At 63.8% G+C, this 56004-nt stretch carries 54 protein-coding genes and 4 pseudogenes (2 of these 58 running past the window's edge); 38 read left to right on the top strand and 20 right to left on the bottom strand.

From position 1 onward, the window contains the following. The 3 genes from EV667_RS20420 to EV667_RS20410 form a co-directional block, all read left to right on the top strand. Positions 1-222: the 3' portion of a type II toxin-antitoxin system VapC family toxin gene (locus tag EV667_RS20420; RefSeq protein WP_131837188.1), read on the top strand. 189 nt of this gene lie to the left of the window's left edge; the window shows 222 of its 411 coding nt (coding positions 190-411); its start codon lies off the left edge, out of view; it ends in the stop codon at positions 220-222. A gap of 118 nt (positions 223-340) precedes the next feature. After that, on the top strand, positions 341-586 hold the full coding sequence (locus EV667_RS20415; RefSeq protein ID WP_131837187.1) for a type II toxin-antitoxin system Phd/YefM family antitoxin: 246 nt from the start codon (positions 341-343) through the stop codon (positions 584-586). Beyond that, positions 586-1023 (top strand): type II toxin-antitoxin system VapC family toxin, encoded by a 438-nt coding sequence (locus EV667_RS20410; protein WP_131837186.1) that lies wholly within the window; start codon positions 586-588, stop codon positions 1021-1023. Before EV667_RS20415 ends, EV667_RS20410 begins: the two co-directional genes overlap by 1 nt. Positions 1024-1048: 25 nt before the next feature. Here EV667_RS20410 and EV667_RS20405 read toward each other — a convergent pair. The 5 genes and pseudogenes from EV667_RS20405 to EV667_RS20380 form a co-directional block, all read right to left on the bottom strand. Then, positions 1049-1624, bottom strand: a pseudogene (locus EV667_RS20405) (tyrosine-type recombinase/integrase); the annotation flags it as partial. Positions 1625-1863: 239 nt separating this feature from the next. Then, entirely contained in the window at positions 1864-2955 is a 1092-nt protein-coding gene (gene fic, locus EV667_RS20395; protein WP_131837185.1) for a protein adenylyltransferase Fic, read from the bottom strand. Between the two features lie 255 nt (positions 2956-3210). Further along, positions 3211-4290 carry a site-specific integrase gene (locus tag EV667_RS20390; protein WP_131837184.1) on the bottom strand — a complete coding sequence of 360 codons (1080 nt, stop codon included), beginning with the start codon at positions 4288-4290 and terminating at the stop codon, positions 3211-3213. Continuing rightward, positions 4290-4694, bottom strand: a complete 405-nt coding sequence (locus EV667_RS20385; RefSeq protein WP_131837183.1) for a type II toxin-antitoxin system VapC family toxin — start codon at positions 4692-4694, stop codon at positions 4290-4292. Before EV667_RS20385 ends, EV667_RS20390 begins: the two co-directional genes overlap by 1 nt. Next, positions 4694-4948, bottom strand: a complete 255-nt coding sequence (locus tag EV667_RS20380) for a type II toxin-antitoxin system Phd/YefM family antitoxin (protein ID WP_131837182.1) — start codon at positions 4946-4948, stop codon at positions 4694-4696. Before EV667_RS20380 ends, EV667_RS20385 begins: the two co-directional genes overlap by 1 nt. A gap of 231 nt (positions 4949-5179) precedes the next feature. Here EV667_RS20380 and EV667_RS20375 point away from each other — a divergent pair, with 231 nt between their 5' ends. Both EV667_RS20375 and scpB read left to right on the top strand, forming a co-directional pair. Beyond that, positions 5180-6133 (top strand): DUF1403 family protein, encoded by a 954-nt coding sequence (locus tag EV667_RS20375; RefSeq protein WP_131837181.1) that lies wholly within the window; start codon positions 5180-5182, stop codon positions 6131-6133. 1 nt (position 6134) lies between these two features. After that, positions 6135-6827, top strand: coding sequence for an SMC-Scp complex subunit ScpB (gene scpB, locus EV667_RS20370; RefSeq protein WP_425359050.1), 693 nt, complete (start codon positions 6135-6137; stop codon positions 6825-6827). Between the two features lie 275 nt (positions 6828-7102). On the opposite strand, the gene EV667_RS20365 is transcribed toward scpB, so the two are convergent. After that, entirely contained in the window at positions 7103-8542 is a 1440-nt protein-coding gene (locus EV667_RS20365; protein ID WP_131837179.1) for an IS1182 family transposase, read from the bottom strand. A 177-nt stretch (positions 8543-8719) separates the two neighbouring features. Then, positions 8720-9163 (bottom strand): RrF2 family transcriptional regulator, encoded by a 444-nt coding sequence (locus tag EV667_RS20360; protein ID WP_126281262.1) that lies wholly within the window; start codon positions 9161-9163, stop codon positions 8720-8722. Between the two features lie 147 nt (positions 9164-9310). Between EV667_RS20360 and hmpA the strand changes: the two genes are divergently transcribed. Further along, positions 9311-10522, top strand: a complete 1212-nt coding sequence (hmpA, locus tag EV667_RS20355) for an NO-inducible flavohemoprotein (protein WP_126281263.1) — start codon at positions 9311-9313, stop codon at positions 10520-10522. Between the two features lie 33 nt (positions 10523-10555). Then, positions 10556-11854, top strand: a complete 1299-nt coding sequence (locus EV667_RS23195; protein ID WP_131837178.1) for a PAS domain S-box protein — start codon at positions 10556-10558, stop codon at positions 11852-11854. 239 nt (positions 11855-12093) lie between these two features. Here EV667_RS23195 and EV667_RS20345 read toward each other — a convergent pair whose 3' ends face one another. From EV667_RS20345 to EV667_RS20325, 5 genes are all read right to left on the bottom strand, one after another. Next, the gene (locus EV667_RS20345) at positions 12094-12324 is read right to left on the bottom strand and encodes a hypothetical protein (protein ID WP_131837177.1); all 231 of its coding nucleotides are present in this window, start codon (positions 12322-12324) and stop codon (positions 12094-12096) included. Further along, positions 12321-13514, bottom strand: coding sequence for an IS91 family transposase (locus tag EV667_RS20340; RefSeq protein WP_131837176.1), 1194 nt, complete (start codon positions 13512-13514; stop codon positions 12321-12323). The genes EV667_RS20345 and EV667_RS20340 overlap by 4 nt, the downstream gene beginning before the upstream one ends. Before the next feature lie 3 nt (positions 13515-13517). Beyond that, positions 13518-14426, bottom strand: a complete 909-nt coding sequence (locus EV667_RS20335) for a tyrosine-type recombinase/integrase (protein ID WP_131837175.1) — start codon at positions 14424-14426, stop codon at positions 13518-13520. Between the two features lie 317 nt (positions 14427-14743). Further along, positions 14744-15931 carry an MFS transporter gene (locus tag EV667_RS20330; RefSeq protein WP_126281265.1) on the bottom strand — a complete coding sequence of 396 codons (1188 nt, stop codon included), beginning with the start codon at positions 15929-15931 and terminating at the stop codon, positions 14744-14746. Further along, complete coding sequence (locus EV667_RS20325; RefSeq protein ID WP_126281266.1) at positions 15931-16284, bottom strand: DsrE/DsrF/TusD sulfur relay family protein; 354 nt, start codon at positions 16282-16284, stop codon at positions 15931-15933. Before EV667_RS20325 ends, EV667_RS20330 begins: the two co-directional genes overlap by 1 nt. Before the next feature lie 80 nt (positions 16285-16364). Between EV667_RS20325 and EV667_RS20320 the strand changes: the two genes are divergently transcribed. Continuing rightward, positions 16365-17060, top strand: coding sequence for an ArsR/SmtB family transcription factor (locus EV667_RS20320; RefSeq protein WP_131837314.1), 696 nt, complete (start codon positions 16365-16367; stop codon positions 17058-17060). Positions 17061-17321: 261 nt separating this feature from the next. On the opposite strand, the gene EV667_RS20315 is transcribed toward EV667_RS20320, so the two are convergent. Then, positions 17322-17759, bottom strand: a complete 438-nt coding sequence (locus tag EV667_RS20315) for an Rrf2 family transcriptional regulator (protein WP_131837174.1) — start codon at positions 17757-17759, stop codon at positions 17322-17324. Between the two features lie 149 nt (positions 17760-17908). On the opposite strand from EV667_RS20315, the gene EV667_RS20310 reads away from it, so the two are divergent. Next, complete coding sequence (locus EV667_RS20310) at positions 17909-18589, top strand: class I SAM-dependent methyltransferase (RefSeq protein ID WP_126281268.1); 681 nt, start codon at positions 17909-17911, stop codon at positions 18587-18589. Between the two features lie 63 nt (positions 18590-18652). On the opposite strand, the gene EV667_RS20305 is transcribed toward EV667_RS20310, so the two are convergent. Continuing rightward, positions 18653-18916 (bottom strand): hypothetical protein, encoded by a 264-nt coding sequence (locus EV667_RS20305; protein WP_126281269.1) that lies wholly within the window; start codon positions 18914-18916, stop codon positions 18653-18655. A 281-nt stretch (positions 18917-19197) separates the two neighbouring features. Between EV667_RS20305 and napE the strand changes: the two genes are divergently transcribed. From napE to EV667_RS20255, 10 genes are all read left to right on the top strand, one after another. Continuing rightward, a complete protein-coding gene (gene napE / locus EV667_RS20300; protein ID WP_126281318.1) occupies positions 19198-19368 on the top strand; it encodes a periplasmic nitrate reductase, NapE protein in 171 nt (56 codons plus the stop codon). An 8-nt stretch (positions 19369-19376) separates the two neighbouring features. Beyond that, entirely contained in the window at positions 19377-19886 is a 510-nt protein-coding gene (gene napF / locus EV667_RS20295) for a ferredoxin-type protein NapF (RefSeq protein WP_126281270.1), read from the top strand. Beyond that, positions 19879-20142, top strand: coding sequence for a chaperone NapD (locus EV667_RS20290; protein WP_126281271.1), 264 nt, complete (start codon positions 19879-19881; stop codon positions 20140-20142). Before napF ends, EV667_RS20290 begins: the two co-directional genes overlap by 8 nt. After that, positions 20139-22634, top strand: coding sequence for a periplasmic nitrate reductase subunit alpha (gene napA / locus EV667_RS20285; protein WP_131837173.1), 2496 nt, complete (start codon positions 20139-20141; stop codon positions 22632-22634). Before EV667_RS20290 ends, napA begins: the two co-directional genes overlap by 4 nt. Beyond that, entirely contained in the window at positions 22607-23107 is a 501-nt protein-coding gene (locus EV667_RS20280) for a nitrate reductase cytochrome c-type subunit (RefSeq protein WP_131837172.1), read from the top strand. The genes napA and EV667_RS20280 overlap by 28 nt, the downstream gene beginning before the upstream one ends. 9 nt (positions 23108-23116) lie before the next feature. Next, complete coding sequence (locus tag EV667_RS20275) at positions 23117-23821, top strand: cytochrome c3 family protein (protein WP_131837171.1); 705 nt, start codon at positions 23117-23119, stop codon at positions 23819-23821. Positions 23822-24047: 226 nt separating this feature from the next. Beyond that, on the top strand, positions 24048-24500 hold the full coding sequence (locus tag EV667_RS20270) for a c-type cytochrome (protein WP_126281275.1): 453 nt from the start codon (positions 24048-24050) through the stop codon (positions 24498-24500). Between the two features lie 13 nt (positions 24501-24513). After that, positions 24514-25863 carry a cbb3-type cytochrome c oxidase subunit I gene (locus EV667_RS20265; RefSeq protein WP_131837170.1) on the top strand — a complete coding sequence of 450 codons (1350 nt, stop codon included), beginning with the start codon at positions 24514-24516 and terminating at the stop codon, positions 25861-25863. A gap of 70 nt (positions 25864-25933) precedes the next feature. Further along, positions 25934-26755: a CbbQ/NirQ/NorQ/GpvN family protein gene (locus EV667_RS20260; protein ID WP_131837169.1), complete on the top strand. Its 822-nt coding sequence runs from the start codon at positions 25934-25936 to the stop codon at positions 26753-26755. A 10-nt stretch (positions 26756-26765) separates the two neighbouring features. Further along, positions 26766-28577, top strand: a complete 1812-nt coding sequence (locus tag EV667_RS20255; RefSeq protein WP_245516291.1) for a nitric oxide reductase activation protein NorD — start codon at positions 26766-26768, stop codon at positions 28575-28577. A gap of 408 nt (positions 28578-28985) precedes the next feature. Here the strand turns inward: EV667_RS20255 and EV667_RS20245 are convergent, their stop codons facing one another. The 3 genes and pseudogenes from EV667_RS20245 to EV667_RS20235 all read right to left on the bottom strand — a co-directional run bounded on the left by EV667_RS20245 (position 28986) and on the right by EV667_RS20235 (position 30773). Beyond that, positions 28986-29633: an ArdC family protein gene (locus EV667_RS20245; RefSeq protein ID WP_131837168.1), complete on the bottom strand. Its 648-nt coding sequence runs from the start codon at positions 29631-29633 to the stop codon at positions 28986-28988. Positions 29634-29711: 78 nt separating this feature from the next. After that, positions 29712-30359, bottom strand: a pseudogene (locus EV667_RS20240) (substrate binding domain-containing protein); the annotation flags it as partial. A gap of 90 nt (positions 30360-30449) precedes the next feature. After that, positions 30450-30773 carry a tetratricopeptide repeat protein gene (locus EV667_RS20235; RefSeq protein ID WP_131837166.1) on the bottom strand — a complete coding sequence of 108 codons (324 nt, stop codon included), beginning with the start codon at positions 30771-30773 and terminating at the stop codon, positions 30450-30452. A 401-nt stretch (positions 30774-31174) separates the two neighbouring features. Between EV667_RS20235 and EV667_RS22740 the strand changes: the two are divergent. After that, a pseudogene (locus EV667_RS22740) lies at positions 31175-31411 on the top strand (transposase); the annotation flags it as partial. Here EV667_RS22740 and EV667_RS20225 read toward each other — a convergent pair. From EV667_RS20225 to EV667_RS20210, 3 genes are all read right to left on the bottom strand, one after another. Continuing rightward, positions 31371-32567: a ThiF family adenylyltransferase gene (locus EV667_RS20225; protein WP_245516303.1), complete on the bottom strand. Its 1197-nt coding sequence runs from the start codon at positions 32565-32567 to the stop codon at positions 31371-31373. The pseudogene EV667_RS22740 and the gene EV667_RS20225 overlap by 41 nt on opposite strands. 110 nt (positions 32568-32677) lie before the next feature. Then, positions 32678-33838 carry an anti-phage 6A-MBL system MBL-fold protein gene (locus EV667_RS20220; RefSeq protein WP_131837164.1) on the bottom strand — a complete coding sequence of 387 codons (1161 nt, stop codon included), beginning with the start codon at positions 33836-33838 and terminating at the stop codon, positions 32678-32680. A gap of 760 nt (positions 33839-34598) precedes the next feature. Continuing rightward, a complete protein-coding gene (locus EV667_RS20210) occupies positions 34599-35588 on the bottom strand; it encodes a LacI family DNA-binding transcriptional regulator (protein WP_165901668.1) in 990 nt (329 codons plus the stop codon). Between the two features lie 149 nt (positions 35589-35737). Between EV667_RS20210 and EV667_RS20205 the strand changes: the two genes are divergently transcribed. The 18 genes and pseudogenes from EV667_RS20205 to EV667_RS20115 all read left to right on the top strand — a co-directional run. Continuing rightward, on the top strand, positions 35738-36748 hold the full coding sequence (locus tag EV667_RS20205; RefSeq protein WP_131837162.1) for a TAXI family TRAP transporter solute-binding subunit: 1011 nt from the start codon (positions 35738-35740) through the stop codon (positions 36746-36748). 67 nt (positions 36749-36815) lie between these two features. After that, a complete protein-coding gene (locus tag EV667_RS20200) occupies positions 36816-37970 on the top strand; it encodes a mandelate racemase/muconate lactonizing enzyme family protein (protein WP_131837161.1) in 1155 nt (384 codons plus the stop codon). Beyond that, positions 37967-39865, top strand: a complete 1899-nt coding sequence (locus tag EV667_RS20195) for a TRAP transporter permease (protein WP_131837160.1) — start codon at positions 37967-37969, stop codon at positions 39863-39865. Before EV667_RS20200 ends, EV667_RS20195 begins: the two co-directional genes overlap by 4 nt. A gap of 3 nt (positions 39866-39868) precedes the next feature. Beyond that, entirely contained in the window at positions 39869-41164 is a 1296-nt protein-coding gene (locus EV667_RS20190; protein WP_131837159.1) for an aconitase/3-isopropylmalate dehydratase large subunit family protein, read from the top strand. A 2-nt stretch (positions 41165-41166) separates the two neighbouring features. After that, positions 41167-41709, top strand: coding sequence for a LeuD/DmdB family oxidoreductase small subunit (locus EV667_RS20185; RefSeq protein WP_131837158.1), 543 nt, complete (start codon positions 41167-41169; stop codon positions 41707-41709). A 7-nt stretch (positions 41710-41716) separates the two neighbouring features. Next, entirely contained in the window at positions 41717-42364 is a 648-nt protein-coding gene (locus EV667_RS20180) for an amino acid ABC transporter permease (RefSeq protein ID WP_131837157.1), read from the top strand. Then, positions 42351-43073, top strand: a complete 723-nt coding sequence (locus tag EV667_RS20175) for an amino acid ABC transporter ATP-binding protein (protein ID WP_131837156.1) — start codon at positions 42351-42353, stop codon at positions 43071-43073. Before EV667_RS20180 ends, EV667_RS20175 begins: the two co-directional genes overlap by 14 nt. Positions 43074-43094: 21 nt before the next feature. Beyond that, positions 43095-43877 (top strand): transporter substrate-binding domain-containing protein, encoded by a 783-nt coding sequence (locus tag EV667_RS20170; RefSeq protein WP_131837155.1) that lies wholly within the window; start codon positions 43095-43097, stop codon positions 43875-43877. 45 nt (positions 43878-43922) lie between these two features. Next, positions 43923-44654 (top strand): amino acid ABC transporter permease, encoded by a 732-nt coding sequence (locus EV667_RS20165; protein ID WP_131837154.1) that lies wholly within the window; start codon positions 43923-43925, stop codon positions 44652-44654. Positions 44655-44673: 19 nt separating this feature from the next. Then, positions 44674-45327, top strand: coding sequence for an RraA family protein (locus EV667_RS20160; RefSeq protein ID WP_165901666.1), 654 nt, complete (start codon positions 44674-44676; stop codon positions 45325-45327). Positions 45328-46233: 906 nt separating this feature from the next. Further along, entirely contained in the window at positions 46234-46449 is a 216-nt protein-coding gene (locus EV667_RS20150; RefSeq protein WP_131837152.1) for a type II toxin-antitoxin system PrlF family antitoxin, read from the top strand. After that, positions 46436-46777, top strand: coding sequence for a type II toxin-antitoxin system PemK/MazF family toxin (locus EV667_RS20145; RefSeq protein WP_131837151.1), 342 nt, complete (start codon positions 46436-46438; stop codon positions 46775-46777). Before EV667_RS20150 ends, EV667_RS20145 begins: the two co-directional genes overlap by 14 nt. Before the next feature lie 476 nt (positions 46778-47253). Next, positions 47254-48187 (top strand): annotated as a pseudogene (locus tag EV667_RS20140) (IS110 family RNA-guided transposase). A 218-nt stretch (positions 48188-48405) separates the two neighbouring features. Further along, positions 48406-49446 (top strand): hypothetical protein, encoded by a 1041-nt coding sequence (locus EV667_RS20135; protein WP_131837150.1) that lies wholly within the window; start codon positions 48406-48408, stop codon positions 49444-49446. Beyond that, entirely contained in the window at positions 49443-49787 is a 345-nt protein-coding gene (locus EV667_RS20130; RefSeq protein WP_131837149.1) for a hypothetical protein, read from the top strand. The genes EV667_RS20135 and EV667_RS20130 overlap by 4 nt, the downstream gene beginning before the upstream one ends. A gap of 529 nt (positions 49788-50316) precedes the next feature. Then, positions 50317-50676 carry a single-stranded DNA-binding protein gene (locus tag EV667_RS20125; protein ID WP_131837148.1) on the top strand — a complete coding sequence of 120 codons (360 nt, stop codon included), beginning with the start codon at positions 50317-50319 and terminating at the stop codon, positions 50674-50676. Positions 50677-50884: 208 nt separating this feature from the next. Then, complete coding sequence (locus EV667_RS20120; protein ID WP_131837147.1) at positions 50885-51115, top strand: hypothetical protein; 231 nt, start codon at positions 50885-50887, stop codon at positions 51113-51115. Between the two features lie 330 nt (positions 51116-51445). After that, a protein-coding gene (locus EV667_RS20115; protein ID WP_131837146.1) for an RHS repeat-associated core domain-containing protein crosses the window boundary here: on the top strand, positions 51446-56004 show its 5' portion. It continues 1699 nt past the right edge of the window; 4559 of the gene's 6258 nt are visible here — the first part of the coding sequence; it begins with the start codon at positions 51446-51448; the stop codon falls past the right edge of the window.

The following is a 56004-nucleotide window of genomic DNA, read 5'->3' as shown; positions in this document are numbered from 1 at the left end:
GGGATAGCTGTTGCGCCTGTGCCGCGCGCGGCGCTTTTTCTGGCGGGCAAGGTCTTTGCCTCCTACCGCAAGGCGGGTGGCACCCGCACCGGTGTGCTGCCGGATTTCATCATCGGCGCTCATGCGGCGGTGAGCGAGCTGCCTTTGCTCACGCGCGATAGCGGCCGCTACTCGCGCTATTTTCCCTCACTGTCGCTGATCTCGCCGGAAACCGGCGTCTAGGAATGCGTTGCGGAGGATCAGGAATCCAGCCCGTCGACGGGCTTCATTAAGGGCCAGTACCTTGTCGCCCGCAGCGTGTCTTGTTATATGACCACTGTAGTCATATCGGGAGGTGGTTGTGAGAGAGATCCAGCTCAAGGACGCGAAGGCGAGCCTATCCTCGGTGATTGACCAAGCCATTGAGGGCCATCCTGCCATCATTACGCGGCACGGCCGTAAGCAGGCCGTCGTCCTGTCGTTCGAGGACTATGAGAAGCTGGCTAATGTTCCGAGTTTTGGCAGGCTGCTGGCCTCTTTTCCCGGCGATGAGGGGGATATCCCGCCGCGAAGCGCAAAGCCTGCTCGATCCGTCGTCGATTTCTGATGTTTCTGGTCGACACCAATGTCATCTCGGCACTGGCGCCCTCGAAGTGCGGTGCGGTGGCGGAGTTCATCGCCTGGCTGGATGAGGCCAGTCCGTATTTGTTCATGTCCGTCATCTCCGCTGCCGAGGTGGGCAGTGGGATCGTAAAGGCGGAACGGGAGGGCGCGACCACAAAGGCCCGAAGACTCGCGGAGTGGTGGCAGAGCCTTGAATACCTCTATGCCGACAAGCTGCTGCCGTTCGACCTGAGATGCGCACGCGCGGCCGGGCTCATCCTCGATCGGGCGCGGGCGCACCAGCCGGGCTTCGAGGATATCGCCATCGCCGCCACGGCTCAGGTTCATGGTTTTACGGTGCTGACGCAGAATGTGCGGCACTTCGAGCCCTTGGGCGTTCGCGTCGCTGATCCCTTCGAGCAGGTGCCAGCCTTGCCGTGATCGTGCAGGGGAGGGCGCTCTTCCGTTACAGCCCCGCCGCCTTGGTGAGATTCACCCGGAAACGGTCGCGTCGGCGCTGGTAGCGGCGGGTCATCTCGGCGGAGGCGTGGCCGAGCTGCTTTTGCACATAGCGCTCATCTACCTCGGCCGAAGAGGCAAGGCCGGCGCGCAGTGAATGGCCGGAGAACTTCATCCCCCGCTCGCCCTCGGAGAGGTTGCCGCGCACCCCGGCGGCCATCGCCGCCCGCTTGACCAGGCGGGCGACCTCGCGGTCGTTGAGGCGCTCGACGCCGACCTTCGTCCCGCTGCCAGTCACCCGCCGGAATAGCGGGCCATGGCCGATGCGGGCCAGCTGCAACCAAGTCTTGAGCGCCACCACGGGGCAGGTGGCATCCGACGAGCCGCGACCGATCTCCACCTCGCGCCAGCCGGTTTTTCCGCGCAGCGTCACTACCATCCCCTTGTCGAGGACTTCCACCCAGCCGCGCCCGTTCGGCGTCTGCTCGCGCCCGAGATCCAGCCCGACGATTTCGGAGCGGCGCAGGCCGCCGGCGAAACCGATGAGCAGCATGGCCCGGTCGCGCAGGCCGCGGAGTGTTCCGCTCGACCTGAGATGCGCGCGCGTGGCCGGGCTTATCCTCGATCGGGCGCGGGCGCACCAGCCGGGCTTTGAGGATATCGCCATCGCCGCCACGGCTCAGGTTCATGGTTTTACGGTGCTGACGCGGAATGTACGGCACATTGAGCCCTTGGGCATTCGTGTCGCCGATCCCTTCAGGAACTGCCTTCCTTGCCTTGAGGTCGCGGCGGGTTATCTCGGCGGAGGCGTCCTCCACGGCGCTAGGCTGGCGATCGGTCGCTGAGAAGCGATAGCAGCGTCGGATTAATGTAGAGATTCTCCCGGCCAGCCTTCATTTCCTGTAGCAGGCCTCGCTCGGTGAGGGTCTTGAGATAGACTGACGCCGCCTGTCGCTTGGCGATGCCGGCAGATACCAGATCGCCGATCCGGCAATAGGGATTCACGAAGATCACCTCGGCCAACTCGCGTGAATAGATCTTCGGTAGATCGCGTCGAATTTGGCCTGCCGTCTGATCCAGCAAGTCGCGAATTGCACGAATGCGCGCTGTCGACCAGTCGGCGGTCTCCCGGATCGCCTCGAGCATGTAGAGGATCCAGTCTTGCCAGGCGCCATCGGTCGTGACGGCGAGGAGCCGGTCGTAATAGGCGCGCTTGTTGCCGATGATGTAGCGGCTGAGATAGAGAACCGGAATGTCGAGCAAGCCCTTGTCGACCAGGTAGAGAAGGTTCAGCACCCGGCCGGTCCGGCCGTTGCCGTCGATAAAGGGGTGGATCGCCTCGAACTGGTAGTGCATCACGGCCAGTCGGATCAGCGGGTCGATATCCTCAGCCTCGTGGATATAGCGTTCCCAGTTTGCGAGTTTCTCTCGCAGCAAGGCCTGTCCGTCCGGCGGTGTATAGACGACCGTGCCCGTCGCTTCGTTCATCAAGGCCGTACCGGGTGTGGCCCGGATGTCCAGTTCGACGCCCTTGATGGTCCGACACACGGCAACAGCCGTGGACGTCGACACGGGTCGCTGCTTGAGCGACTCGAAGCCATCGTTGAGAGCTGTGCGATAACGCAGCGCCTCCTTTGTCGCCGGATCGGCCTGGTCGCCGGCCTCGTTGGCGAAGCGGAACAGCCTGTCGGTCGTGGTGACAATGTTCTCAATCTCGGAGCTCGCTTGCGCCTCGAGCAGCGGAATCGAATTGATAAGGACAGCTTGATTGGGAATGAGCTGACCGGAGACGCGAAGTTCCGATAGCGCTGCCCGTGCTGCGATACAGGCCTTCAGCACTGCCTTCGTCTCTACGTCCTCACACGGGGGCAGGAGAGGAAGGTCATTGTAGGGGCTGTCGGCGCGAAACGACATGTCGAGCAATCCTCGTGCTATCGACATATCGGATAGATATGTCGTCGGCATCGACAGATCATCAAATCATGTCGATAAAGTCGCAATTTATCGACATGATTTCAATGCCGCAAGCGTACGAGCCCTGGGGCTCTCAACGCACAGCCACGCCGCACATTCCAAAATCCTGAGCCCGATCACGCCAATCGGCAACCCTTGAGCGTCGTGCCTTCCCATTTTCGGTCGACGGGGAAGTACTCTTCTTCTTTCGTCGGCTTACAGCCCCGCCGCCTTGGTGAGGTTCACCCGGAACCGGTCGCGCCGGCGCTGGTAGCGGCGGGTCATTTCGGCGGAGGCGTGGCCGAGCTGCTTTTGCACATAGCGCTCGTCGACTTCGGCCGAGGAAGCAAGGCCGGCACGCAGCGAATGACCAGCGAATTTCTCCTCGCGCTCGCCCTCGGAGAGATCGCCGCGCACGCCGGCGGCCAGTGCAGCGCGCTTGACCAGGCGGGCGACCTCGCGGTCGTTCAGGCGCTCGCTCCCGACGCTCTTGCCGTTGCCGGTCACGCGCCGAAACAGTGGGCCATGGCCGATCCGCGCCAGCGTCAGCCAGGTCTGCAGCGCCGTGACGGGGCAGGTGGCATCCGAGGAGCCGCGCCCGATCTCCACCTCGCGCCAGCCGGTCTTTCCGCGCAGCGTGACGACCATACCCTTGTCGAGGATCTCCACCCAGCCGCGGCCGTCCTGCGTCTGTTCGCGCCCGCAATCCAATCCGACGATCTCGGAGCGACGCAACCCGCCGGCAAAGCCGACCAGCAGCATGGCGCGGTCGCGCAGGCCGCGAAGCGACCCGCGCTCCAGCGTTTCCAACATCGCGCGGAGGTCTTCGGGAAGCACCGCTTCCTTCTGGCGGGGTGGGGCGGCATGGGTGTTGCGGATGCCGGCAAGCACGGTGGCGATGTGGCGATCCTTGCGGTCGAGCGGCGTGCCGCGCTGGGCGTAGTTCCAGCCAATGGCGGAGAGCCGGCGCTCGATCGTCGCCACGGCATTCGCTTTGCCGTCGGAAAGCGCCGTGCCCGAAGCGCAGGCGGTGATGTAGAGCCCGACGAGCTGGGGGGAGGGGGGCAGCGGGTCGAGACCGTGCCGGCGGCACCAGGAGGAGAAATGCGCCCAGTCGCTGGCATAGGCGCGCCGCGTGTTGGCCGAGCTCGACGCCTCGACATAGTCGCGGGCGCGCGCCGTGAGACGTTCGAGATGCGCGGGCAATGCGGATGGCGGCTGCACAACAGGCGAGGGGAGGGGTGGCTCAGGCAGCTGATCCTTTGCCTCCACGATCTGTCCCTCTGCCTCACCCATCAATCGGCGTCCCAGGGATCGACGAAGGAGGCGCCTGTGTCATCAAAATCCTTCACATTGCGGGTGACGAGAATGAGATCGTGGACAATGGCGGTCGCCGCGATCAGCCCGTCAATGTCGCCGCGCGGCCGGATAGCGGCGATCCGCCCCCACTCGACCGAAATCGGATCGGTGATCGGGAGAATGCGGTCGGCATGATCGTGGCGGATCTTGCGCAGCCACTCGGCCAAGTGTCCGGCCGTCCTGGGATCGGCCTTCTGCTTCAGCGCGATGCCCCGCATGATCTCGCCGAGGGTCAGGGTGCTGAGATGGACGGTGAGCGGATCCACGCTCCGCAGCCACGATATCGCAGGCAGTGAACCGCGCCGGGCTTCCGAGATGACGTTGGTATCGACGAGATACATCAGAACGCCACGTCACGGCTGGGAGCGCTGGCGCGTTGTTGAACGGCCTCGGCGAGGTCTGCGTCCCAAGCTGGGCCGGAGAGTAGATCATCTACCAGGCTCGGCCGGCCGGCACGCAGGGCGTCGTAATCGGCGGCGGAGAGCACCACAGCAGCGCGCTCACCGCGCAGGGTGACGATCTGCGGGCCCTCGGAGCGCGCTTTCTGCACCACGCGGGAGAACTGGTTCTTGGCATCCTGCAGCGGCCATTCCATCTGCTCAGGCTCCTAGCTAGACTGTCTAGCTATATAGGTGCAATTCTGACGGGTCAACGACGCAAACTCCGGCGATCACGGGGCGATTTCGACCCGATACGCTGGCCACTTTATATAAAGAGTAAAACGACCGATAATGCAACATTATCGGATGTTATTATTCTCCGACAGGTCGTGCGGTTATATGCGCTTTTGATAGACTAAAGCGCACGCACCCGATAGGCTTCCGTCATGGATGCCGCGCTGATTCCGCCCTTTCCGGTCCCTTTGGTCGTCCCCACTGTTCCCGGCTGGGCGCTGCCGCGCGGCTCGGTGGCGCAGCCCGCCGAAGCCGCTTTTCTCGCCGGTGCGGCGTTGAATTCCCTTGATAGTCTGGTTCGGGCGAATCCGCCCTGGGCCGGCGCCTGGCGCCAGCGCCTCGCCCTGATCTGTGCCGTCACCGCCATGTCCGTCGTCGGAAGGGCCGAGGACGAGGCGGCGCTGCGCGATGCGTGGCACCTGCGCCAGCCGGGCGACGATCCGGGCCCGGCCGGCAATATTCTCGCCGCCTGCAAGCGTCTCGCCGGCCGCTCCCCGGGTGTCGATCTGGAAACCCTGCGATCGGTCGCCGGGCTGCTCGGCCTTCGCTGGAGCGACGAGCTGGCGACGCTGCCGGATCAGGTCGAGGCTCTGGCCCGCGCTGGGCCTCCTGCGCCTTTTGCGGCTGCCGCGATTGCCAGAGAGGTGCAGGCACTGCGACCCGACGCCGAGCTGCTCGGCTGGTGGCTAGCCGACCAGCTCCTGGCGCTGCGCTTGCGCTGGGCTATGCCCGCGCCGTTGCTGATGGGCCAGGCGCGTAGCGCCGTTTTTCGCCGCACCGGCAGGGGAGGGCGGTTGCGTTCCGGGGACGATGGCTTCGACGCGGCCGTCTGTCTCGCCGTGGCCCAAGGCGCCACTCGGGCCCTGCGCTGCGCGGACGAGATTGCCCCTCGCGCGGCCCGGCTGCAGGCGATACTGCCCAGGCTGCGCGCCAAGGGTGCCGGGGAGGCGATCGCCCTTCTGCTCGACGATGACGCGGTGCCGGGCACGCTGACGACACCGAACCTCTCGCGCTGGGGCGCGCGGCGCTTGTTCGAGCGGCTGGAAGCGTTCGGCGCGGTGCGCGAGCTGACCGGCCGCGCCAGTTTCAAGCTCTACGGGCTCTGACATGGCGCGGCGTGCGAAAACTCCGATGAGCTTCGATGCCGAGCTGGCGCAGCTTCCGCCCGAGCTGCGTTGGCGCGAATGGATGGGCCGGGTCGAGGCGGTTATCTTCGCATCGCCCGTGCCGGTGACCCGCGAGGCGCTGGGGCGCGTGGTTGGCCGCGACTGTAATCTTGACCTCATCATCGACGACATCCGCGCCGAGTTGCGGGGCCGGCCCTATGACCTGGTGGCGGTTGCGGGCGGCTGGCAGCACCGGACCCGCCAGAGCTTCACGGATGCCATCCAGGTGGCGATCGGGCTCGGCACGACCGAGCCCAAACCGCTGTCGCAAACCGAGGCACTGGTGCTGCTGTGTATCGGCTACTTCCAGCCGATCACCCGTGGCGAACTCTGCCGGTTTTTCGGCAAGGAGATCAGCCGCGATGTCATCGGTCATCTGCGGTCCCTGGGCTTCATCGCCGCCGGGCCGCGTTCGCCGCAGCCCGGCGCGCCTTACACCTATGTGACCACCCGAGAGTTCCTCAGCCACTTCGGCTTCAACACCCTGGGCGATCTGCCGAATATGGAGGCGCTCGAGGATTCGGGGCTACTGAGCAAGGAGAGGCTGCTGGCGGGGGAGTTTCCGTTGGCGTTCATGGAAGGCGATGGGGAAGTCGGGGATCTGGAGGACTTCGACCCGGAAGGCGAGGCGTGACGGTTGACGCCATCTCTATATGGACGCCGCGGGCGGGCGATCTTGGCCCAAAAGCTCTGAAGCATCTTCGCGGGCCAAGTCGGCCCGACTGGTTCTGACCTAAACCAGTCTCTCGATCGCCCTTTCGTCGACGTCCGCTTTGCGCCTCGGGTGCAGAAGGGCAGCTACACGGCATTCGCTCCCGATAGCGGATCGTCTGGATACGGCCCGAGGCTGTGTGAGAACTCACTGTGGATCGTCGCGCAGGTTGTTGCCACGGCGCGCGTCGGCTCCGATCACCCGGCTATCGCCTTGAGGGTAGAGGCCACGCCGGCGACGGCAATGGCGCGCTTCATGTTGTAAGCCAGGATCGCCAGGCTGGCTTCGGTGGCGACGTGCTTGAGGCCGCGCGTTCGGAAGTGGGTCGCACCCATCCAGCCCTTGATGGTGCCGAAGACGTGCTCGACGGTACAGCGGCGGACCGCCATGGCTTCGGGCATCGCTTGAAGCCTGCGCTCCATGGCATCGAGCACCGCTTCGTGCTCCCATCGTCGGATGCGCTTCTCCTTGCCGGCCGTGCACAGCGGACGCGACGGGCAGGCGCTGCAGGCCTTCTGGTTGAAGTAGACGCTGATGAGCTTGCCGCCCTCCACCCGGGCAAAGCGTTTCTGCAGCTGTTGCTCGGCGGGGCAGCGATAGGTGTCGGTCTGCGGCTCATGCACGAACATAGCCTTGCCCCAGAAGCCGCGCGCCTGAGCCGGCGATGTGTTGGGCTTGGGCACCATCGGGATGATGCCAGCTTCGGCGCAGGCGCGGATCTGCTCGCCCTCATAGTATCCACGATCTGCCAGGGCGATCATTGCGGCAGCGCCGGTCGCGGCCTGGGCGGCTGTGGCCGTCTCGAGCAGATGCGAGCGGTCATGACCGCGGTCGGTCACCGCATTGGCGACGACGATGTGGTGCCGGGTATCGACGGCCGCCTGAACATTGTAACCGACCACGCCGCGATGATCGCTGCCGGTTGCCATGGCGCGGGCATCCGGATCGGTCAGCGATATCTGCTCATCGGGGGAGGCTTCCAGCTGCCGGCCGATCGCCTCGAGTTCGCCAAGGCGCCCGCGCAGCGACGCCAGTCGCTCGGTCAGGTGCGCGATGCGGGGCGTCGCCGGGCCGGTCTCCGCCCTGTCGGTCTCCTCAAGCTCGGCGAGATAGCGCGCGATGCTCTCCTCGACATGGGCCTTGCGCCGCGCAAGCTTCCCCTTGGTATAGTTCTTCTCGTGCGTGTTCACCGCGCGCAGGCGTGATCCGTCGATTGCGACCATGCCACCACCGACCTGGCCAAGGGCACGGCAGATTGCAACGAAGCGCTGGCACGCGATCTGGATGGCACCAGCATTGTCGTGACGGAAGTCGGCGATGGTCTTGAAGTCGGGTGCCAGCTTGCCGGTCAGCCACATCAGTTCGATGTTGCGGCCTGCCTCGCGCTCCAGCTTCCGGCTCGAGGTCAGCTGGTGCAGATAGCCATAGACATAGAGCTTGAGCATCGTGCCCGGCGCGTAGCCGGGCCTGCCGGTCGATGCCGGCTGCACGCGGGCAAAACCGAGCTCGGCAAGATCGAGTTCATCGACAAAGGCATCGATGATGCGGACCGGATTGTCGGGATCGACATAGTCCTCCAAACACGCGGGCAGAAAGCTCGCCTGATGACGGTCGGCAGCCTCGACAAAACGTCCCATCTGGCACCTCCGAAGCAGTGCCTAAACCTAGCATAATCAGGGGTTTTCACACAGCCTCGGCCCCATACCGGACACTCTACTTCCGCGGCAGCGCTTACGGCCATTGTCGGTCACGAGTTGAAACGGCGGGAAGTGCGCACTCCTAGTCAAATCTGCGCCACCCGTGTCGAACGTCAATTACCCGACCAGATATTCAGATTTCTCTTGCCCGAAAAGCAAATGCGAAAAATCCCCTTTGCGTGCCAGAATATCCGCGAGCGAGTAGCTGTCGAGCACGGACAGGAAGGCCGTCAGCGCCTCGTCGAACACGCTGGTCAGCCCGCAAGCGGGCGCGATGATGCAGGAGCCGCAGCCGACCAGATCAAAATCATCCTCGGTATGGCGAATGAGCGCGCCGACATTGATCTCCGCCGGCGATCGCGCCAACCGGATGCCGCCCTTGCGTCCTCTCACGCTCGTCAGGAAGCCGCTTCCGACGAGATCGCTTACCACTTTCATGAGGTGGTTCTGCGAGATGCCATAGGCTTTGGAGATCTCCGCGATGGAACACGCCTGCTCGGGCCGGCAACCGAGATAGAGCAGAACCCTCATCGCGTAATCGCTATAGCGGGTCAGGCGCATCCAAACTCTCCAATCATGCAATTCTGTCGCATGTTTTAGACCTTGTATAAAGATGCATATTAAATGCATCTTATAGCGAAGGTGAGGCGCGCTAATCGATCCTCGCGGACCGAGAGCCGCGCCCCTTCCAGCACGAGGGAGACTTGAATGACCCAGCCCCTGAGTCCGACCACGATCGCCGTGGTGAAAGCTACTGCGCCGGTGCTTGCCGACCACGGACCGGCGATCACGGCCGCGATGTATCGGCGCCTGTTCCAGGACGAGCACATCCGCCGCCTGTTCAATCACGCCAATCAGGAGAGCGGCGCGCAAGTGAACGCGCTTGCGGGTGCGATCCTCGCCTATGCGCGCAACATCGAGAACCTGGCCGCACTCGCGCCGGCGGTGGAGCGGATCGCGCAGAAGCACATCGGCTACAACATTCTTCCCGAACATTACCCTTACGTCGCGACCGCCCTGCTCGACGCGATCAAGGAAGTGCTGGGCGATGCCGCGACGAACCATGTGCTCGCCGCGTGGGGCGAGGCCTACTGGTATCTGGCCGAGATCCTCAAGTCACGCGAGGCCATAATCCGCGAGGAGAGCCGCGTCGCGGCGGGCGGCTGGAGCGGCTGGCGCGCCTTCAAGGTGGCAGAGAAGCGGAAGGAGAGTTCGCTCATTACCTCCTTCATCCTGCGCCCGGTCGATGGCGGCCCGGTGCTGCGCCACAAACCTGGGCAATACCTGACCTTCCGTCTCGCCGCCCCGGGGCAACCGGCGATGAAGCGCAACTTCTCCATCTCCTGCGCGCCCAATGACGATCGCTACCGCATCTCCGTAAAGCGCGAGGAGACCGGACACGGCGGCTCACGATTCCTGCATGATCAGGTCGCCATCGGCGACATCGTCGAGGCGACGGTTCCCGCCGGCGAGTTCTTCCTTGATGAAAGCCCGCAGCGGCCAGTCATCCTGCTGTCCGGCGGCGTCGGGTTGACGCCCATGATCAGCATGGTCGAGACGATCGCCGCGTCGCATCCCGGCCTTGAGGTTCACTACGTTCACGGTACGACCAGCAGCGACACCCATGCGCTGGATCGCCATGTGCGCGCGCTCGCCCGGGAGCACGGCCGGATTTCCGTCGCCACCTTCTATGACAAGCCTTCGGACGTCGATACGATCGGGCAGACCCACGACGTGACGGGCCTCATTACCGTCGACTGGCTGAAGGCGAACACACCCCTCACCCAGGCCGACATTTTCCTGTGTGGACCCAAGCCGTTTCTGCGCGCTCTTGTCAGCGGGCTCTCGTCCGCAGGGGTCGCGGCCGACCGAATCCACTATGAGTTCTTCGGCCCGGCGGACGAATTGCTCGCGGCCTGAAGCAGTGACCGATGGTGCCCTGAGGAGGACAGTGTGACCGATCAGACCGAGAAAAGCGGCGACGGGCAGGACGACACGTCGGCGCGCGGGATTCGACAGTTCGAAATCGCGAGCTGGGCGCCCGAGAGCGACAACGTCACCTCCTTCATCCTGCGTCCGCTCGACGGGCCCCCCCCTGCCGCGCACGTCGCTGGCCAGCACCTCACGTTATTCGCGGAAGTGCCCAACTCCGGGCGGCAGAAGCGCAATTATACCATTTCCTGCGCGCCCAATGGCGAGCATTACCGGATCTCGGTGAAGCGCGAGGAGAAGGGTACCGTCTCAAAATGGCTCCACGATCTCGCCCAGCCCGGCACCGAGCTGGGAATAGCCCTGCCCTCGGGACGCTTCATGCTGCCGGACACGGATGAGCGTCCCCTTGTCATGATCAGCGCCGGGGTAGGGCTGACGCCGATGGTGGCGATGCTGGAGGAACTCGTCGCGAAGGGGCGAAAGGTCCCGGTCCAGTTCATCCACTGCAACCGCAACCACGCGTTTCATGCCTTCCGCGCACCTGTGCGCGAACTGGCCACCGCGCAGGGCCATACGCAGGTGACCATCATCTATTCGCGTCCGGGCGAGGAAGAATTGGGGACCGAGTTCGATATCAAGGGCCATCTCACCCTCGACTGGCTCACCGCCAACACGCCCATTAGCGAGGCCGACTACTTCGTCTGCGGGCCGCTCGGCTTCCTGCGCGCCTTTGTGCCCGCGCTCGCCAAGGCGGGCGTGCCCAATGAGCGGCTGCATTACGAATTCTTTGGCCCGCTCGACGACCTGTTCGGTGACGACAGCGCCGTTTCCGAGGCAAAACCTGCACCCGCCGCCGCCATCGGGGCGTGGGAAGCGCGCGCGGCTGCCGGCTTCACGCGCGGGGCCATCGGCGCGGCGCTGATCGACAGCGCGGCCGACGCCATCGTCGCCAGTGATGCCAAGGGCGACATCGTGCTGTGGAACGCGGGTGCGCAGCGCGTTTTCGGCTTCACGCAGGACGAGGCGCTGGGGCAGTCACTCGACATCATCATCCCCTCGCCGTTCCGCGCGCGGCACTGGGAGGGCTATCACGAGACGGTCGCCTCCGGGGAAAGCCGCTACGGCGCGGGCGACATGCTCGCCGTTCCCGGCCTTCATAAGGATGGGCGGCGGCTCTCGATCGAATTCACCATCGTGCTGATGAAGGACGATGGGGGGCACGTCACCGGCATGGTGGCGAGCGTGCGCGATGTCACGGCGCGCTTCGAGGAGACGAAGGCGCTGAAGAAGAAGCTGGCGGCGCTGGAAGAGAAGGGCTGAAATGACGGAAGATCTAATGGGAGCTCTGGCCGCCGGTTTGTCCATTGGATTGCACTGGCCGAAAGTGGACATTCCGAAAGCCCGATAGGGGGCAGTTTAGGTCTCGGACATTCTCGGCAATATGTCCGCTTCTCGTTTGAAGTCCACGATAGCCGACAGTCTGCCGCCGTGAAGAGTTTCGGGCGCCGGCAGGCGTACGAAAGTCCCCGAGGAAGGAACCCGCGGGGCACAGTCGATGGCTATGGGGATTTCGATCTGCGGTCGATGTCGGCGATGGTGCCACCGCCGCTGGGAAGCGTGGGGGTGGATGCGGAGAGGCCGCTTCGTTGTACCTGCGCGCGGTCCAGCCGATCCCGGACGAGGCTCTTTGCGACCCTGTCGGCGGCAATATTGACGATGGACGCGCGCGGGTCCGTTGCCTGCGACTGGGCGCCTGCGGCTGAAGGTTCGACCATGCCATTCCGGGTCATGGGTCGGTCTCCCGGTCCATCGCCGACGCGTGCGGCGGCCCGCGTGGCTGTCTCCAGCGTTCGAACGTCTCGATGATGATCATGCGTCCGCCGCAGCAGCGGCATGGCGGGCGGAAGTCCTCCGGTTCGTCGGAGACGCGGGGGTCGGGCGGCGCGGCGACATCCAGGAGTTCGCGGGCAAGCGCGAGACTGGCTTTGCGGGCGGAGCCGGCGAGTAGGCCATAGTGCCGGATGCGATGGAAGCCGCGTGGCAGGACATGGAGCAGGAAGCGGCGGATGAACTCATCGACCGCGAGCGTCATGATCTGCCGGCGGTCCGCGCCGTCGCGGCGGTAGTCCTTGTAGCGGAAGGTGACGCCGGTCGCGTCGAAGGCGATCAGGCGACCGTTCGAGATCGCCACCCGGTGGGTGTAGCGCGACAGATAGGCGAGCACCGCCTCCGGCCCGGCGAACGGCGCCTTGGCGTATACCACCCATCGCTTCCCCCGAACGGGAGCAAGGTGGCGCAGGAAGGCACGTCGCTCGGTGAGGTGCGCCATGGTCCCGAAGAAGCCGAGCCGTCCGGCGTCGCGCAGCGCGAGCAGCCGCGTGAGGAACAGCCGCCGGAACAGCTTGCCGAGCACGCGCACCGGAAGCAGGAAGGCAGGACGCGACGAGATCCAGCGGCTCGCGTCAGGCGCGATGCCGCCGCCCGGCACGATCATGTGCACGTGCGGATGGTGGGTCATCGCCGATCCCCAGGTGTGAAGCACGGCGGTGATGCCGAAGCGTGCGCCGAGATGCCTGGGATCGGCGGCAACCGTCAGCATCGTCTCCGACGCCGCCTTGAACAGCAGGTCGTAGACCACCGCCTTGTTCTGGAACGCGATGTCGGCGACCTCGGCGGGCAGCGTGAACACGACATGGAAATAGCCGACCGGCAGCAGGTCGGCGTCGCGTTCGGCAAGCCACGTCCGCGCAGCCGCGCCCTGGCACTTCGGGCAGTGCCGGTTGCGGCAGGAGTTGTAGGCAATCCGCCACTGGCCGCAGTCCTCACAGGCCTCGACGTGACCGCCGAGGGCAGCGGTGCGGCAATGCTCGATCGCCGACATGACCTTGAGCTGGAGAATGCTCAGGTGCCCTGAACGGGCGGCCCTGTAGGCGGGCCCTGCTGCGCGGAAGATGTCGGCGACCTCGACCGAGGCGCGCATGGCTTAGCCGCTGGGCAGACTCTCACCTGGCCTGAACAGCCCAAGCTTGTCGAGCGGGCTCGTGACCGTGCGAACCGTCTTGGTCGCGACCTTCGCATAGAGCGCGGTGTTGTTGAGCTTGGCATGCCCAAGCAGGACTTGGATGATCCGGATGTCGGTGCCGTCCTCCAGCAGGTGGGTCGCGAAGCTGTGGCGCAGCGTGTGGGGCCCGACCCGCTTGGTGATGTCAGCGGCCCGGGCCGCCTCGACGACGATGCGATATAGCTGCCGCGTGCTGATCGGCTTCATCGCGTGCTGTCCTGGGAACAACCAGCCATTGCGGTGCATCACGCCCTGCTGGCGCCCGACCTTCCACCACTCACGCAGCAGCGTGAGCAGGTCCTCGGAGAGCATGGCATTGCGATAGCGCCCGCCCTTGCCGCGCTCGACGCGCAGCAGCATGCGTTCGCTGTCGACGTCGGCGACCTTCAGCATCGACACCTCGGCGACCCGCAGGCCAGCGCCATAGGCGACCGACAATGCGGCCTGGTGCTTGAGGCACGTGGTGGCGTTGAGCAGCCGGGCCACCTCGTCGCGGCTCAGCACCACGGGCAGGTTGCGCCGATGCGCCAGCCGGACGAGCCTGCGCGCCAGATCCGGGCGGTCGAGCGTGTGGATGAAGAGAAAGCGCAGCGCCGACACGATGCTGTTCATCGTCGGCACGGGGACGCCGTCCTCCTGCTGCTCGATCTGGAACCGGCGCAGGTCGTCGGCGGTAGCGGTATCAGGTGAACGCCCGAGGAATGCCGCCAGGCGTCCGATGTCGCGGAGATAATTGCGCTGCGTCTCGCGTGAGAAACGCCGCAGGTTCATGTCGTCAATCAGCCGCTGGCGCAGCGGGCTGACGGGTGCATCAAGAACGGGATGGGGCATTGGTCAGGCTCCTTGTTGAAGAAGCCCGTCATGCTCTGCCGCTGCCGCGCGACGCTCAATGCAGGCCCGACCTCCGGCCTGTGCCCTCTACATCAACCCCAGGCACCTCCCGCGCAGCGGGTTCGTTCCCCGGCCCCGATTGCGCCGTTGCGCTGGTAATGGGGATCTCCCGCGGCGATGACCGGCTGGGGGTGGAGAGCGGAATGGCAGCTTCTGAACGGCTACGCTCGGAGAGCGGGCATGCCTATGCCGACCAAGGCTTAGACTTGACGGGTATGTCGGGGGCAGCGGCTATGCGCCTATAGCGCTAGTCATGCCTACGCCACTTCCGCGTTCCTGCGCCTGTAACCGAGCCAGACGAGCGATGCGGCGGCAAGCGCCAGCCAAGGCAGGAGCAGGATGTTGAGCGTCTGCCAGCCGAACGTCTGAAGCAGAGCGGCGGCGCTGAAGGACGAGGCGAGACCGACCGCGAAGATCGTCATGTCATTGGTCGCCTGCGCTTTGCCACGCTCTGTCGCCGTATAGGTGGTGGTGAGCAGCGTCGTGCCGCCGATATAGAGGAAGTTCCAGCCCACTCCGAGGAGGGTCAGCGCGCTCGCGAAGGAGCCGAAGCCGGTTCCGGTGAGGGTGAGCAGCACGTGTCCGGCGAGGATCAGCACGCCCGCCAGCATGATCTGGAGCACGCCGAAGCGGGCTATCAGCGAGCCAGTGACGAAGGAGGGCAGAAACATGCCGAGCACATGGAGTTGGATGACGGTGGCGGCAGTCGAGAGATCGTGACGGTGATGCACCATGGCCAGCGGCGTCGCGGTCATGGCGAGGATCATCACCCCGTAGCCGGTCGCCGCGCCGAACAGAGCAACCAGATAGGCGGGCTGCGAGACGATGGCCCACCACGGACGGCCCGCCTCGGATACGCCCGCTTCCTCCCGCGGCGCGGGCACGCGCAAGGCGGAGAGAACGCCCGCCCCGGCAAGGGACACCAGCGCCAGCAGCAAGAACGAGCCCGCATATTCGGCCGGGAACAAATCCGCGCCGAAGCGACCGACCATCGGCCCCACCAGCGCGGCCACCACGCCGCCGGCCAGGACCAGCGAGATGGCGCGCGATCGGAAGGCATCGTCCGCGACCTCGCCCGCCGCGAAGCGGTAGAATTGCGCAAAGGCTTGATAGGCGCCGACGAGGAAGGTGCCGAAGGAGAGCAGCAGCAGCGAGCCGATCCAGATGCCCGCCGCACCCGCAATGCCGCCCACCACGCCGAGCAGCGCGCCGAGCACGAAGCCGGCCCGCCTGCCCACGCGGGTCATCCACATCGAGGCCGGGAAGGTGGTGGCAGCGGTGCCGAGGAACATTGCCGCGATGGGCATGGTGGCCAGTTCGGGCCGCGAGGCGATGTGGCCGCCGGCCAGCCCACCCACCGTCATCACCATTACCGAAGCTGTCTGGAACAGCGCCTGCGCGCCGGCGAGCAGGAAGACCTGCCTGTGCATGGACGAGGGCGCCATCAGAACACCAGCACCTTGTCGGCAGGGATGGCATTGGCCGCCAGTTCGTCCATAGTGCTGTGGCGCGCGACCTCGATCATCTCGGCTTTGCTCAAGCCGCGCGCGTCCATACAGGTGCCGCAAAGCAGCACCTCGCCCTTGCCGGAGGTGATACGCTTTAGCATCCGTTCCATATTGTAGTAGCCGTCCGGCGTCTTCTGCCCTGCCTTGGCGGCAACAACCGCATCGGCCACCCGGAACACAGTGACGGTGTTCGCCGCGTCGGCCTTGGCGAGCGCGTGGGCCAGCCGCAGCCCGTTGTAGCAGCGTTCGGTGCCATAGGGCGGATCGTTGAGGATGATGAGCGTCTTCATGCGCGTTGTCCCTCCCAGCGGCGTGTGCTACTTTCACATTCAATAATTATATCGAATGAACTATTGTGACCATGGTCGGCATGTCAATCCGCAATCCGAAGCAGTCGCTCTACGTGCAGTTCGCCGCCGTGGCGAAGGCGCTCGGCAACCCGCAACGGCTGGAGCTGGTTGAGCATCTGGCGCAGGGGCCGCGCAGCGTCGATGCGCTGGCGACCAAGCTCGGCCTGCCGATCGCCAACGTCTCCCAGCATCTCCAGGCCATGCGCCGGGCCGGTCTTGTCACTTCCGACCGTAACGGCAAGTTCATCAATTATCGTCTGGCCGATGACAGCGTACTCGCCGCCTTTGCCGCCATTCGTGTGGTCGCGGAGCACCATTCGGCAGAGGTGGAGCGCGTGGTGAGGGGCTGGTTCGACCGCCATGACGATATGGAGCCGGTCACGCGCGACGAACTGGCGTCGCGCATGAAGGAGGGTCTGGTCACCGTCATCGACGTGCGCCCTGCGGACGAGTTCGCGCTCGGCCATCTGCCCGGCGCGATCAATGTGCCGTTATCCGAACTCGGCAGCCTCCTGCCCGACCTCCGCACCGACCGTGAGATCGTCGCCTACTGCCGTGGCCCCTGGTGTGTAATGTCCTTCGAAGCCGTTGCGGAATTGCGCAAGCGCGGGTTCAGCGCCCGCCGGCTGGAAGACGGTTTGCCGGAATGGAGGGCGGCGGGGATGGCCGTGGAGCAGGTTCTGCGGGGGGATACAGCGGCAGTTGGCGGACCATAATCCCCAACGGTATGACTGCTTCCAGGCACAGCCTTGCTGGCCTGGAGCGAGTTGGATCAGGTCGGATGCCGATATTCGGCGTTCCCTATTTTTGTGCTGGAATCTGTCCGATTGCAAACGGCCCCATACCGGTCAGGCGTAGCCGCCCCAGTGACCTTCGGCTCATAAGCTATGCTGCTGAGTTTATAGGAATCAGTCTGATTGGCCGCAGCGACCGACTCTCTACCGAGAGTTGCTAGCCGCTTGGCGCGACCGCTGACGTCATCGGTGAGCATGCACGCTGGCGAACGCCGGATCGCGCGGCGCAATCTGGTCGAGCGTGATCTCTCTAAAACGCGTGGCGAAAAAGGTCGCAGCTTCTGCCATGGTATCCACCATCACAGCGTTGACGTTTTTTTCCACCAAGCACTTGGCATGCGCGCTGCGGTTACCGATGGCGAAAAGACTGGGGCGGCCGAGCGCTTCATAGACGTCGAGAAGCGTGATCTCGCTTAAATGACGCGCGAGTTGCCACCCCCCGCCATGCCCCCTCTCAGAACGGACCAGGCCCGCCTCGCGCAACCCCGCCATTGTCCGCCTGAAGACGGCGGGATTGGTTCCCATGCTCCGGGCCAGCACATCTGACGTAAGCAGTCCTTTCGCCTGGCCCATGTGCAGCAGGACGTGGAGCACGTCGGAAAGGCGGGTGTCTCGGTTCATCGTACAGCTCCCTCTGTGCATCGTCGTTGGATAGCGCCACGGCGCCCATCGATCCGTACGGCTAATTCGTATCTTCTATTGATACGTGATATCGATGCGATTATGTATCTCCAACTGTTACATACCTTGAGGCTCGGAGGCTGCCCGCCATGGATCACAGACATGCGCCCTTCATCAACCCGGCCGTCGTCGCCTCCTACGCGGCCGATGCCCCTCGCAAGGTGCCCGGGTTGGCCGATCTCCATCGCATGGTGATGTTGCTTCTTGCCGAAGGGGCGCCGGGAGACGCGCATATACTCGTTGTCGGCGCGGGAGGCGGCATGGAAATAAAGGCCATGGCCGAGGCACAACCGGCATGGCGTTTCACCGGCGTCGATCCCTCACCCGCAATGCTGGACCTCGCGCGCCAAACGGTTGCGCCTGTTGCGGATCGTGTCGATCTGATCCAGGGCATCATCGATCAGGCGCCCGAAGGCTACTTCTATGGCGCGACATGCCTGCTCACACTGCATCACCTCGACCGAAACGAGCGACTGCGAACGTTGAAGGAGATTCGCCGCCGTCTCGGGCCGGGCGCCAGGCTTGTGACCGCGGCGCACTCGGCACCTGGTCCTGACCCCGAACGGTGGATGGCGCGTTCGGTCGCCTTTGGCGATCGCGACGGCCCCGACAGGGCCAAGGCGGCAGCCATTGGCAGGATGATGATGGAGCGTCTGCCGCTGCTGACGCCGGCCCAGGAAGAAGACATGCTGCGCGAGGCAGGGTTCACTGACGTAGAGCTGTTTTACGCCGCCTTCTCGTTCCGCGGCTGGGTCGGCACTGCTGGCTGACGCCAATGACGCGCCCCCGTGAGCTACGGCGCGGTATGGGCGCTTAACTATACACCTTATACCTTAGCGGCGCTTAGCGATCGGCGGGCCCCGCCCGACGAAGATGAGCATAAAGTCAACGCTATAGCCCTCTGCCGAGTTCCGGTTCTCGCGCTCCAGCGTCTTGGGCTTCGCCGCCATGTCCGTGGTAACACCAACTTGCGGCCGCAATCGACCATTGGCATTCATCACCCACTCGCTCAGCGTCTGCGCCGTGCAGCCGATCTTGGCCCCGATCGACATGATCACCGCACAGCGGGAAGGATGTTCGCCCTCGTGGTCCAGCAACAGCCGAACCGCGCAGACTCGCATCTTAGGCGGAAATTAGTTCGTCGTCTTTCTCTTCATGGCTCCATCTTCTCAGGATTTGGAGCCTCCGGGAAACCCGTCGCGGTTCAATGCGACAATGCCGCTTGTCGCCCCAAAAAGCTGGTCAGCACCATGATTAAAGCACGACCTGGATCGACATCGTCGCTGGTTCAGGATACTTTATTTGAAGAGATCTAAATTAGTTCTCTTTTCGCGTGTCGAGGCCGACAATGGCTCCGAGCATCTCCGAAGAACCTGATATGGCGCGGAGCGGCGGTCCGCCGCCCTCCCGGCGTGAAGAAATCGTTGCTTTCATCGTGCTTGCTGTCCTCATCTGGCCGATTATCGCCGTGGGAATCGTAGGCGGCTACGGCTTCCTCGTCTGGATGTTTCAGTTACTCTATGGGCCGCCCGGCCCGCCGGCACATTAGGTGACGTCATGGTCGGCCCTTGGCTCGACAGGCGAAAATTCCTGAGCGGACGCTTCGCCGCCAAGCCTGCGGTCCGTCCGCCTTGGAGCCGTGAGCCGATCATAGCCTCGGCCTGTTCTGGCTGTGGCGGCTGCGTCGACGCCTGCCCACAATCGATCATCGCGCTGGATGAATGCCAGAGGCCATTCGTGGATTTCAATGCCGGCGAATGCACCTTCTGCGGAAAATGTGCCGATGCCTGCCCGGAACCGGTCTTCGACCGCGCCATGGCGCCATACCCGCATGTCGCCGTCATCGGGAAGGCCTGCTTTGCCGGCCGCGGGATCGTCTGCGAGAGCTGCGGCGATGCGTGTCCTGAGGCGGCTATCCGTTTCCGGCCGTGCTTGGGTGGTCCTGCCCAGCCGAGCCTAGCCGCAGATCGATGTACCGGCTGCGGCGCTTGCATCGCTGCCTGCCCGGCAGGCGCCATCGCCGCGAGCCCCGCCGATTCGGCCGTCATGGAGGCAGGACATGGATGACGTCCGGCACATATCTAGCGCGGTGGTAATGGCCTTCCCACATCGCTGCGCCGAGGTCGCGGTCCGGCTGAAGGCCTTGCCGGATACCGAGGTGCATTACGTCCAGGACGGCAAGATCGTGATCGTGCTCGAAGGTAGCAGCACAGGGGAGGTCGGTTCCCGGCTTGCCGCGATCGGGCTGATGGACGGTGTGTTGGCCGCGAACCTCGTCTTTGAACAGATCGACATCCAGGACGATCCCGGAGCTGTCCCATGAGCCCGTCACGCCGCGAAATCCTCAAGGCGCAGGCCGCCGGTATCGCCGCGCTTGCCGCCAATATCAGCCTGCCTGCTGTCGCCCAGCCGGTGGCCGGCGGCGTCGAGGCGCTGAAGATCCAATGGTCGAAGGCTCCCTGCCGCTTCTGCGGCACCGGCTGCGGCGTCATGGTCGGCGTCAAAGAGGGGCGCGTCGTCGCCACCCATGGCGACGCGCTTGCCGAGGTCAATCGCGGTCTCAACTGCGTGAAGGGCTATTTCCTCTCCAAGATCATGTATGGCGGGGACCGCCTCACCCAGCCGCTGCTGCGCAAAAAGAACGGCGCCTATGCCAAGGCCGGTGAATTCACGCCAGTGAGTTGGGACGAGGCGTTCGACGTCATGGCCGAACAGGCCAAGCGCGTGCTGAAGGAGAAGGGGCCGACCGCCGTCGGCATGTTCGGCTCGGGGCAATGGACCATCTGGGAAGGCTACGCGGCCACCAAGCTAATGCGCGCCGGCCTGCGCTCCAACAACCTCGATCCCAATGCGCGCCACTGCATGGCGTCCGCCGCCTACGCCTTCATGCGCACCTTCGGCATGGACGAGCCGATGGGCTGCTATGACGACTTCGAGGCCACGGACGCCTTCGTTCTCTGGGGCTCGAACATGGCGGAGATGCATCCTATCCTCTGGACCCGGGTCGCCGACCGGCGCCTCGGCAATCCGGATGTGAAGGTAGCTGTGCTCTCGACCTTCACCAATCGCAGCTCGGACCTCGCGGACATCCCGATTGTCTTCAAGCCGGGAACCGACCTCGCCATCCTCAACTACATCGCCAACCACATCATCACAACGGGGCGGGTCAACAAGAACTTCGTCCGCGACCACGCGACCTTCGTGCGCGGGGCGACCGAGATCGGCTACGGGCTACGGGACGACGACCCGCGCGAGGTCGCGTCGCGCAAGGCCAAGGACGTGGCGGCGACGGAGCCGATCGACTTCGATGCCTACGCCGCCTTTGTGAAAGACTACACGCTTGACAGGGTCTCGAAGCTCAGCGGCGTCGAGCCCGGCTTCCTGGAACAGCTTGCCGAGCTCTATGCCGATCCGAAGCGCAAGGTGGTCTCGCTGTGGACTATGGGCTTCAACCAGCATGTACGCGGCGTGTGGGCGAACCAGCTCGTCTACAACCTGCATCTGCTGACGGGGAAGATCTCCGAGCCGGGCAACAGCCCGTTCTCGCTCACCGGCCAGCCCTCGGCCTGCGGCACGGCGCGCGAGGTCGGAACCTTTGCGCATCGCCTGCCAGCGGACATGGTCGTGACCAATCCAAAGCACCGCGAGCATGCCGAGGAGATCTGGCGCATCCCACATGGCATTATCCCGGAGAAGCCAGGCTACCACGCGGTCCAGCAAGACCGCATGCTGCGCGACGGCAAGCTCAATTTCTATTGGATACAGGTCAACAACAACCTCCAGGCCTCGCCGAACAACACGCATGAGGCCTATCCCGGCTATCGCAATCCGGAGAACTTCATCGTCGTCTCCGACGCCTATCCGACGGTGACCACCATGGCCGCCGACCTGATCCTCCCGGCAGCGATGTGGGTGGAGAAAGAGGGCGCCTACGGCAATGCCGAGCGGCGCACCCATTTCTGGCACCAGTTGGTGCAGGCGCCCGGCGAGGCGCGCTCCGACCTCTGGCAGATGATGGAGTTCTCCAAGCGCTTCACCACCGATGAAGTGTGGCCGACGGAAATCCTCGACGCCAATCCGACCTATCGCGGCAAGAGCCTGTTCGAGGTGCTGTTCAAGAACGGCAATGTCGACCGCTTCCCGGTGAGCGAGCTCGATCCGGACTATGCCAATAACGAAGCTGCGGATTTCGGTTTCTACGTGCAGAAGGGGCTGTTCGAAGAATATGCCGCCTTCGGACGCGGCCATGGCCACGACCTCGCGCCATTCGACACCTATCACAAGGTGCGCGGCCTGCGCTGGCCTGTGGTGGACGGCAAGGAGACGCGCTGGCGCTATCGCGAGGGACTCGACCCCTATGTGAAGGCCGGCAAGGGCGTCGAGTTCTACGGCAATGCCGACGGACGGGCCAAGATCATTGCAGTGCCCTACGAGCCGCCGGCCGAGGTGCCGGACGCCGAGTATGATTTCTGGCTGGTCACCGGCCGCGTGCTCGAGCACTGGCATTCCGGTTCCATGACCATGCGGGTGCCGGAGCTGTTCAAGGCTTTCCCGGGTGCGCGCTGCTTCATGCATGCCGAGGACGCGCGCAAGCGCGGGCTCAACCAGGGCGCGGAGGTCCGCGTCATCTCCCGGCGCGGCGAGATGCGGACCCGGATCGAGACGCGCGGGCGCAACCGCATGCCCGAGGGCGTCGTGTTCGTCCCGTGGTTCGACGCTAGTCAGCTCATCAACAAGACGACCCTCGACGCGACTGATCCCATCTCCAAGCAGACGGATTTCAAGAAATGCGCGGTCAAGATCGTCCCCGTCTGAGCGCGTTGTCGCTGCTGATGATCGTCGTTGCGGCCTGCGCCGGCTCCTCGCTCGCTGTGATCGGCGCTGGCTCGCAGGAGGCGGCGCCAGTGACGCTGGTACCCCGGCTTACCGGAACCGCCGACCCGATGGCGCAGAATTCGATCCCGCCGCTCGACCGCCCAATCGTCGACGACATGCGGCGGATGCGGAACTATCCCGAGCAACCGCCGATCATACCGCATTCGATCGACGGCTATCAGCTCACGCTCAATGCCAATCGCTGCCTCGAATGCCACAAGCGCGAATTCACCGAAGGCTCGGGCGCCCCGATGATCAGCGTGACTCATTTCCAAGACCGCGACGGGCAGGTGCTCGCCGACGTCACGCCACGCCGCTATTTTTGCACCGAATGCCATGTCCAGCAGACTGACGCGCGGCCGCTGGTGCCGAATAACTTCGTCGACGCTGACGATGTCGGCCGCAAGAAATAGGTCGCCGCGATGGTGAATCTGAAGGCTCTCATCCTTGCCGCCTGGCGCCTCGTGGTTCGGTTCTGGCGGACCATCAGCCGGCCGAGCGCCTATCTTCCGCTCGGCTTCCTCACCCTCGGGGGCTTCATCTGCGGCGTGATCTTCTGGGGTGGTTTCAACACCGCGCTGGAGATCACCAACACCGAGAAATTCTGCACCTCTTGTCACGAGATGCGCGACAACGTCTATCAGGAGCTGCAACAGACCGTGCATTTCACCAATCGCTCTGGCGTCCGCGCGACATGCCCGGATTGCCACGTGCCGCATCAATGGACCGACAAGATCGCCCGCAAAATGCAGGCCTCCAAGGAAGTGTGGGGCAAGATCTTCGGTACGATCTCGACACGCGAGAAGTTCCTCGACATGCGACTGACGCTCGCGAAACACGAATGGGCACGGCTCGAGGCCAATGACTCGCTAGAGTGCCGCAACTGCCACTCTTCGGTCGCCATGGACTTCACCAAGCAGACCCGACGGGCGGCCGATATACACAGCCGCTATCTGCTCACAGGGCAGCGCACCTGCATCGACTGTCACAAAGGCATTGCTCACCAATTGCCCGATATGACGGGCGTGGAACCGGGCTGGAAGGAGGCGCCGGAACTCCAGGGCAAGGATCAGACCTCGCTTCATCTGGCGGACCAACTGAGGGCCTACACCGCCTCGCTGCCCTAGCAGGTCCCTTCAAGGATTAAAGAGCCTGGAGAGCCGCGGCGCCTCACCGGCCCTCGTCGTGAGCGCGCGTGCGCACTTCCGCCCGGTAGTCGGCCTCGACCTCGGTGCGGAAGTTTGTTCCCCGACAACGTTCGCCATCCCATCGCACCCTAGGAAGGGAGCAGGGCCGGCATCCGCACGGCTGAGGGAGACTCTAAATGTCCGCAAGCCACGGGGGCGCGGCCGCATGAGCGAACGCTTCACAACATCCGCCGCCCGCAACGTCTTCTATGGCGGCTCCATTTTCTTCTTCGTGGTGTTCGTGGGCCTCACTGCTCAGAGCCACTGGCACATCGTCACCACGTCCACCGACGAGGCGACACTTTCCGAAAGTGTCATCCGCGGCAAGCACGTGTGGGAGAAGCACTCCTGCATTAACTGCCACTCGATCCTCGGTGAGGGCGCCTATTTCGCGCCGGAGGTTGGCAATGTCTGGATCCGCTATGGCGGCAAGGACGACCCGCAGGCCGCGCGCGAGGGGCTGATTGCTTGGATGCGCTCCCAGCCCTCGGGGGTGGAGGGCCGGCGGCAGATGCCGCAATTCCACCTGTCCGACCAGGAGCTCAACGACCTCGTCGACTTCTTGGAGTGGACGAGCCGTATCGACACCCAGAAGTGGCCTCCCAACGACGCCGGCTGAGCGAGAAAAACCCATGAAATATGCAAGCCAACGCGTGGCGTACTGGTACTTCACCTGCGCCATGGTACTGTTCGGGGTCCAGATCCTCGCCGGAGTGCTGGCCGGAACCGTCTACGTGCTGCCGAACGTGTTGTCGGAGCTTCTTCCGTTCAACATCATCCGGATGATACACACCAATGCGCTGATCGTCTGGCTCTTGATGGGCTTCTTCGGCTGCGCCTATTACCTAGTACCCGAGGAAGCCGAGCGCGACATCGAGAGCCCGATGCTCGCCTATGTCCAGCTCGGCCTGCTGATGTTCGGCGCGCTGTCGGCGGTCGCCGGCTACACGCTCGGTGTCCACGAGGGCCGCGAATTCCTCGAGCAGCCGCTTTGGATCAAGGTCGCCATCGTCGTGGTCGCCCTGATCTTCCTCTACAACATCTCGATGACCGTGCTGAAGGGGCGGCGGACCGCAGTAACCAACGTACTCCTTTTGGGTCTGTGGGGCATCGCCCTGTTCTGGCTGTTCGCTTTTTATACGCCGGCCAATCTTAGCGTGGACAAGCTTTACTGGTGGTACATCGTGCACCTGTGGGTCGAGGGCGTCTGGGAGCTGGTCATGGCCTCCGTGCTCGCTTTCCTGATGATCAAGACCACCGGCGCCGACCGCGAGGTCGTGGAAAAGTGGCTTTACTCGATCGTCGGCCTCGCGCTCTTTTCCGGACTTCTGGGGACCGGCCATCACTATTACTGGATCGGCGCGCCTGGATACTGGCAGTGGGTCGGCTCGGTGTTCTCAGCGCTGGAGATCGCTCCTTTCTTCGCCATGGTGATCTTCGCCTTCAAGATGGTGTTCAAGGGCCGCAAGGATCATCCGAACCGCGCCGCCGTGCTGTGGTCGCTCGGCTGCACCGTAGGCGCCTTCTTCGGCGCCGGGGTGTGGGGATTCCTGCACACCCTATCGTTCGTCAACTACTACACGCACGGCACCCAACTCACCGCTGCACACGGCCATCTCGCCTTCTTCGGCGCCTATGTGATGTTGAACCTCGCGCTGATCACCTATGCGATGCCGTATCTCAGGGGGAAGGCGCCCTATCACCAGGGGCTCAACATCGTGTCCTTCTGGCTGATGACCGGGGCGATGACGGTGATGACCTTCGCGCTCACCTTCGCGGGCGTCATCCAGGTCCATCTGCAGCGCGTGCTCGGCATGCCCTATATGGAGGTGCAGGATCAGATCGCGCCCTTCTACTGGCTGAGGCTCGGATCGGGCGTGGTCGTCGGCATCTCGGCGATCCTGTTTCTCTGGTCGGTGTTTGGGCCGGTCCGCGAGCGCAGGGCCAAGGCCGCAAGGGTCGCAGTCCAGCCGGCGGAATGAAACGGAACCGGGTGGCGCCGCGCCGCCCGGTTTGCTCCGCCGATCCCACTGAACATTCCGGAGGCCTCCGATGCCCGCCCTTTCCGACTTCGCTGCGAAGATAGCCCCCCCACTTGACCCGCTGCCCTTTTACGCGCCCTCCGGTGTGGAATGTGCACTGTTTGAGCATGCCTATCGCAATCAGCTCCCGGTCCTGCTCAAGGGGCCGACCGGTTGCGGCAAGACCCGATTCGTCGCCCATATGGCGGCTCGGCTCGGCCGCCCGCTCTATACCGTCTCCTGCCATGACGACCTGACCGCCGCCGACCTAACCGGTCGCCATCTACTAAAGGGTGGCGAGACAGTGTGGGTCGACGGGCCACTGACCCGAGCCGTGCGTGAGGGGGCGATCGTCTATCTCGACGAGGTGGTCGAAGCCCGCAAGGACGTTACCGTGGTGCTGCACCCGGTCACTGACGACCGCCGCGTGCTGCCGCTGGAGCGCACCGGCGAACTGCTGGCGGCGCCCGCCGAGTTCATGCTCGTCGCCTCCTACAATCCCGGCTACCAGAACGTGCTGAAGACGTTAAAGCCCTCCACCCGGCAGCGATTCGTCTCGATCCAGTTTGATTTTCCTGACCCCGATGCCGAGGTGGCGATCGTCGCGCATGAGAGTGGCCTAGCGACAGACCGCTGCGTGCCGCTGGTCCGCATCGCCAATGCGCTGCGCGACCTCAAGGGCCAGGACCTGGAGGAAGGCGCCTCGACCCGCCTACTGGTCTATGCCGCGACGCTGATCCGCGACGGCGTAAAGCCGGAGATCGCCATCGAGGCGGCGCTGCTGCATCCGCTCAGCGACGATCCCGAGGTGCTGAAGGCGCTGGCCCGCGTCGCCGACCTCGCCTTCGGCTGAGGAGGGCGTGATGTCGATCCTCGAGCCGGAAGAGTTCATCGGCGAGCACTGGCACCGCCTCGTCGGCGGCGTCAGCACCTACAGGCGCTATCCTCGGGCAGCGGTGAGCCTGACCACGATGCGGACGCGGCTCGGTGTCCTCTACCGGGCGCTGGGCGGCGATGGTGCGATCCGCATCGTCGAGAGTGCACCCGTCGCCTCGCGCCACCGCCTCAATCTCATCGAGCGGATGGGCCTCGGTACTGAGAAGATGAGCCTGCCGATCCTTGACGCGGCGACGCTGCGCCTGCCGGGAACCATCGAGGTGTTTCCCGACCGGGCGGATAACGAGGCACTCTACGAATGGCTTGCCGCTTGGTTCGCCCATGCCGTTCCAGTCGCGGAGGGCGACGGAGACCCGCTCCGCACCGACCTATGCCGCCTGCGGGCCGCGGTCGCTACGACGCGCGCGACGCTCACGGCTTGGCCGGGGCTCGGCCGGCACCACCGGCGCCTGCGGCAGGCGACGCTGGCCGTCCGGCCTGAGCGCCGGCTGCCGCCGCATGAGGCCAGCCTTGAGGATGCGATCCGCGCCACTCTCGGCGGGCGGCGCGACGCGGCGAATCCCTATCTGCGCGCCATCGAAGATCGCGCCTTCGACATTTCAGATGTGAGGTCGCCGCGCGGCTATCGTACTTTCCTGCCGGTGCCGCTCTTCGGCGACATCCATGGCGGAGCCGCCTCCTTCTCACTCTACGATGATGGCGAGGTTGATGGCCAGTCCATCTCCGTCGACGCGAAGCGCCGCCGCGCCGAGCGGCGGGAGACCGACCAGAGCGATCGCGGCGATCCGCTCTGCTTCCATCGTTTCGAGACCATCTTTGCCGTCGCGGAGATGGTGAACGTCAACCGCAAGGTCGACGATGATGACGAGGAAGGCGCCCGCCAATCGGCCGACGACCTTGCCGAGCTGACTATCGGCGCTAACCGCCGACGCTCCGCAGTGCGGCTGAAGATGGACCTCGACCTCGCCCCGGCCGAGTCGGACGGCGCGGCCCTCGCGCAAGGGCTCACCTATCCGGAGTGGGACTGGAAGAAGGCGGCCTATCGTCCCGACCATTGCCGCGTATATGCCGACCCCGCCGCCGAGCAGGGCGAGGACTGGGAGCCGGACGCGGCGATGCAACGCCGCATCGCCGCTGTTCGCCGCCAGTTCGAGGCGCTGCGGCCGAAGCGGCTGATGCTGCACGGCCAGCCCGACGGTGACAATCTCGATCTCTCCGCCCTGGTGCGCGCGGTCGCTGACCGCCGGGCCGGCGGCCTCGGCTCAGAGCGCGTCTTTACAGCGGCACGCGCGCTGGATCGAGACCTGTCATTGGCCGTGCTCATGGACGTCTCGCTCTCGACTGACGCATGGATCGGTACGCACCGGGTGCTCGACGTCGAGAAGGGTGCGCTGTTGGCGTTGACGCACGGGCTCACTGCCTGTGGTGACGAGCACGCCATCTTCACCTTCACCTCACGCCGGCGCACCTCGGTGACGGTCTCGACCGTGAAAGGCTTCGAGGAGCCTCTGACCCCCACCGTCCTGCGCCGCATCACCGCGCTGAGCCCCGGGCAATATACCCGCATGGGCACTGCGGTCCGCCATGTCGCCAAGGTACTCGCCGAACGGCCGCAGCGGCATCGGCTGCTGCTTCTCCTTACCGACGGCAAGCCGAACGACATCGACTATTATGAGGGGCGCTACGGCATTGAAGACACGCGTGCGGCGATCCGCGAGGCCCGCAAGCAGGGCCTTATGGGCGGCGAAATCGAAGGGGGCGACGCTCAAGTTCTGTGAAGCGCTCGCGCCGGCGTAGCCGGCGGCGATGCCGATATAGGAGCCGGTCCAATTGGACGGCGCGGCCGAATAGTCGGCGCCCCACATGTCATTGAACGCCGATCCGGTGCTCTGGGCGAAGGCGGGCGCGGCCACGGTAGACAATGCCAGCCCGGCCAGCGTGGCGACTATGAGTTTCATCGCAGATGTCCCTACTATCGGTGTTTCTGCCGTTTGGCAGTCCATAGGGAACGTGCGGAAGTCGTCGCATAGAGGCAAGAAATCGGGGAGGCTATACAGTAAGTTGCCGCCAACATCGCCGTTTTCTGCGGGACTTATGTTGAGAGTCGATCTAGACATGGGCGCAACAGGAAACGGCCCCGCGTGAGCGGGGCCGTTTTTTCTCTTCGCTTGCCTGGGAGGCCGCTGCTAAGCGGCCTCCTCCGTTGCGGCGGACTGGTAGCCGTGGAGATAGCCGGCGGCCCGTTCGGCGTGCGCGGCCGCTGTGAAAATGGCGCGCTTGTCTTCCTTCAGCACCTTCAGCCAATGCGCCACATAGGAGGCGTGATCCTCGCGCGGCTCCAGAGCGATATCGAGGTCGGCCGCGAGGAAGGCCGCGCCGATCTCGGCGACCAGTTCCTCGGCCGCGTATCCGGCATCGCCCCAGCGCTTGGCCTCAAAGTTGCGATTGAGACGCGGCTTTGCGCCGCTCCAGTGCACCAGTTCGTGCAGAAGGGTGGTGGCGTAGCTCTCGGCGTCGATGAACGCCTCAAAGGCCGGCATCTGGATAAGATCAATCGCGGGGCTGTAGAACGCCTTGGAACCGCCATGGCGCAACAGGGCGCCGGTGTTCGCGACAAAGCTATCAGCGGCCACATAGCGGCCAGCTGGCGGGACGTTCAGGACGGGCGCGGCGGTGTAGTGCTCGGGAAGTCCGTCGATCTGGTCGGCGTTGAACACGTTATAAGTCTTGAGGAAGGGAATGCGGGTTTCCACCTCCTCGCCGTCATTGTTGACTTCGTTGCGCTCGATGGCGCCGGCATAGACGACGACGCATGAGCGTTCGCCCTTGCGCACCTGCCCTACGCAGGGTTCAACCGCACACGTCCTCTGACAGTGCTCTGCTGATTAATAGATCGAGAAAGTCTGGCGCTCCTAGGCGAGGCTCCCAGCGAACCTTTCGGCGAGCCTCTTCGCTTTGAAGGCGTCGCCAACCCAGTCGATGAACGCCCGGGACTTCGCGGGAAGCAGCGTGCGCGAAGGGTAGTAGATTGAGATCGCCCCTGCGTCGCAGTACCAGCGCGGCACGAGGCGGATAAGGCTGCCGTCGTCGAGCGCGGAGAGCGCATCGGGCATTGCCAGAAGGGCAAAGCCTAGACCGAGCAAGGCTGCTTCACGCATGGCGGCCGGCTCGTTCACGACGATGCTTTCGCGTACAGGCGCAAGGACCTCCCGGCCAGCGACATCGCGCATGGTCCGGTGGCGTATCCGTCCACTGCGCAGATTGCGCATGACGATGCCGTCGAGATCGCCGAGACCCGTCGGATCGGCAGGCCGCACGCGATCCCGCATATAGACCGGCGAAGCCACGGCGATGAGATGGGCGGGCGCTAGGGTGCGGATGACAATGCCGGGGGACAGCTCGAACCCGCCTCCAATGGCCGCATCATATCCCTCAGTGATCAGATCGACCGGTCGGCTCTCGAAATGCCATTCCGGCTTGATGCGTGGATATCGCGCCATGAAGCCCGGCAGAAGCGGCATCAGGTAGTTGAGACCGAAGGTAGGCGGCATGCTGACCTTCTCCCCGATCGGCGGCTTATATCGTGTTTGAGAAAAGGCGACGGGGCAAGGGATGCGGCCCCGGCGCGAGTGGGGAGGAACGTGGCAGGGCTATACGCCCTGCCGCCGCATCTTCTGGACGAGGGCGACGTTCGCCGCCGCCTGATCGGTGGACAGGTCCCGGGCATAGGTTTCAGCCGCGGCGTCTGTCTTGCCCTGCATGGCGAGGACGAGGGCGTAGGACTGACGCACCCGCGCATCGGCCTCGGGGCTCCCGGCGGCCTGCTGCGCGAGGGCTTCGGCCTCGGGCAGGCGTCCGGCGAGAGCGAGCGTCATGGCCTTGTTGGACATGACGCGCGGGTCCTGGCGCAGATTGAGCGAGCGATCGAAGAAGGCGAGCGCGGTCGCATAGTCGCCCTTCTGGGCGGCTGCCACGCCCTGGGCGCTGAGGACGGTGGGGTCCGGGCGATCGGGCGTGTGGGCCTGGGCGAGGACATTCGCGCGGCAGTGCTTGACGATACGGCCTCACGTTCAACTCCGCCTAGACGTTCGACCTTGAGCTGGAGAGCAGCGCAGGCCGGCGCGTGCTGGAAGACTGGACGCTGCCGCCCGTCGATCTGTGGGCAGTATCACAAAAGGGCGCCTTGCCAGTTCCAAGGCGCGCGCCTTGGCCGATTGTGCGGAGAGCATCCTGGAAAAATAGGGATACTTGCGATGTACCGCGACGCGCCCGAGGCAGAAGTTCGCCGCGCAGACGACGAATGGCAGCTATCGGCCCGAGGCTGTGTGAAAACCCCTGATTATGCTAGGTTTAGGCACTGCTTCGGAGGTGCCAGATAGGACGTTTTGTCGAGGCTGCCGACCGTCATCAGGCGAGCTTTCTGCCCGCGTTTTTGGAGGACTATGTCGATCCCGACAATCCGGTCCGCATCATCGATGCCTTTGTCGATGAACTCGATCTTGCCGAGCTCGGTTTTGCCCGCGTGCAGCCGGCATCGACCGGCAGGCCCGGCTACGCGCCGGGCACGATGCTCAAGCTCTATGTCTATGGCTATCTGCACCAGCTGACCTCACCTCATCAGTGAGCGCCTGAGCCACGTCTGCATGTGCCTCAATTACGTTGATGCCGGGAACGGCCGCCTCGACGTTCACCTTCGTCGCGGAAGACTTTGTGTAGGCAATTTGCCGACGATCGAATCCTTGTCGCACGAGGACACCTGGCGTGACCACATTGTTATCGTAGAGGCGGAGCTTTGCTACGCCCGCTTTGGCGAGCATCATCGCGACGGCACTGCCGATGGCGCCACACCCCATCAACGTCACGCTTTTGCCGCGCCAGTAGGCCGCAGGCGAAACACTGTCACGTCGTTCGACGATTTCCGGCCTGTCTTCCAGAACCCGGCACCATTCGACCTTGGCCTCGAATGCCCATGCGTAGAACACTTGCTCATCGATAGGATTGTCGTCAGTTCGGGCGATCGCAGCCGCCCTCAATTTGTCCGTCTGCGCTACATCCATACGCCAACAGGCAAGGTGCTGGAGAAGTCGTCCGCCGGAAACGCCACGCATGGCCGCTCCAAGGACGAAAATGGCGCATTTGCCTTCCCCTGTACGCAGCACGCCGATCGTCATCAAGAGGCGTATCATGGTCAATGAGACGCCCCGCTCCATAAGAGCGACGATGAGGTCCCAGACGGTGGTGGGATACTCGAAGGGCATGGTGGTGGGAAGCAGGATCACCGAGGCCAGTCGGATATCGGGAACCTCTTCCGACTGCTCGATCCAGCGACCCAACTCGGCAGCGTGGGACGCCTCCCGCGGGATCTCGACGTAACCGCTCCAATAGGTCTCGGTGGGTTCAGGTGCGTTTTGGGTGGGAACGACACGAAAGTTGGCAACTGGGTAGGCGACCGGCGGATGGAGCGGCATCCCGACCGGGTCAAGTTCGCCAGCCGCACCGGCCTCTAACCACTCTCCGAGCCGCTGCATGAAGCCAAACATCCCCCGAGTGGCCTGCCACTCCACATCGGGCGCTTGATGTAAGCAAATGGAGCTACCCCATTGCACATGGGCGAATGCGCCGTACCTGTCGTGCGTAAAGTTGACCGTCGGCCGGTCAAGCGGGAAATCCCAAGGCACGGAGATCCGCAGACGCTCCCTTGCCTTTAGGGGAATGCCACCTTCTCTTCTTTCGAACGGCTTGCAGTTCACGGACACGACGACCGTCATGCCCTCGTTTTCTCTCGCCGGGTCAATGATCTCAAGTAGTTCAAACGCCTCGGGCGATACGGCTGTGATTTCGCCGAGTTGGGCAACAGCCCAAGCTTGCCCCTCCGACTTCATACCCTGCCGAAGCCCACCTTCGTCGCAGGTGGACTGTCGGTGCCTTCGGCCGCTGCAATCGCCGCCATCAGCGTACTCTCGGCCATGTCTGACATCTCGTAGTCTTCGCCGTCGGTGACAATCCCCAGAGCGGTAGAGGAAAAGATGATCGGCCGGACGTTTTCCGGCGTGCTCACCTCGCCCGTGCAGAGGAACTCGGTGTTGACGATCTCTTCGTAGCGGTTGCGGGCCACCCGGTGCGGGGGATTGTCACCGGATTCGTTGCGGCCCTTAAACTCGTTGGAGCTTGAGACGATGTAGCCTGGTTCAAGCTGGCAGGCCGCAAACTCGTCCATCACATCCTGACGCAATGACCCATCCTCGTACATCACCTTCTTCGAGCAGTGGTGCGGAGCAAGGAGGACATTCCACTGCAGCTTGTCCTCGTTGCCGTGGCTATGGGTCTCGTCAAAGACCTGCATCACCGTGGGGTAAGAGAGGTCGCCTAGGAACAGGCCACGCATGGGCGTACTACCGCCGATGGTAATCTGCATAGCAAGGCTGGTTTCATTGCGCGCGTCGGCCATGCCTTCCTTGAAGGGCGCATGGATGAAGGCCTCAAACCGGTTGGAGACGTCATTGCCATCCAGGGTGAAAATCGAATTGCCCGGCCGTGTATAGAATTCTTCCTCGGGGAAACCGTAGTAGCGTTCCCCTTCCTGAAACAATTCGCTGTACCCGATGATCCGCACGCGGTCGCCGCTGCCCGGATCGCCGCCCACTTCGATGCTGCGTTCGGCGCGGCGGTGAGCCTCGGCGCGGAAGGCCTGGGCGTCGGCTGAAAGCTCATAAGTGTCTTCATATTCGCGGAAAATGCGCGGGGTGTGCCAGAGTTCGCCGATGTCAACGCGTTCGAGCAAATCGGCAAAGCCCCGGCAGTGGTCGAGGTCGGGATGGGTCAAGGCGAAGCAGGAAAGATAAGGTCGGCCATTCACGACCGGCAGCTTCGAGACCAGCTCATCCACGATCGGGATATGCTCATTACCCTCTTCGTCCGCCATCTGCTTGTCGTTGAGGTCAACCTGCATGACCTCGTTCTCGCTAATGACGATGGTCGTTGAATCCCCCGTGCCGACCGGCCAGAAGATGAACGATGGACCGCTGACGCTTGCGAACATTCATTTCCCCCAAGATTGGTTCCACACCGCGGCAATAAACCGCACATTAACCAAATTTAAGGTGCGTAACGGCGTGTTCAAGAGGGGGCAATTCGCTGCGGCCGCGGTTCGGACATGTTAAAACCCCTCCGAAAGCGCGGTATCAAGGTGGTCCAGCTTTACTCGTAAAGCAATGGCACTGCACAAAATCCGCGCAGTAATTCACTGTCATGAAGAATTGCGGTCTGGTGCATAGCTCGATGGCCGGTTTCAGGCAGTCGAACAATTGCATCGAATAACCGAAATCGGGGCGCAAAGTGGCCGTTCCCAGCAGCGTGTCGGGAAGGCCGCTTGGGGCAACATGGTTATCGGGCCGAGGCGAGCGCACAGCCCACTCTCTGGCTCGCCTCGCACCGGAACTCATGCCGCCGCAAGAACAATGATGCCTGCGATGAGCACGCCGCATCCCGCCAGCCGCCACGGCCCCCCGTCTCCTTGAGGATCAGCATTCCCATCAGGGTGCCCACCATCATCGACATCTCGCGCATCGGTGCGGCAAGGGGGAGCGGCGTACCACCTTTCAGCGCGGCGAGGATGAGGATGGGGCGCAGCAGCTAGAGCAGACCGACGCTCATCCGTCCACCAACAGCCGCGCATGCGTTCCAGCGCGCGGCGCGGGTTGGCCGCGGCCATACGCGAACGCAGGGCATCTGCCGCAAACACCTGCTTTCGGTCGCCCCTGTCAGTCGGCGCGGGCGGGAAAGTCTTCTAATGATCGACACTATGCACTTTCGCGCTCGATAATTTCGAAACCGACATTGATGATCTTCTCCACGACCTCATCGCCTCTGAGGCGAGAGAGCAGAAGCTGCGCCGCGCGCCTACCAATTTCGCCGCGTCGCACCCGCACGGTCGTGAGTGGAGGCACCGTCTGAGCCGCAACAATGTGGTCGTCGAAACCGGCTATGGCGATATCTGTCGGGACACGCCATCCTTGGCGTTGGCATTCATAAAGAGCCCCCGCCGCCCATACATCGCCGGCAAAAAAGATCGCATCGAGGTCCGGCTCGACCGCCCTCAGATGAAGCAGAGCCTGAGCGCCCTCCTGGTATCCAAGCATGAGGTCCAGGATCAGTTCGCTTCGAACGGGTATCCGTGCCTCTTTCAGTGCGGCGCTGTAGCCCCGTTGCCGTTCCTGAGCGCGGTCATTGAGCCGGGTTTCACGGCCGACAAAGGCGATCTTCCGATGTCCACGGCTTAGAAGATGGCTCGTCATCGCCTTGGCCGCGGCAAAGTTCGAGTAGGCGACAACCATGTCGACGGCCCCTTCCGCGCGCGACAGATCTCCCGATTCGACGACCGGAATCGCCGCGCGCTGCAGCATGGCATGAGCGGCAGCCGGCATTTTGCTTCCGTGTATGAACAGGGCGTCCGGGCGGCGGGCGAGGAATGTCGAGATCAGTGATTCCGTCTCGGATTCGTCTTCTCCCGTCCTGCCGAGCAGAAGGTGAAATCCCTCTTCGCGAAACTCGTCGCTCATGCTTTCGATCGTCTCGCTGAACACGGGGTTCCCGATGGTCGGCACCATGGCGGCAACCACGTTGGTTCTCCGGGAGGCGAGACTACCCGCGACGAGGTTCGGCACGTAGCCGATCTCGGCGATCGCGCGCATTACACGCTGACGCGTTTCCTCGGAAACGGATTTCGGCTCGTTGAGGACCCGAGAAACCGTTGTAAGGCCGACCTTTGCCGCGCGGGCAACGTCGATCATCCGGGCTGTCTCTTTCAAGCGAGGCCTCATTTTCGAATTAGACCCAATCTAGGTTGGTTGACATCGGAATGGAAGCGCTACCATATTGTCTGGAAGCGCTTCCATGAGAGAGGCGCGGAGGAGGCGGTGCAAGCCGCAGGGAGGAAAAAATGAAGCTTCTTAGCCTTGTCTCAGGGCTGGCTGCGGCTGTCTGCATTTCGGCCGCGACCATTCCTACGTCGGTGAAGGCCAACGAGTATATCTCATTCGGGTCCGCTAACAGCGGCACCTCGCAATATGTCTATGCGGGCATGATGATCGGTCTCGCCCGCCCCCATCTGCCCGACCTTCGTATCACCAACGAAGCGGTGAGCAGCACGACGCAGAACCTCGATCTGCTGCGGCGCGGCGAAGTGCAGATGGCGATTGTCTCGCCGGAGCGGCTCTACTACGCCGTGAACGGCCAGGGCGACTACAAGGACCAGAAGATTCCCGGCGCGATCCTGTGGGTGATGAACGACCAGGCCACGATCATGTTCGTGCGCGCCGATTCCGACATAAAGAGCTTCGCCGATCTGAAAGGCAAGCGGGTCAATCTCGGCCCGGCGGGTTCATCCAACGAGGTCAAGAACACCAAGATCCTCGAAGCCTATGGCTATGAGCGCAAGCCCGGAACCAAATCGGATTTCACCGACCTGACGGCGGTTCGCCTGTCGCATCCTGAAGCTGCGAATGCGCTGGCGGAGGGAGCGATCGACGCTGCCATCGCCACGCAGCCCGTGCCCGATCCGTCCTTCAGTGAAGTCGGCTTCTCCTTGCCACTTCGCTACATCGGTGTCGAAGAGGCGATGCTGCCGAAAGTCGCTGAAGTCTATCCGTGGATGTGGTCCACCAAGGTGCCGGCGGGCAGCTTCAAGGGGCAGGACGCGGATCTCGTGACGATCGGCGACCGCAACTACGTGATCGGGCACGCGACGAATCTGTCGGAAAAGGCCGCTTACGAACTCACCAAGACCTATTTGGAACAGCTGCTGCCGGAAATGGCGAAGCAGGTGAACTATCTCCGCCCCTACGCCGCCGACCCGAATCTGCTGGCCGGCCCGTGGCCGGTGGCCGGCCATCCGGGCGCGCTCAAATACTATACCGAGCGCGGGATCACCCCGCAGATCGTCTCCCCATAACTGCGACGATTGTTCCCGCCGGCGACTGCGGTCGCCGGCCTCCAATACGCATGTAGTGAGGCGCCCGATGCCCGTGAGCACACCATCCGTCCGAATCCGCGACATTGAAACCATCCCGCTGCGAATACCCTTTGCCAAGCCCTTCAGCTTCGCGGCGCCAACGGACACCAAAAGGGAATCTGTCGAGGTGATGATCGTTAGGATCACCACCGAGGAAGGTCTCGTCGGCGTGGGCGAAACGCAGGCCTGGCGCCGGCAGGGAAGTTTCGAGACGTTGACCGGCCTGCACGCCACCATCCAGGAGGTCTTCAAGCCGTTGATCCTCGGCAGGTCGCCATTCGCCATCAACGCCATCATGCGCGATCTCGCATATGCCGCGGACCACAGTCTTTATGCGCAGGCCGCAGTGGGCGATGCGCTCTACGACCTGATGGGGAAGGCGCTCGATCTTCCTCTCTCGACCCTGCTCGGCGGAGAGGTGCGCGACAGGATTCCGGTCGGTCTCGCCCTGTCGATCACGGAGCCGGACGCGATGATCGACCAGGCCCAGGCCGCCTACGATTCCGGCTATCGGCATCTGCGGATCAAGATCGGTCTCGATCCCCGGCTCGATGTCACCAATGTGCGGCGGATGCGCGAGCATTTCGGCGATCGCGCCGTGCTGCGCGCGGACGCCAATGGCGGCCTTTCCTACAATGAAGCGCTGCCTCTGCTGCATCGCCTTGACGACTACGGCCTCGACGTCGTCGAGCAACCCGTTCCGGGCTGGGACCTCCAGGGCATGGCCCGGCTCGGCCAGTCCGTGCGCACGCCCATCTCCGCCGATGAAAGCCTGAGCAGCGGCCACAGTCTGCTCGACATCGTCAAGCAGCGGGCGGCCACCATTATCCAGACGAAGACCGGCAAGAACGGGGGAATACACTCCATTCGCCGGCTCTGGACCATCGCTCAGGAAGCCGGCATCGGCATCTTTCCCGGCAATCATCCCGGAACCAGCGTGGCGACGGCGGCCGTCGCGCACCTCTGCGCCTCCTATGCGGGACCCTTGCTGGTCGGCGATTTCCAGACCGGGTCGACCAGCATGCTGGCCGACGACGTGGTGCGCGATCCGATCCGCGTCGAGGACGGCGCTGTTCGCGCGCCCAGCGGCCCAGGTCTCGGGGTCGAACTCGATAGTGAGAAGCTGGACCGCTACCGCATCGACGGGGGGGGCGGATCATGACCGATGTTGTAGTCATCGCACAGGGCAGCCTCAGCTACAGCCGGCGTGTTGCCATCTTGGTGGTCGGGCTGGCACTCATCGCCTTGACCGTGTTCACCAGTGCCACGATCCCGTTGCCGCCGACCGTCCAGCGCGGCTTGTTCGTGCTCGGCATCGTCTATCTCGGCTTGCTGCTGAAGCCCTTGCCGGGCGGGTTCGTTCTTCTCGACATACTCCTCGCCGCGGGTGCAACGATCTCGTTCGGCTACCTTGTCGCGAACTGGGAGGTCCTGGCCTACCGTGCGCTGTTCGAGCCGGCCCTCCATGAGGTGATCCTCGGCCTGGTCGCGCTGGTCAGCGTCATCGAACTGACCCGTCGGCTGGTGGGATGGCCGATCGCACTGCTCACGGTGATCGCGTTTCTCTACGCCCTGTATGGCCGCTATCTCCCGGACGCGTTCGCGCATCGGGGCTTCTCGGTCGAGCGCATCGTCAATTCCCAGTATCTCACCCATGAGGGCCTGTTCGGCTCTCTGACGGGCGTGGCCGTGACCCTCGTGGCGATGTTCCTCGTGTTTGGAGCGCTGGTTCAACAGGTCGGGGTCGCCGACCTCTTCATGAAACTCGCCGCGAAACTGAGCTTCGGCAAGTTCGGCGGGCCGGGAAAGATCGAGGTTGTTTCCAGCGCCTTGATGGGGACCATCTCGGGCAGTTCGACCGCCAACGTGGTCACGACGGGGACCACGACGATACCGATGATGCGGCGGGCGGGTTTCTCGCCGACATTCGCCGCCAGCGTCGAGGCCGTGTCGTCCACCGGCGGCCAGCTCATGCCACCCGTGCTCGGCGTCGCCGCCTTCCTGATGGCGGAACTGACCGGCATTCCCTTCGGCACCATTGCGCTCGCCTCGCTGATCCCGGCTGTTCTTTACTTTGTCTGCGTCTTTGTCGAAGTCGATCTCGAATCGCGGAAGCTGACATTGGTCACGGACTGGGATGACGCCGGTCGTGCATCCCTGAAAGAAATAATCCGGAAAATCTATCTGCTTCTGCCCATCGTCGTTCTCGCGTATTTTCTGTTCGCGATGTATTCGCCGACGAAAGCAGCCTATTACGCCTGCATCACGGCTCTGATTGTCGGCGTTCCGAAGTGGAAGGAGTTGCTGACGGCTGCGGCGGGCAAGCAGTTCGTCATGGATTTCGTTACCTCCGCCACGACGGTGGTCCTTGCTTGCGCATGTGCCGGAATTATCGTGGGAATATTGTCGCTGACCGGGGCGACGATGTCGCTTAGCTACGCGCTGGTTGAGCTCGCCGGCGACAATTACTTCCTTCTCCTCGTCTTCGTGATGTTTCTCTGCATTATTCTCGGGATGGGGCTTCCGACGCCGGCGGCCTATGCCGTGGCCGCGGCCTTCGCGGCGCCGATGCTGGTTCAGGCCGGGGTGCAGATCCTCGCCGCCCATATGTTCGTGCTCTTCTATGCGAGCCTTTCGTCGATCACGCCACCGGTGGCCGTCGCCGCCTATGCGGCCGCAGGGATTGCCAATGCGTCGCCGATGCGCGTGGCGGTGACAGCAACCAAGCTGGGGCTCTCGGCCTTCATCATCCCCTTCGTGTTCGTCCAGGACCCGGCGATCCTCATCGGGCAGGCCCCGATTGTCGACACCGTCATCGTCTCCGTGACGGCCTTGTTGGGTGTGACGGCGCTGGGGCTGTCGACCATTGGCTATTACAGGGGCCCGGTCAGCATGATCGAGCGCCTCGGATACTTCGCGGCGGCCATCATGATGATGATGCCCAGCGTTCTTCTCAGTCTCGGCGGCATGGTGCTCGCGGCAGTTCTGCTCGTGATCCACTTCAGGACGTATCCCGCAGAGAACACCAAGCACTCACAAGAACTTCAAAGGATCTGACGAATGGGTATGACCATCATTGAGAAAATTATGGCGCGCAATTCTGGTCTTGAGACGGTGACGCCGGGCCAGTTCGTCGATGCGAAAGTCGACCGGGTCATTGCCCATGAGGAGTTCTACCGAATTCACACGGCCTGCGAGTACAACGGGCTGCCGGGCATCCCGCGGATCTTCGACCTCGACCGCTTCCATGTCGTCATGGAGCATTTTCAGCCCGCCATCGACAAGGTGCAGGCCACGCGCGGCGTGAAGATGCGCGAACTCGCCGAGCACTACCAGCTGCGTCATTTCCGCGACACGCTGGCCGGGGTTCTTCACCGCATCGTCATGGAAGACTACGTCGTGCCGGGCGAACTCGCGCTGGGTTCGGATTCGCACAGCGTCGCCTGGGGCGCGCTGAACTGCGCGGGCAGCGGCATGGGTGAGCACGAGCTGGCTTTCGCGCTGACCTTCGGCACGCTGTGGTTCAAGGTGCCGGAGACGATCAAGGTCGTGCTCGAAGGCGAGTGGCATCCCGCGATCGCGCCGAAGGATGTCGCGCTGTGGCTCGCGGGCAAGTATACGACCGCCTTCGCACTTTACCAGTCCATCGAGTTCACCGGTCCCGCCGTTGCGAGAATGAGCATGGAACAGCGTTTCCAGCTCTCCTCGCACGCGGTCGAGCTTGGCGGCAAATTCGGCCTGTTCGAATATGACGACAAGACGCGGGAGTTCCTGTCCCAGCGCAGCATCCTGCGCGAACAGCTCGACAACGCCAGGCCCGTTTCTGCTGACCCCGATGCCCATTACACACAGGTCATCACGATCAACCTCGATGATCTCGCGCCTCAGGTCGCCCGCCCGCACACCTTCCAGAATGTTGTCCCCGTCGACGAGGTCGCGGGCATCAGGATCGACCAGGCCCTCGTGGGGTCGTGCGCCAACGGCCACATCGAGGATATCGAGGTCGTCGCGCGCATCCTGCACGGCAACAAGGTCCATCCGAAGACGAGGCTGTTCGTGCAGCCCTCGTCCTGGGCGGTGTGGCGGGAGGCCTCGCGCCGGGGCCTCTTCGACACGATCCTTGACGCCGGCGGCCAGGTCATTTCCCCCGGATGCCACCTGTGCCTGGGCATGCAAGGACGGCTCGCCGACGGCGAGGTGTGCATCACCGCGACAACACGCAATCACAAGGGCCGCATGGGAAGCGGCGAGGCCGACATCTATCTCGCCAGCCCCGCCACCGTGGCCCATTCCGCGCTCGCGGGCGTCATTGCCGATCCCCGCACCAGCACTGTTCCGTCGAAGAAGGTAGCCTGACCATGAACGCTCCCACTCGCATCCTCAGAGGCCGGGTCTGGAAGTTCGGCGACAATATCGACACCGACATCATCGCGCCGGCCGACGTCATCTCCTTCGGTCTGGGCGACGCCAACGAACAGAACATGGTCAAACAGGCCGCGTTCCGGGATGTGCGCGAGAAATTCTATGAAAAAGTGCAGCCGGGCGACATCCTCGTCGCCGGCCGCAATTTCGGCCTGGGCTCCCACCGTGAACCCGCCAACAAGGTTCTCGTCAGCCTCGGCTTCTCCGCCGTCATTGCGGAGTCGATCGCGCGCCTGTTCTTCCGCAACTCGGTCGCCATCGGATTTCATGCCTTCTCGGTCCCGGGCATCGAGGTCTTCGTACAGGAGGGCGAAACGCTTGAGATCGACATGCAGGCATGGCGCGTGCGCAACCTGGACCAGGGGACCGATCTGAAGCTCGACCCCTATAGCGAGCTGGTCCAGACCATCATCGAGTCGGGCGGCATTATCGAGGTGATGAAGCAGCGCATCGCATCCGGCCTCGTCCCCGCCGAGTGACGATACTGTGCGCGATCTTACAGCCTACGACATCCAAACGTTGATCGTCGCCGCGCGCTGGACGCTGTTGCTGGCGCTCATCTCGTTCACGGGTGGCGCGATCGGCGGGCTTGTTCTGGCCGGCCTGCGCATGTCGCGTTTCGCGCCGCTCCGGTTGTTGGCGGGCCTGTATGTCGCCGTCTTCCAGGGCACGCCGCTGCTTCTCCAGCTTTTTCTCTGCTTCTTCGGCCTCAGTCTGCTGGGGATCGAAGTGTCGGCGCTGGGAGCGGCGGCGTTCGCGATGATCTGCAATTCGAGTGCGTTTCTGGGCGAGATCTGGCGGGGGAGTATCGCCGCCATTCCCAAGGCGCAGTGGGAAGGCGCGGTCTCGCTCGGCCTTTCTCGCCCTCAGCAGTTCGTCTTCGTGATCGCGCCACAGGCTCTGCGCATCGCTCTACCGCCAACGGTCAACTATATGGTGCAGATCGTCAAAAATACGGCTCTGGCCTCCATCATCGGTTTCTACGAACTGAGCAAGATGGGATCCGTATTGAACAACATTACGTTCTCTCCTCTGGCCATATTCGGCGCCGTGGCGCTCATCTACTTCTTCATTTGCTTCTCGCTCACCACGGCGAGCCGCCGGCTGGAGGTAAAGCTGCATGAACGCGGTTGAGCTGCATGAGGTTTGCAAGACGTATGGCGACACCGCGGTCCTCAACGGCGTGTCCCTGGTGGCCCGGAAGGGCAGCGTGATCGCCATTATCGGCCGCTCCGGATCGGGCAAAAGCACGATGCTGCGCTGTGTGAACGGTCTCGAAACGATCCAGTCCGGCCGGATCGACGTGGCGGGCCACCGGATCGGCGACGGCCGGACAAACCTGCGGATGTTGCGGCAGAAGGTCGGGATTGTTTTCCAAGGCTATAATCTGTTTCCCCATTACGACGTACTGAACAACGTCACGCTCGCCCTGCGTCTCGTGAAGAAGATCTCGCGCACCGAGGCGGAGGAGATCGCGGCACGCGTGCTGGGTCAGGTTGGCCTGGCCGAGAAGCTCAGGGCGCGTCCGAGCGAACTGTCCGGTGGCCAGCAGCAGCGCGTCGCCATTGCCCGGTCGCTGGCGATGGCCCCGGAGATCATGCTGTTCGACGAGGTCACCTCCGCGCTCGACCCGGAACTGACCGGCGAGGTGCTGAAGGTGCTCGCCGATCTCGCGGGCAGCGGCATGACCATGCTGCTTGTCACCCATGAAATGGCGTTCGCTCAGAATATCGCGACCGAAGTTGTGTTCATGCATGGCGGAAAGATCTGGGAGAGCGGCCCGCCCAGCCAGCTCTTCGCGAATCCGCAGACAGCAGAACTCAGAAAGTTCATATCGCAATAATTAAGAACGAGAGGAACGACCATGAAAAGACTTCTGTTTGCCCTTGGCACCACCCTTCTTACGCTCTCCGCGCCTGTTTCAGCGTCGGCGCAGAGCCTGGATGCCATTATCAAGAGCGGCAAGATCCGCATCGCCACCGACATCGGCCTGCCACCCTACGGCATCCTCAATGCGAAGAACGAGCCTGACGGTATTGATATCGCCGTCGGCAAGGCGCTCGCGGCCGGGCTCGGGGTGACATACGAACATGTGCCCGTCACGGGCAATAACCGCATCGCCTATCTTCAGACCAACAAGGTCGACTTGGTCATCTCGACCTTCTCGATCACGGCGGATCGCGCCAAGAGCGTCGATTTCTCGATCCCCTACGCCCTGCAGCGCAGCATTGTCGTCGCTCCGGCGGAGGTCGAGGTGAAGACCTATGACGACCTGCTGAAGCTGCGTGTGGGCGTGGCGCGCGGCACGACGCACGAGAAGCGGGTCCTGAGCCGGGCGCCCGAGGTCAAGTTCATCCGCTTCGACGACGATGCCGCCGCACAGGCCGCGCTGATGTCCGGACAGGTCGATGCCATCGGCATCAACGATAGCGCGGCCAGCACGCTCGCCAAGCGCTACCCCGACCGGAAATTCGAGATCAAGCTTGAAAACGCACCGAGCTATCTCGGCATCGGCGTCAACCGGAACAACCCCGATCTTCTGCGCTGGGTGAACACCTGGGTCTTCGAGAACCGCGTGAATGGCCGGCTGGACGAGATCTACAAATCCTATGTCGGCATCGACCTTCCGCAACTGCCGTCGTTCTGACGCCGCGCAGCCGCCAGCGGCATTGCCGGCGGCCGGAGAGTGCCAATGACCTACGTGTTGCAGTTCGGCGATATCGAACGCTTCCTGCCGCTGGTGTGGCAGGGAGCGATCATTACGCTGCAGCTGACGGCGGCGGCAATCATCGGCGGTTTTGCTGTCGGCCTTGTCTCGGCGGTCGGCCGTGGTTCCAAATGGTCGGTCCTGCGTGTGCCGGCCGCGATCTATGTGGAAGTCACCCGCAATACACCGCTCTTGGTGCAAATTTTCTTCGCATTTTTTGCCCTGCCAAGCCTTGGTCTGCGGCTCACACCCTTGGAAGCGGCATTCTTCGCCCTTATCTGGAACAATGGCGCGTATATGACCGAGATTCTGCGCGCCGGGCTCGTGAGTGTGCATAGGAGCCAGCTGGAGGCAGGACAGTGCCTCGGCATGTCGTGGTTGCAGGTTTTCGTCTACGTCCAGCTTCCGACCGCTATTGCCAATGTCTATCCGGCTATGGTCGGCCAGTTCATGATCATCTTTCTCAATTCCAGCGTTGCGTCCACCATCGGCGTCGAAGATCTGATGGGCGCCGCAGGATACATACAATCGGAAACCCTGCGGGCTTTCGAGATCTATCTTGTGACCGCTGCTGCCTATGTCAGCCTCGGGTTCGTGATCCGCGGCATCTTCGCGGCACTGGCGCCGGACAACCCGTTCAAGCGCATTGTGTGCCGATGGGTCCACGCGCTGAGTGCCGCCGGCTCGTCACCCCATCCTTCACGTTCAGATGTTTGAGTGTGCTATGACCCTATCCTTGGAACTCGCCTCCTATGTCGATCGCGCCACGACGTCCTCGACGAGCGACGTGCTGATGAAGCGCGGCGTGCGCGGCTATATGCGGCAGCACGTCCGCCCGCTCGACATGCGGTGCAAGATGTTCGGCCCCGCCGTAACGATCGAACGCGTGCCGCTGGAAGACCTTGAGGAGACAAGGCGCCTGCCGAACGCCGAGATGATTGCGGCAATCGAGACCGCGCCGGCGGGATCGGTGATCGTCAGTGCCGGACGTGGCGCCGAAGAAGAGGCGGCATTATGGGGCGGGCTACTCGCCGCGGCCGCGCATCGCAACCGGCTAGCCGGCACGGTCTCCGACGGTCCGATACGCGATCCGCTCGAAATTCTGGAGCTGAAGCAGCCCTGCTTCACGACGGGATGCGCGCCCCCCGGCCAGGCGGGTCTTCTGGCATTGAAGAGCGTCGGCCGGCCGATTCAATGCGGCGGTGCGATGGTGAACCCGGGGGACTACATATTCGGCGATTCAAACGGTGTGGTGGTCATCCCAAATGGTCAGGTCTTGGAGATCATGAAAGCGGCTGCTGATGTGGAAGCGGGGGACCAAGAGGCCGCCGCCCTGATCCTCGCTGGAACCAGCCTGCCGGAGACAATGAGAAAGCTGGGCCGCATCTGACCGTGGAGGTCTGCCGACACGGGGCGAAGACGTTAGAGCTGCGAACGACCTGAATGGATCGAGTGGGATTCTCAAACGAGGCGCGAGGTGCTCCAGAGTGTCTGCCGGAGGGAGGCCGGCAGACATGTCTTTTTTCGGTCGATCTTCGGGTTCGGTGCTTTCAGACGTTGCTGCCGGTGCAACGCACCGTGAGGCGGGCGCGCGTTTCAGGTGTGAGTGGCACTAGCGTTAGCCGTTGGCGCGAAAGGGAGCGCGACATGGGCGGCTCGGCGGTGACCGGCGCTCGGATCGGATCGAGGCTCGTCATGAGGCGGTGATGGCGGCGCTTTAGCACCGCCGAGACGCTACCATCGAGGAGATCCGGTTCGCGCGAGCCTGGAAAAGCAGGGATAATCTTCGCCTACGGAACGACCCCGCGCTTCGTCGCGCGCCACGCCATGGCTTCGAGACCTATGCTGGCAAGGCTTGGCCCTGGGACTGCGGCCCGGCGAATAAGGAACGATGTGAATCGGCGTGGAATAAGGCCCCCGTTTTAGGGGGTATCGGCGTCCAAACGGCCTATTGCGCGCTTATCAGGGGTCCCGTTCCAACGCCGTTTGACAGACGGGACCATTTTCGAGGCGTGCAACGATGCCGATGCGGAAATGTGGTCCGTCTATGGACACTACCGGCCGACAGAGACGCATGTCGGGTGCGAGTGCATCACCGATGGCCCGCCCGGCAATATGGCCCGCGCCGTGGCGATTGCCGAGCACCTTGGGCAGCTGTGGGGGCTTCCCGTCAAACGGCGCTAGCCCATGGGGGCGCCGAGTGAACCACCCAAGGCCGGGGCGCATGGCGTCCCGGCTCTTGTCTCCGCAAGGATTGCCCTTAAAGTAAGGATGTTCCTTACTTGGAGTAGGTTCTATGATCACGAGCAAGCTCACTTCCAAAGCTCAGACGACGATTCCCCAGCCAGTGCGCGCGGCGTTGCAGCTTCGCGAAGGCGATGAAATTGCCTACCGGATTGAGAGCGGCGTTGTCGTTCTGACGCGAGTGGAGGCTGTACCTTCTGATGATCCGTTCGCCAGCTTCGACGAGTGGAACAGCGAAGCGGATCGAAAAGCATATGCCAACCTTTGAGAAGGGCGCGGTTGTCCGCGTCCCATTCCCTTATACCGACAGGAACACCCGCCAGCACAGGCCCGCGCTCGTCGTCTCAAACGGGGGAGTAGGCGAGGACGGCGCTCTGGTTTGGGTCGTGATGATCACTAGCGCGGAAAATCGACCATGGCAGGGCGATATCCCGTTCAATGACAGTTTCCAAGACGCCGGCTTGCCCGCGCCGTCCGTGGTGCGTCCCTGTAAGATCGCAGCAATCGAGGCGCGGCATGCCGAGCGTATCGGTGATGTGAGCCCGGCAATGCTCCGGGAAGTCGAGAGCGTCATTCGCCGGCTTCTCAACTTATGAAAAAGACCCGGAGCAGCTGGACACTGACACTCCGGGTCTCGATCTTCATCTAAACACTACCCCGGGAGCGGGCGAAAGCTCGCCCCTCGACCTCCACTTATATAGCACACCCCCGTTCCAGGTTGAAGCGCCGAGCGCGGCCGCCGCGCGGATCGACCGCGCGGAGATCCGCCGCAAAAGTGGGGCTCCGCCACCCCTCTCGCCTCTCCCCCCTCGATGCCGGCGACGACATCACAGGATCACAGAGCGCGCCAGGCGCGCGAGTTCCCTCCTGCAGGGCGTGGGGCCAGGGGGCGCTGCCCCCTTGTAACTTCGCCCTCCCGCGATCGGTTAAGCTGACCGCCGCGGTGACGGGTGGGAGGCCGCAGCCCCCTGGGTCGTTCGAGACCGTGGATGAGATCGGCTCCCCACCCGTCGTTCCCTCGAACCCGGACAGTCGCCAGGGCCGCAAGAGCTCGTTTAGGCAAGGATGGGTCATGTCGGAACAGATCACCGTTGGCATCGATGTCTCGAAAGACTGCCTCGATGTCCATCTCCGCCCCCTGTCGGAAGCCTTCGCCGTCTCGCGCGACGGTCGCGGTCTCGCCACTCTGTGCGATCGCCTGAAGGGACATGCTCCCGCGCTCGTCGCTCTCGAGGCGACCGGCGGGTATGAGACGGTGGTCGCAGCGGCACTCGCCGGCGCCGGCCTGCCGGTGGTGGTGGTCAATCCGGCCCAGGTCCGATCCTTCGCCCGCGCGCTCGGCAAGCGTGCCAAGACCGATCCGATCGACGCCGCCGTCATCGCCCACTTCGCCGAAGCGACCGCGCCGGAGGTCCGGCCGCTGCCCGACGAGGCGACCCAGATATTGGCCGATCTCGTCGCCCGCCGCCGCCAGATCGTCGAGATGATGGGTGCGGAGCGCCAACGCCTGCGTCGCATGACCCTGCCGAGGGTCCGCCGCTCGATCGAGCGGTTGATCCGAGCCCTGGAGAAGGAACTCGCCGATCTCGACCACGATATCGACGACGCCGTGCGCCGATCGCCCGCCTGGCGCGAGGCCGAGGACCTGCTGTCGTCGGTGCCCGGCGTTGGAACGATCGTCGCGCTCACTCTTGGCGGAGTTGCCGGAACTCGGCACCCTCGATCGCAAGAAGATCGCCGCATTGGCGGGCCTCGCCCCGTTCACGCGGCAATCGGGAAGCTGGAAGGGCCGAAGCTTCATCGGCGGCGGCCGGACCACAGTCCGAACCGTGCTGTTCATGGCCGCCCTCGTCGCCGCCCGGCACACCCCCGTCCTGAAGGCCTTCTACCAGCGCCTGCTCCAGGCCGGAAAGCCGAAGATGCTCGCTCTCCTCGCCCTCGCCAGGCGCCTCCTCGTCATCCTCAACGCCATCCTCAGGGATCGACGCCCATGGAAAAACGCTTGACCGCAAAGACAGTCGCTCATCCCCAGCAAGGGCGATGACGCCACCCCCCAGCATTCGGCCGCAAGCGGCCTGCCATGCCGGCAGCGTAAACGCCGCCGCCCTCCGGGTGGGTAATTCCCCCCGTCATCATCCCCCTTGCCCCCAACTCCCCCGGTCTCCGCGACCCTCAGGAAGCAGGACGCAGCCTGCTTCGCAGCGAACAAGGAAGGGAAACCGAGATGGAACAGCACACCAACCCCGATTTTAATGGCACCGTTCAGCCCGTCGCCGTGTTCGGCGCGGACACCCTCACAATCAGCGCCGGCGGCTTCTCCCTCTCGCTCACCATCAAGGCCATCGAACGCCATTGGGACGCCCTTTCCCATTTCCCGGATCGTCGCGCCCGCATGGAGCTTGGCGCCCTCGGTGAGCGCGTCAACGCCTTCACCGCCCATGTCACCGCGATCGTGGCGCGGGGCGGCATTCTGGACGCTGGCGCCGAAATCGAGCGTTTCACAGTCCGCCATGTGCAGCTGACGCGGCGCGCTTGGGCGATGGAGTCGCGGTGCATGTCGTGGTTCGTCGTCGGGCCGGCCCGGTTCCCGGTGGATCGGAACCGCAAGCGGCAGGCATCGGCAGACAACGCCTTTCGCACCGTGAGCGACCACACCAAGGCGGCCCGGGCCGCCGTCGAGCGTATCGCCTTCCCTCATGGTGCCCCCGGCGAGCCGATCCGCGCCAGCAACCCGGATGCGCCGGCACTGATCCGCGCCGAGATCGAGAAGCGCCAGGCCGCGCATGCGATGATGAAGGCCGCAAATGTCGCCATCCGCTCGGCGAAGGGCAAGGACGTGGACGCCAAGGTGCAAGCCGTGGTCGACGCCACGGGCTGGCGCGAGGCAACGGCAAGGCGCTGCGTCGTGCCTTCGCAGGAATGGATGGGCAGCGGCTTTCCCGCCTATCAGCTTGCGGGCGAGCTGGCCGAAATAAAGCGGCTTGCGACCCGGCTTGCGACGATCGAGGCGAACCGCGAGCGCGGGACGGTCGAGCACGAGCACAACACCACAGCCGGGCGCCTGCGCGTGGTCGAGAATGGCGACGCCGCTCGCATTCAGATGTTTTTCGACGGCAAGCCCGAGGCCGCGACGCGGGACCTGATGAAGCGCGAGGGCTTCCGTTGGGCGCCGTCCGAGGGGGCTTGGCAGCGCCACCTCAACAATGCCGGGCGCTATTCCGCCTCGCGCGTGGTGTCCGCTCTCCAAGGGGAGCCCAGCGCATGACCTGCCGTCCCGGCTTCAGCACCTTCGCCGGCCGCGTCGCTCTGGCGCGGCAATCGGTCCTTTCCGGCGCGTCTGCAGACGCTTTTGATGCCTGCTTCAAAATGTTCGACGGCGAGATGGTCGCCGCCGCCCTTATGCGCGCGGCTGAAAAAGACGCCGCGCTCGCGGACGCCATGCCCAAATACTTCGACATGGAACTGCTGCAGGAGATCCACGCCCGCCACGCATCGACCGACCTTGAGGCCGCCGCCGCCGCGATCCGCAGGAAAGAGGCGGCACAGAGCCGGGCGAGGGCGAAGAGGTGGGAGCTTGAGGGTGACGGGCAGGCGGCGCTGTTCTAGCGCCCTGTGAGGCGAAGACGCCCCCCGACGACTACAGCGCCGGGGGGCAGCGCTTTCCCAATCCGATGGCCCGCCGAGCGGCCGGGCCGGTCCCGCGCTCAGGCGGATCGACCGCCCGCGCGCGTGGCGAGAGTGGGGCCATGCCACCCCTCTCGCCTCTCCCCCCTCGATGCCGGTGACGACATCACGAGGCCAAAGAGCACGCCAAGGCGCGCCAGTTTCTGGCTGAGGAACACGGGGCCAGGAGGCTCTGCCCCCTCTGCCCCAGCAAGGGCGATGACGCCACCCCCCAGCATTCGGCCGCGAGCGGCCTGCCATGCCGGCGCGTAAACGCGCCGCCCCTTCGGGTGGGTGGTTCCCCCCGTCATCATCCCCCTTGCCCCCCAACTCCCCCGCTGCTCCGCGCGAACTCGGGAAGCAGGACGGCCTGCTTCGCCTAAGAACTGTATAGGTTAGGGCGAAACCTTGACGACAGTCCTTTCGTAACGCTCGACTTTCCCCGTGATCCTGATCCGAATGGAGATTTGATATGTTCACTCTCAACCGCGCTGAAATCATCGGAAGCCTTGGCGGCAATCCCGAAATCCGTACCTTCCAGAATGGTGGCCGTGTTGCCACCTTCCGCGTGGCGACCAACAACAACTATAAGGACCGGGAGGGCAATTGGAAGGAAGTCACGCAGTGGCACACGGTCGTCGTCTTCGATGATCACCTCGTCAAGCGGATCGAAAAGCGCCTGCAGAAGGGGACCAAGGTCCATGTCACCGGCGCCATGGAAACCCGCGAATATGACAAGGACGGCCAGACCCACAAGGTGACGGAAATCGTTCTGCGCCCCTTCGGCAATGGCGACATCATCCTGCTCGATGCGTGGATCGCCGAGGGCTGAACAGGTAAAGTCCGGGTGGTGAGATCGCTCCCACCCGGTTTTCCTTGCCCGCAACGGGATGGAGAGACCCATGGAACCCTATCGAGCCCGTACATTCCCAGCGCCCGCCGAGCGGGGCACGGATGCCCGTCAACCGCCGGCCCGCCGGCCGATCTGGTTGCGCATCCTCATCTGGCCGTTGCGCCTCCTGGGCTCGATGGCGCGGAGCATGGCCCTCTTTGTCCTCGTGACCGGCCTGCCCTTCGTCGTTCTCATGCGCAAGCTGTCCCTGGTCTGGATCGTCCTCGCCGTGGCGGGTTTCGCTTCCGGGGTGCCAGCCCTTCACGCCTCACTCATGCTGGTGGCCGGCGCTGTTTCGTGGCTGTTCATGGATGCCTGGAACTGGGCTCTTTATCGCCTGCTGCCTGAAGACGACGTTCTGATCGCCCCCTATCATTGATGTCGCGCGGCGGGCGGCTGCTGCGGCCCGGGGACGCCATTCGCGGCCGTTCGCTTGGGTTTGTGGCCGCTTGAGCGCGCAGTTCTGTGCGAAATCCGTCAGGCTGTGGTGGGCTTCGCAGGGTGGCGAATGCCATATTTCTCAGCCCTCATCGCGGTTGACGGCACAAGCCTGATTTTCCCTCCTTGGTCCGGGTCGATCGACGATGCGGCTTGGGGCCTAAGCGTCGATCTGCAAAAGTCCTTGCCACTTTTGCGTCACATTCCCGTTGCCGCGCGTCCATACCGTGCATTAGCCTTGTATGCACGCATATCAGTCTGGTGGGGCGGGATGACACTTCATCGCAGCGTTCGTGGCCGTGCCGTTTCGTCCAATTCCCTCCTTGCCCTTGCGGCCATCGGTGTAGCGGCCGCCACGCTTTATGCGGGCCACGGCGCCATCGCGCAGGCGCCGCCGCCCACAGCCGGCCAGGCGGAACCGGCCAAGCCGGATGCCAGCGCGCCACCTGCGGCCGCACCTTCCGTTCCTGAGACGACCGCTCCGGCTTCGGAAAAGCCGCAGGTCTACGGGCCATCCGGGCTGCGGTCCGTGCCCGAGCCGGAGAAGGGCGAGGCAGATCCGGCGGCGGCGGCTGATGCGGGGGAAGCTGGTGAGGCGGAGCCGCAGGCAGCTGCGGTCCTCGCGGCGGATCCAGAGCCCGGCGGCTTCAGCGCGGGCAGCAACATCACGCCGGAGCCCAGCCAGGCGAAGCCGGACAAGGCGCCGTACAATGGCAGCTTTACCCAGATCGTCGATCTGAAGGTTCCGGCCTTCAGAGGAATCGAGCCGGATATCGACCTCGTCTACGATTCCAGCCTCGGCCTGCGCGCCGGTGGCTTCTTCGCGGGTTATGTGGGTGTCGGCTGGCAGGTTTCGAGCCTCAGCGACATCGTCCGCATTTCGGTGCGGCAGGGCGCCCCGGCCTTCGACGCCAATGACACCTTCGCGCTGGATGGCACGCCACTCGTGCCCTGCGCCACAGCGGCGACCAATCCCAGTTGCGCATCGGGGGGCACCCATGCGACGCGGGTGGAGAGCTATCGGCGCATCGTCTTTGCCGCAGGCGACAACAGCTGGACCGTGACCGGTAAGGACGGCACCCGCTCGATCTACCGGCCTGTCTCGACCTGGGGCAGCACGGTGCCCAGCGGCGACACCGACCCGGCAAAGCTCCAGAATCAGTTCCGCTGGCTTCTTGCGCAGGTGATCGACACCCACGGCAATACGGTCTCCTACAGCTATGGCTGCGGTATCCTCCCCTCGTGCTGGCCGACGCGGATCACCTATGCCGGGGTGCAGATCGACTTCATCGCCGACACGGTCGCCGACGTCCAGACCTCGGCTACCGGGCGCAGTCTGGCGATCCAGGACAAGCGTCTGAAGCGGATCGAGGTCCGCGTCGACGGCAACAACTACAAGGCCTATCTGCTAGCGCAGGAGACGAGCCTCATCACCGGCCTTGCCCGGCTGGCCTCAGTCCAGGAGTTCGGCAGCGACTTCGTCATTCAGCCGGACGGCACGGCGATCGGCACGGCCCTGCCGCCGACGACCTTCGCCTACTCCAATCCGGGCCTCGACTTCACCACCGAGAATCTGTTCAACGCCACGTCAGCTTATGCCTCGTCGGGCTTTGGTGATTTCAGCGGCGATGGGCGCGTCACGAACGCGCGTCCGCTTCCGGCCATTCAACAGGACAGGTACTGCGCCTTTGCCGGCTTGATTGCGCCCAACATACTGCGATGCCCGGTAGTCAGAAGTCGTTCGATTACAAATTGGTACGATGATAGCATCGTACTTGATTACGATGGGAATGGGATTGATGATTTCATATGGGCGCAAGTTTATCGAGGGGATTGCGATGATTTGTCCTGCCCACGCTTGCAAGGTGGGTCATATACGTACAGCATATCCCGCAATGGCAGCGTCAAAGAATTAAGAATAGAAGACGTAAATATCCCCCTTCCTTGGTATCAGCTCATCCGAGAGGAGCCGGTTCCCTACAATCACTCGACCGCGGTTGGTGATTTCGATGGGGACGGTCGCGAAGAACTCGCGATGATAAGCAGCACCCGAAATTATCCTGCTGCCTCTCATACTCGGATTTACTCTTTCAATGGCACGACCCTCGCCGCACGAGGTGTCTCGCTCGGAGCCGGAGCTTCAATCATCCCCCCGCCCATGTCGACCGCCGATGTCGACGGAGACGGTCGATCGGAGGTCATCAAATTAGACCGGCTCTTTGCGATGGGAGCGGATGGCAATTTCCTTCCCGGCAGGCCGATTCCCAATTTGGGCAAAGTGGGTGACCTCAACGGCGATGGAAAGTCGGACCGGATCAGCTTCAACGCCCTTCAGAATAGAGTCCGGGTTTCATATTCGGATGGAACAAATTTCACGGATCCGGTCCCTATCGGAAACTTGCCCATTGCCATGGGTGAGGGCGGAGTTACTGTTCTTGCGGATGTCGATGGCGATGGTCGCACGGATGTAATTGTGCGGCCACGCGCCACGTGGCTGGCCTCGATCGTTTTCCTGGCGCGCGGTGACCAGACATGGGAGCAGCGGATTATCCCCGTGGTCGCCGGCGCCGCCGATTTCAACGGTGACGGTCGGGCCGATCTTATGAGGGGATCAGTTAGCTCTTCCTCGGGAACCCGATCTCGCTACCATTATAGCGGAAACGTCCTCCTTGCCACTTTCGGCGTGCCGGACCTCCTGACCTCTGTGACCACACCCTATGGCGCGGTGACGAGCGTGACCTATGCGCCGTCGTCGGAATGGACGCGCAGCAATCGGCTTCCGGCCACCTACCAGACGGTAAAGGAGGTCTCCGTCTTCGACGGTCGGGGATCCACCTCAACCACCAAATACGCCTATGCCGGCGCGCTTTATGACTACCCCGAGCGACGTTTCCTCGGCTATCGCAATGTCACCATGACGCTGCCCTGCGAGACGTGGGAGCCGAAGTGCCCGACGCGGGACTACACCTTCCGCCAGGATGTGGCCTCCGCCGGCAAGATCGAGCGGCTGGTGTCCAAGGCCGGCAGCGGCGCGGTGCTGCGTGAAGACGTCGAGAGCTATGAGGATATCCGGCTTAGCCAGCCGCCCTTCTTCTCCCGCAATACCGCCTCCGACCAGGCGATGTGGGCGGGCGGCCAGTCTCGTACCGCGCGCACCGAACGAGTGTTCGATCTCTACGGCAACGTGACGACGCTGCATGAGCGCGGCAGCGTGGGCGTGGCGCAGGATGACCGCTCGACGGTGCAGGCGTTTGCGCCGAACACCAGCCTCTACATCGTCGACAAGCCGCGCGAGGAACTGCGCTACGGATCGGGCGGCCCTTCCAGCACGCCGCTGGCGCGCAGCCTGGTCTTTTACGACGGCGCCACAGTGAACGCGACGCCGCCGGTGCGCGGCGATCCCACCCGGCTGCGCCGCTGGCTCGGCCCGGCGGATAATTGGGTGGAGCGCACGGCCGCGTTCGACAGCTATGGCAACCGCACCGCCGAGGTGGACGAGGTCGGCAACCGCACCGAGCATGTCTTCGATCCCGTCCATCATCTGCTGGAAGTCGAAACGAAGCAGCCGCCCTATTTCGACGGTGACACCCGCTTCCGCACCACCACCACCTGGAACCCGAGCTGCCGCGCCTCGGCGGTCGAGACCGACGTCAACCTGCAGCCGACCACCCGGACCTATGACCCGCTGTGCCGGCTGACCCGGCTGGTGCCGCCGGGCAATGACTTCCGCGGCTACGAGTACCGCGACATCGGCGATCCAACGAGCCAAGGGGTCATCGTCACCCGGCCCGGCGCGACGGCAGCGGGCGATCTCTGGACGGGCTATTTCTTCGACGGCCTTGCCCGCCCCTACTTCATGTCCTCGCGCGGCCCATCGACGACGAGCGCCATCGTCCAGCAGCGCAGCTTCACGGCACGCGGCGAGATCGCCTCGATCTCGCTGCCCTATTACCCCACCGAAACGCCGCAGCTCTCGACCATGACCTATGACGGTCTCGACCGGCTAACCCTCACCGTCCTGCCGGACACAGCAATGATCACGCAGAGCTACGGCCTCAGCGCCGCGCCTCTCGGGTTCATCAGCACGACCACCACCGATCCCAACGGCAATGTCTCGGTGGTCCATACCGACGCCTTCGACAACAAGATTCGCGAAGACCGCATGCTCGGCGGCTTCCCACTATCGACCAATTACGGCTGGGACGCGCTCAACCGGCTCGCCACTATCACCGACCCGATCGGGGCGCCGTGGTCCTATCAGTACGACACCCTGTCCCGCCGAACCGCGGCGCAGGATCCCGATGCCGGGGCGTCGTCCTACAGCTATGACCCCGCCGGGCGGATGCTGACCCGCACCGATGCCCGCAGCACGGTGACCACCTTCACCTATGACCGGCTCTCGCGCGTCACCTCGCAGACAGTGGCGCCGAGCGGCGGGCCCTCCGAGGTCACGACCTCCCTTTATGACGAGGCGCGACCCGGCTTCTACAATGTCGGCAAGCGGACCACGCAGACCAAGGCCAATGTCTCCACCACCCGCACCGATTACGACAGGGCCGGCCGGGCGGTACGCGAGCAATGGACGGTGCCGCCTTCAGGCACAGGGTCGGAGACCTTCACGCTGGAGACCCGCTATGACGAAGGCGGGCGCATCCGGGGCAAGAGCTTCCCCAATGGCGACGTGGTCGGCACGCCGGCCAATCCGTGGACCTATGACGAGGCGGGGCGCCTGCTCGCCATCCCCGGCCATGTCAGCGCCTTCCTCTACGACGCCGCCGGCAAGACCACCTCGGCCACCTACGCCAATGGGGTGACCACCGTCTTCGCCTA

This window comes from Ancylobacter aquaticus (assembly GCF_004339465.1).
Lineage (GTDB): Bacteria > Pseudomonadota > Alphaproteobacteria > Rhizobiales > Xanthobacteraceae > Ancylobacter > Ancylobacter aquaticus.
This window is presented reverse-complemented; position numbering and strand designations above follow the sequence as displayed.

Excerpts from the sequence above, each read along its gene's own strand:
- EV667_RS20325 (WP_126281266.1), bottom strand. The coding sequence starts at position 16,284 with ATGAAGACGCTCATCATCCTCAACGATCCGCCCTATGGCACCGAACGC.
- EV667_RS20135 (WP_131837150.1), top strand. The coding sequence starts at position 48,406 with ATGGAACAGCACACCAACCCCGATTTTAATGGCACCGTTCAGCCCGTC.
- EV667_RS20310 (WP_126281268.1), top strand. The coding sequence starts at position 17,909 with ATGGATCACAGACATGCGCCCTTCATCAACCCGGCCGTCGTCGCCTCC.
- EV667_RS20225 (WP_245516303.1), bottom strand. The coding sequence starts at position 32,567 with ATGACGGTCGTCGTGTCCGTGAACTGCAAGCCGTTCGAAAGAAGAGAA.
- scpB (WP_425359050.1), top strand. The coding sequence starts at position 6,135 with ATGGCGCGGCGTGCGAAAACTCCGATGAGCTTCGATGCCGAGCTGGCG.
- napF (WP_126281270.1), top strand. The coding sequence starts at position 19,377 with ATGGTCGGCCCTTGGCTCGACAGGCGAAAATTCCTGAGCGGACGCTTC.
- hmpA (WP_126281263.1), top strand. The coding sequence starts at position 9,311 with ATGACCCAGCCCCTGAGTCCGACCACGATCGCCGTGGTGAAAGCTACT.
- EV667_RS20320 (WP_131837314.1), top strand. The coding sequence starts at position 16,365 with ATGTCAATCCGCAATCCGAAGCAGTCGCTCTACGTGCAGTTCGCCGCC.
- EV667_RS20345 (WP_131837177.1), bottom strand. The coding sequence starts at position 12,324 with ATGACCCGGAATGGCATGGTCGAACCTTCAGCCGCAGGCGCCCAGTCG.
- EV667_RS20200 (WP_131837161.1), top strand. The coding sequence starts at position 36,816 with ATGCCCGTGAGCACACCATCCGTCCGAATCCGCGACATTGAAACCATC.
- EV667_RS20375 (WP_131837181.1), top strand. The coding sequence starts at position 5,180 with ATGGATGCCGCGCTGATTCCGCCCTTTCCGGTCCCTTTGGTCGTCCCC.
- EV667_RS20175 (WP_131837156.1), top strand. The coding sequence starts at position 42,351 with ATGAACGCGGTTGAGCTGCATGAGGTTTGCAAGACGTATGGCGACACC.
- EV667_RS20360 (WP_126281262.1), bottom strand. The coding sequence starts at position 9,163 with ATGCGCCTGACCCGCTATAGCGATTACGCGATGAGGGTTCTGCTCTAT.
- EV667_RS20220 (WP_131837164.1), bottom strand. The coding sequence starts at position 33,838 with ATGTTCGCAAGCGTCAGCGGTCCATCGTTCATCTTCTGGCCGGTCGGC.
- EV667_RS20280 (WP_131837172.1), top strand. The coding sequence starts at position 22,607 with ATGCGCGGTCAAGATCGTCCCCGTCTGAGCGCGTTGTCGCTGCTGATG.
- EV667_RS20185 (WP_131837158.1), top strand. The coding sequence starts at position 41,167 with ATGAACGCTCCCACTCGCATCCTCAGAGGCCGGGTCTGGAAGTTCGGC.
- EV667_RS20195 (WP_131837160.1), top strand. The coding sequence starts at position 37,967 with ATGACCGATGTTGTAGTCATCGCACAGGGCAGCCTCAGCTACAGCCGG.
- EV667_RS20255 (WP_245516291.1), top strand. The coding sequence starts at position 26,766 with ATGTCGATCCTCGAGCCGGAAGAGTTCATCGGCGAGCACTGGCACCGC.
- EV667_RS20275 (WP_131837171.1), top strand. The coding sequence starts at position 23,117 with ATGGTGAATCTGAAGGCTCTCATCCTTGCCGCCTGGCGCCTCGTGGTT.
- EV667_RS20290 (WP_126281271.1), top strand. The coding sequence starts at position 19,879 with ATGGATGACGTCCGGCACATATCTAGCGCGGTGGTAATGGCCTTCCCA.
- napE (WP_126281318.1), top strand. The coding sequence starts at position 19,198 with ATGGCGCGGAGCGGCGGTCCGCCGCCCTCCCGGCGTGAAGAAATCGTT.
- EV667_RS20410 (WP_131837186.1), top strand. The coding sequence starts at position 586 with ATGTTTCTGGTCGACACCAATGTCATCTCGGCACTGGCGCCCTCGAAG.
- EV667_RS20120 (WP_131837147.1), top strand. The coding sequence starts at position 50,885 with ATGGCCCTCTTTGTCCTCGTGACCGGCCTGCCCTTCGTCGTTCTCATG.
- EV667_RS20165 (WP_131837154.1), top strand. The coding sequence starts at position 43,923 with ATGACCTACGTGTTGCAGTTCGGCGATATCGAACGCTTCCTGCCGCTG.
- EV667_RS20145 (WP_131837151.1), top strand. The coding sequence starts at position 46,436 with ATGCCAACCTTTGAGAAGGGCGCGGTTGTCCGCGTCCCATTCCCTTAT.
- fic (WP_131837185.1), bottom strand. The coding sequence starts at position 2,955 with ATGTCGTTTCGCGCCGACAGCCCCTACAATGACCTTCCTCTCCTGCCC.
- EV667_RS20330 (WP_126281265.1), bottom strand. The coding sequence starts at position 15,931 with ATGGCGCCCTCGTCCATGCACAGGCAGGTCTTCCTGCTCGCCGGCGCG.
- EV667_RS20125 (WP_131837148.1), top strand. The coding sequence starts at position 50,317 with ATGTTCACTCTCAACCGCGCTGAAATCATCGGAAGCCTTGGCGGCAAT.
- EV667_RS20170 (WP_131837155.1), top strand. The coding sequence starts at position 43,095 with ATGAAAAGACTTCTGTTTGCCCTTGGCACCACCCTTCTTACGCTCTCC.
- EV667_RS20130 (WP_131837149.1), top strand. The coding sequence starts at position 49,443 with ATGACCTGCCGTCCCGGCTTCAGCACCTTCGCCGGCCGCGTCGCTCTG.
- EV667_RS20210 (WP_165901668.1), bottom strand. The coding sequence starts at position 35,588 with ATGATCGACGTTGCCCGCGCGGCAAAGGTCGGCCTTACAACGGTTTCT.
- EV667_RS20190 (WP_131837159.1), top strand. The coding sequence starts at position 39,869 with ATGGGTATGACCATCATTGAGAAAATTATGGCGCGCAATTCTGGTCTT.
- EV667_RS20260 (WP_131837169.1), top strand. The coding sequence starts at position 25,934 with ATGCCCGCCCTTTCCGACTTCGCTGCGAAGATAGCCCCCCCACTTGAC.
- EV667_RS20390 (WP_131837184.1), bottom strand. The coding sequence starts at position 4,290 with ATGGGTGAGGCAGAGGGACAGATCGTGGAGGCAAAGGATCAGCTGCCT.
- EV667_RS20385 (WP_131837183.1), bottom strand. The coding sequence starts at position 4,694 with ATGTATCTCGTCGATACCAACGTCATCTCGGAAGCCCGGCGCGGTTCA.
- EV667_RS20365 (WP_131837179.1), bottom strand. The coding sequence starts at position 8,542 with ATGGGACGTTTTGTCGAGGCTGCCGACCGTCATCAGGCGAGCTTTCTG.
- napA (WP_131837173.1), top strand. The coding sequence starts at position 20,139 with ATGAGCCCGTCACGCCGCGAAATCCTCAAGGCGCAGGCCGCCGGTATC.
- EV667_RS20340 (WP_131837176.1), bottom strand. The coding sequence starts at position 13,514 with ATGCGCGCCTCGGTCGAGGTCGCCGACATCTTCCGCGCAGCAGGGCCC.
- EV667_RS20335 (WP_131837175.1), bottom strand. The coding sequence starts at position 14,426 with ATGCCCCATCCCGTTCTTGATGCACCCGTCAGCCCGCTGCGCCAGCGG.
- EV667_RS20205 (WP_131837162.1), top strand. The coding sequence starts at position 35,738 with ATGAAGCTTCTTAGCCTTGTCTCAGGGCTGGCTGCGGCTGTCTGCATT.
- EV667_RS20380 (WP_131837182.1), bottom strand. The coding sequence starts at position 4,948 with ATGGAATGGCCGCTGCAGGATGCCAAGAACCAGTTCTCCCGCGTGGTG.
- EV667_RS20150 (WP_131837152.1), top strand. The coding sequence starts at position 46,234 with ATGATCACGAGCAAGCTCACTTCCAAAGCTCAGACGACGATTCCCCAG.
- EV667_RS20315 (WP_131837174.1), bottom strand. The coding sequence starts at position 17,759 with ATGAACCGAGACACCCGCCTTTCCGACGTGCTCCACGTCCTGCTGCAC.
- EV667_RS20270 (WP_126281275.1), top strand. The coding sequence starts at position 24,048 with ATGAGCGAACGCTTCACAACATCCGCCGCCCGCAACGTCTTCTATGGC.
- EV667_RS20265 (WP_131837170.1), top strand. The coding sequence starts at position 24,514 with ATGAAATATGCAAGCCAACGCGTGGCGTACTGGTACTTCACCTGCGCC.